This window comes from Pseudomonas sp. B14(2017), from assembly GCF_002113255.1.
In the GTDB taxonomy this organism is placed as follows: domain Bacteria; phylum Pseudomonadota; class Gammaproteobacteria; order Pseudomonadales; family Pseudomonadaceae; genus Aquipseudomonas; species Aquipseudomonas putida_Z.
Genome location: NZ_NEJY01000024.1, coordinates 57,672 through 115,342 on the forward strand (window position 1 = coordinate 57,672; position 57,671 = coordinate 115,342).

Annotated in this window: 37 protein-coding genes (2 of these 37 cut by a window edge); 17 read left to right on the plus strand and 20 right to left on the minus strand. The window is 64.3% G+C overall.

Features of this window, described 5'->3' with window-relative positions; all coding sequences use genetic code 11:
- The 3 genes from CAG34_RS23375 to CAG34_RS23385 form a co-directional block, all read right to left on the minus strand.
- On the minus strand, positions 1-621 hold the 5' portion of the coding sequence (locus tag CAG34_RS23375; RefSeq protein ID WP_085592686.1) for an alpha/beta fold hydrolase. It extends 159 nt beyond the left edge of the window; the window shows 621 of its 780 coding nt (coding positions 1-621); it begins with the start codon at positions 619-621; its stop codon lies off the left edge, out of view.
- Positions 618-1,043 carry a VOC family protein gene (locus tag CAG34_RS23380; protein ID WP_085592689.1) on the minus strand — a complete coding sequence of 142 codons (426 nt, stop codon included), beginning with the start codon at positions 1,041-1,043 and terminating at the stop codon, positions 618-620. Before CAG34_RS23380 ends, CAG34_RS23375 begins: the two co-directional genes overlap by 4 nt.
- Before the next feature lie 163 nt (positions 1,044-1,206).
- Complete coding sequence (locus tag CAG34_RS23385) at positions 1,207-2,133, minus strand: alpha/beta fold hydrolase (protein WP_085592691.1); 927 nt, start codon at positions 2,131-2,133, stop codon at positions 1,207-1,209.
- A gap of 254 nt (positions 2,134-2,387) precedes the next feature.
- On the opposite strand from CAG34_RS23385, the gene CAG34_RS23390 reads away from it, so the two are divergent.
- Complete coding sequence (locus CAG34_RS23390) at positions 2,388-7,247, plus strand: NEL-type E3 ubiquitin ligase domain-containing protein (RefSeq protein ID WP_371858057.1); 4,860 nt, start codon at positions 2,388-2,390, stop codon at positions 7,245-7,247.
- A 7-nt stretch (positions 7,248-7,254) separates the two neighbouring features.
- On the opposite strand, the gene CAG34_RS23395 is transcribed toward CAG34_RS23390, so the two are convergent.
- On the minus strand, positions 7,255-9,771 hold the full coding sequence (locus tag CAG34_RS23395; protein WP_085592695.1) for a UvrD-helicase domain-containing protein: 2,517 nt from the start codon (positions 9,769-9,771) through the stop codon (positions 7,255-7,257).
- Positions 9,772-9,946: 175 nt separating this feature from the next.
- On the opposite strand from CAG34_RS23395, the gene CAG34_RS23400 reads away from it, so the two are divergent.
- On the plus strand, positions 9,947-10,645 hold the full coding sequence (locus CAG34_RS23400) for a pirin family protein (protein ID WP_085592697.1): 699 nt from the start codon (positions 9,947-9,949) through the stop codon (positions 10,643-10,645).
- Positions 10,646-11,380: 735 nt separating this feature from the next.
- Here CAG34_RS23400 and CAG34_RS23410 read toward each other — a convergent pair.
- The gene (locus CAG34_RS23410) at positions 11,381-11,866 is read right to left on the minus strand and encodes an isochorismatase family protein (protein ID WP_085592701.1); all 486 of its coding nucleotides are present in this window, start codon (positions 11,864-11,866) and stop codon (positions 11,381-11,383) included.
- Between the two features lie 61 nt (positions 11,867-11,927).
- Complete coding sequence (locus tag CAG34_RS23415) at positions 11,928-12,839, minus strand: LysR substrate-binding domain-containing protein (protein ID WP_085592703.1); 912 nt, start codon at positions 12,837-12,839, stop codon at positions 11,928-11,930.
- Positions 12,840-13,035: 196 nt separating this feature from the next.
- Here CAG34_RS23415 and CAG34_RS23420 point away from each other — a divergent pair, with 196 nt between their 5' ends.
- Genes CAG34_RS23420 through ttdB form a run of 3 tightly spaced genes read left to right on the plus strand, consistent with a single transcriptional unit; the run spans position 13,036 to position 15,944 of the window.
- A complete protein-coding gene (locus CAG34_RS23420; protein WP_085592705.1) occupies positions 13,036-14,385 on the plus strand; it encodes a dicarboxylate/amino acid:cation symporter in 1,350 nt (449 codons plus the stop codon).
- 54 nt (positions 14,386-14,439) lie between these two features.
- Positions 14,440-15,339, plus strand: a complete 900-nt coding sequence (gene ttdA / locus CAG34_RS23425; protein ID WP_013972067.1) for a L(+)-tartrate dehydratase subunit alpha — start codon at positions 14,440-14,442, stop codon at positions 15,337-15,339.
- A complete protein-coding gene (gene ttdB, locus CAG34_RS23430; protein ID WP_003259286.1) occupies positions 15,336-15,944 on the plus strand; it encodes a L(+)-tartrate dehydratase subunit beta in 609 nt (202 codons plus the stop codon). The genes ttdA and ttdB overlap by 4 nt, the downstream gene beginning before the upstream one ends.
- A gap of 143 nt (positions 15,945-16,087) precedes the next feature.
- Here ttdB and CAG34_RS23435 read toward each other — a convergent pair whose 3' ends face one another.
- Positions 16,088-27,721, minus strand: coding sequence for a peroxidase family protein (locus CAG34_RS23435; protein ID WP_085592707.1), 11,634 nt, complete (start codon positions 27,719-27,721; stop codon positions 16,088-16,090).
- Between the two features lie 544 nt (positions 27,722-28,265).
- Here CAG34_RS23435 and CAG34_RS23440 point away from each other — a divergent pair.
- From CAG34_RS23440 to CAG34_RS23460, 5 genes are all read left to right on the plus strand, one after another.
- Positions 28,266-30,002, plus strand: a complete 1,737-nt coding sequence (locus tag CAG34_RS23440; RefSeq protein ID WP_085592709.1) for a type I secretion system permease/ATPase — start codon at positions 28,266-28,268, stop codon at positions 30,000-30,002.
- A 6-nt stretch (positions 30,003-30,008) separates the two neighbouring features.
- Positions 30,009-31,349: an HlyD family type I secretion periplasmic adaptor subunit gene (locus CAG34_RS23445; protein WP_085592711.1), complete on the plus strand. Its 1,341-nt coding sequence runs from the start codon at positions 30,009-30,011 to the stop codon at positions 31,347-31,349.
- Between the two features lies 1 nt (position 31,350).
- The gene (locus CAG34_RS23450) at positions 31,351-32,679 is read left to right on the plus strand and encodes a TolC family outer membrane protein (RefSeq protein ID WP_085592713.1); all 1,329 of its coding nucleotides are present in this window, start codon (positions 31,351-31,353) and stop codon (positions 32,677-32,679) included.
- Positions 32,680-32,851: 172 nt separating this feature from the next.
- Positions 32,852-33,715 carry a sensor domain-containing diguanylate cyclase gene (locus CAG34_RS23455; protein WP_085592715.1) on the plus strand — a complete coding sequence of 288 codons (864 nt, stop codon included), beginning with the start codon at positions 32,852-32,854 and terminating at the stop codon, positions 33,713-33,715.
- Between the two features lie 46 nt (positions 33,716-33,761).
- Positions 33,762-34,430, plus strand: coding sequence for a bifunctional 2-polyprenyl-6-hydroxyphenol methylase/3-demethylubiquinol 3-O-methyltransferase UbiG (locus tag CAG34_RS23460; protein WP_085592717.1), 669 nt, complete (start codon positions 33,762-33,764; stop codon positions 34,428-34,430).
- A 125-nt stretch (positions 34,431-34,555) separates the two neighbouring features.
- On the opposite strand, the gene quiC is transcribed toward CAG34_RS23460, so the two are convergent.
- The gene (gene quiC / locus CAG34_RS23465; RefSeq protein ID WP_085592719.1) at positions 34,556-36,463 is read right to left on the minus strand and encodes a 3-dehydroshikimate dehydratase QuiC; all 1,908 of its coding nucleotides are present in this window, start codon (positions 36,461-36,463) and stop codon (positions 34,556-34,558) included.
- Between the two features lie 375 nt (positions 36,464-36,838).
- On the opposite strand from quiC, the gene CAG34_RS23470 reads away from it, so the two are divergent.
- A complete protein-coding gene (locus CAG34_RS23470; protein WP_085592721.1) occupies positions 36,839-38,212 on the plus strand; it encodes an MFS transporter in 1,374 nt (457 codons plus the stop codon).
- 35 nt (positions 38,213-38,247) lie between these two features.
- On the opposite strand, the gene CAG34_RS23475 is transcribed toward CAG34_RS23470, so the two are convergent.
- The 5 genes from CAG34_RS23475 to CAG34_RS23495 form a co-directional block, all read right to left on the minus strand.
- A complete protein-coding gene (locus CAG34_RS23475; protein WP_085592723.1) occupies positions 38,248-39,660 on the minus strand; it encodes a DOPA decarboxylase in 1,413 nt (470 codons plus the stop codon).
- A gap of 180 nt (positions 39,661-39,840) precedes the next feature.
- The gene (locus CAG34_RS23480) at positions 39,841-40,785 is read right to left on the minus strand and encodes a LysR family transcriptional regulator (protein WP_085592725.1); all 945 of its coding nucleotides are present in this window, start codon (positions 40,783-40,785) and stop codon (positions 39,841-39,843) included.
- A 144-nt stretch (positions 40,786-40,929) separates the two neighbouring features.
- Positions 40,930-41,640 (minus strand): YebC/PmpR family DNA-binding transcriptional regulator, encoded by a 711-nt coding sequence (locus CAG34_RS23485; RefSeq protein ID WP_085592727.1) that lies wholly within the window; start codon positions 41,638-41,640, stop codon positions 40,930-40,932.
- Between the two features lie 97 nt (positions 41,641-41,737).
- A complete protein-coding gene (locus CAG34_RS23490) occupies positions 41,738-43,129 on the minus strand; it encodes an FAD-dependent oxidoreductase (RefSeq protein ID WP_085592729.1) in 1,392 nt (463 codons plus the stop codon).
- Between the two features lie 15 nt (positions 43,130-43,144).
- Entirely contained in the window at positions 43,145-44,461 is a 1,317-nt protein-coding gene (locus CAG34_RS23495; RefSeq protein ID WP_085592731.1) for an MFS transporter, read from the minus strand.
- A 243-nt stretch (positions 44,462-44,704) separates the two neighbouring features.
- On the opposite strand from CAG34_RS23495, the gene CAG34_RS23500 reads away from it, so the two are divergent.
- A complete protein-coding gene (locus CAG34_RS23500; RefSeq protein WP_013972053.1) occupies positions 44,705-45,574 on the plus strand; it encodes a LysR substrate-binding domain-containing protein in 870 nt (289 codons plus the stop codon).
- A 220-nt stretch (positions 45,575-45,794) separates the two neighbouring features.
- Positions 45,795-46,166, plus strand: coding sequence for a DUF2784 domain-containing protein (locus CAG34_RS23505; protein WP_025338602.1), 372 nt, complete (start codon positions 45,795-45,797; stop codon positions 46,164-46,166).
- Here CAG34_RS23505 and tam read toward each other — a convergent pair.
- Entirely contained in the window at positions 46,156-46,932 is a 777-nt protein-coding gene (gene tam, locus CAG34_RS23510) for a trans-aconitate 2-methyltransferase (protein ID WP_085592733.1), read from the minus strand. The two genes, CAG34_RS23505 and tam, sit on opposite strands and share 11 nt — an antisense overlap.
- A gap of 184 nt (positions 46,933-47,116) precedes the next feature.
- Between tam and CAG34_RS23515 the strand changes: the two genes are divergently transcribed.
- Positions 47,117-47,296, plus strand: a complete 180-nt coding sequence (locus CAG34_RS23515) for a hypothetical protein (RefSeq protein ID WP_085592735.1) — start codon at positions 47,117-47,119, stop codon at positions 47,294-47,296.
- Between the two features lie 3 nt (positions 47,297-47,299).
- Here CAG34_RS23515 and CAG34_RS23520 read toward each other — a convergent pair whose 3' ends face one another.
- On the minus strand, positions 47,300-48,709 hold the full coding sequence (locus CAG34_RS23520; protein ID WP_025338600.1) for an amino acid permease: 1,410 nt from the start codon (positions 48,707-48,709) through the stop codon (positions 47,300-47,302).
- A 323-nt stretch (positions 48,710-49,032) separates the two neighbouring features.
- Here CAG34_RS23520 and CAG34_RS23525 point away from each other — a divergent pair, with 323 nt between their 5' ends.
- Entirely contained in the window at positions 49,033-50,457 is a 1,425-nt protein-coding gene (locus CAG34_RS23525) for a PLP-dependent aminotransferase family protein (protein WP_015269943.1), read from the plus strand.
- Positions 50,458-50,684: 227 nt separating this feature from the next.
- On the opposite strand, the gene CAG34_RS23530 is transcribed toward CAG34_RS23525, so the two are convergent.
- From CAG34_RS23530 to CAG34_RS23540, 3 genes are read right to left on the minus strand one after another with little or no spacing between them, the layout of a single operon-like run.
- Positions 50,685-51,707, minus strand: coding sequence for a histone deacetylase family protein (locus tag CAG34_RS23530; RefSeq protein ID WP_075044799.1), 1,023 nt, complete (start codon positions 51,705-51,707; stop codon positions 50,685-50,687).
- The gene (locus tag CAG34_RS23535) at positions 51,707-52,948 is read right to left on the minus strand and encodes a Zn-dependent hydrolase (RefSeq protein ID WP_085592737.1); all 1,242 of its coding nucleotides are present in this window, start codon (positions 52,946-52,948) and stop codon (positions 51,707-51,709) included. The genes CAG34_RS23530 and CAG34_RS23535 overlap by 1 nt, the downstream gene beginning before the upstream one ends.
- A 30-nt stretch (positions 52,949-52,978) precedes the next feature.
- Entirely contained in the window at positions 52,979-54,283 is a 1,305-nt protein-coding gene (locus CAG34_RS23540) for an MFS transporter (protein WP_085592739.1), read from the minus strand.
- Between the two features lie 291 nt (positions 54,284-54,574).
- Here CAG34_RS23540 and CAG34_RS23550 point away from each other — a divergent pair, with 291 nt between their 5' ends.
- Complete coding sequence (locus tag CAG34_RS23550; protein WP_063913754.1) at positions 54,575-55,483, plus strand: LysR family transcriptional regulator; 909 nt, start codon at positions 54,575-54,577, stop codon at positions 55,481-55,483.
- A gap of 88 nt (positions 55,484-55,571) precedes the next feature.
- Positions 55,572-55,967: a hypothetical protein gene (locus tag CAG34_RS23555; RefSeq protein ID WP_023662326.1), complete on the plus strand. Its 396-nt coding sequence runs from the start codon at positions 55,572-55,574 to the stop codon at positions 55,965-55,967.
- Positions 55,968-56,183: 216 nt separating this feature from the next.
- Here CAG34_RS23555 and CAG34_RS23560 read toward each other — a convergent pair whose 3' ends face one another.
- Positions 56,184-57,290, minus strand: a complete 1,107-nt coding sequence (locus tag CAG34_RS23560; RefSeq protein WP_085592741.1) for an alkene reductase — start codon at positions 57,288-57,290, stop codon at positions 56,184-56,186.
- A 30-nt stretch (positions 57,291-57,320) separates the two neighbouring features.
- Positions 57,321-57,671 carry the end of an MFS transporter gene (locus CAG34_RS23565; protein WP_025338595.1) on the minus strand. 843 nt of this gene lie beyond the right edge of the window, so 351 of the gene's 1,194 nt are visible here — the last part of the coding sequence; its start codon lies off the right edge, out of view; it ends in the stop codon at positions 57,321-57,323.

The following is a 57,671-nucleotide window of genomic DNA, read 5'->3' on the forward strand; positions in this document are numbered from 1 at the left end:
ATGCAGGCTCAACAGCGGGCAGCGTACCTGCGGCAGCAGCGCATCCAGGCTCCAATCGGCAAAGTGCTCGGACAACCAGTTGTCCACCCAGGCACGCAATACCCACTCGGCCTTGCCGCCGTGGTAGCGCTCCAGCCGTTGCAGCTGCCCGGGTTCGGCAAACTGCTGGTCGGCCACGCGAATGCCTTCAAGGGTACGGGCCTCGACAAACGCCTGCGCCGATTCGGTAATCAGCCCCACACACTGGCTGGCGAAGGCCGCCGCACAGGCCACGGCCATGCCGCCGCCAACGCTGTGGCCGAAGACAATGAAATCGCCAATGCCAAAATGCTCGCGCAGCGCCGTGAACCCCTGCTGTACCTCGTCCTCGACAAAGCCCAGGCGCAAGCTGCCGGGGTGGGCGTCGGAGCGGCCAAAGCCCAGGCGATCGTAGGCGATTACCCGGTGCCCGGTGGTTTGCGCAAGCTGCGCCGGGAACTCGCGCCACAGGGCAACGCAACCCAGCGAATCGTGCAGCAGGACGATCGGCGCGCCCTGCGCCTGCAGCGGCGCCCACTCCTGGGCGAAGAGCTTGCCTTGTGCGGTGTCGATCCAGTGCTCGCGGGTGTGCAGGTTGCTCATGGAGCCTCCGTTGCCGGTACAGGCCCTTTCAGCTCGACCTGGTTGCCATCGGGGTCGTAGCAGTACAGCGACAGCCCCTCGCCTTCGGCGCCATAGCGTTTTTCGGCAGGTTCGACTTCAACCCCCGCAGCTTGCAGGTAGGCCGTAAGTGCAGCCTCGTCGAACGGCTCGATGCGCAGGCAGAAATGGTGCAGGTTGCGCCCCTCGGCTCCCGGCGCCGCCCCACCAGGCTTACCCAGGGGACCGTCCAGGGTCACCAGGTCGATCATCGCCGTACCCGTGGCCAGGTGGACCATTCCCAGGTCTTCGCGCACGCGGCTGACCGTGCAGCCGAGCAGTTGGGTGTAGAAAGCGACGCTGCGCTCCAGGTCGCTGACCCGCAGGACGAGGTGGTCGATGTGCTTGATGACGAATGGTCGCATGCCAAGGCTCCTTGTGGCCGCTGGATTCCTGTGGGAGCGGGCGTGCCCGCGAATCAGGCGCTGCGGTGAATGGCACGGGCTTCGCCCGCCCCCACAAGGGATCACGCAAGCCCGATGAGATTCACCACCATAGCCCACGTGCGCATGGCATGACCATATCCAGTTACTCGTTTACCAACCGTTGCAGCACGCCCCCTTCATGGCGGGCCAGGATGCGCAGCAGTTGATCGACCAGCGCCCGGTCCGGCGCATCCAGGTGGAAGTGGTGCCCGCCCGGATGCCAGGAGATCTTCGCCTGGCTGGGCAAGGCCGCCTGGCGCCGGGTAAAGGCCTCACCGGTGAATGCCCCCTGGCGGCCGAACAGCAGGTACAACGGGCAACGGATCTGGCTGAGCAGGTCGCAGGCTTCGCGCTCGGTCAGCGGCATGGGTTCGGGCAGCACCAGGCGTGGGTCGTGGCGCCAGCAATAGCCCTCGCCCAGTTGCAGCAGGTCACGCAGCGCCAGCAGCCGTGCCGCCTCTTCCGACAGCTCGGTGTCCAGGCGCTCGCGGCGTTGTGCCAGCGCCGTGTCCAGGTCCTCGAAACGGCCGACGTCCGGCTCGGCAAAACCCTGCAGCTGGCTGCGCTGCACCATGCGCTTGAGCCGGTAGGCCCGGGCCAGGTGCTGCACGCGGTCGTCCTCGGCCACCGTGAACGGTGCGCCCATGCCGTCGAGGAAGGTCATGCTGGCAATACCGCTGGTCATGGCCGCCAGCAGCGACGCCACCCCGGTGCCCATGCCATGGGCCAGCACATGGAATTGCGCCAGGCCCAGGCTGTCGGCCACCGCCAGCATGTCCTCGGCATGTTCCCACAGGTAGTAGCCACTGTCGTGGCGGCGATGGTCCGAGCGGCCGTGGCCGACCAGGTCGGGGGCGACCACGAAGCAGCCGTCGAGCATCGGTGCCAGGCGCTCGAACGAGGCGGCGTTGTCCAGCCAGCCGTGCAGAGCCAGCACCGGGATGCCGTCCTCCGCCCCCCAGGTGCGTACCGCTATTTCAATACCGTCGAGGTCCAGCAGGTGATCCTTGGGACTGCACAGCGAATGCATCGTAGTTCTCCCTGATAGAACGCCGGCCCATGGCCAGGCATCACATGACGCCGGCCCATACCCCACGTGCCGGCGTCATCCACACGACATGCCTACCCCATGCCTTGCCCCACCATCTCCCAACAGCCCTGCCCGCGCTGCTCCCCTACCGACGCTCTCGTGCACAGGACCGACCTGTGCATTCAACTAAATACCACCGCATGCCGAGGCGAAACCTGTCGACTGGCGCCTCCATTGATCACGGAGTATTCAGCATGACCAGCACACCCGTGCCTTTCCATCAGGCCCAGATTGTCCGTAACCTGCCTACCTGGTGCCGAACGATGCACCCCGACCATACCCGCCGCGTCGTGCAGAGCGCGCGCAAGGACTACCTCGACGAAAACGGCTCGCCTTACGCCTGGTACGCCGCAGCCAGCGATGAAGACCAGGCGCGTTTACGGCAGCTGATCAGCGCCCGCGATGCCGAGTTCAAAGCTCTGCGGGCCTTGCTCGAGGACTTCAGGCAGATCAGCGAATTCTGCAAGCCTTTGCTCGAGAGCCGGTTGGGCCCGGATGTCAAAGCGGACAAGGCCCAGTACCTGCACCAGCCGTTCAAGGTGTACACCACGCTGGTGAATGTCCCCGGCCTCGATTTCTCACTCGGCGGTGACGATACGTACATCAATCGCCCCGAAGGGCCACCACAGAAGCGCACGCTGCTGGAGGCCGCCCTGCACAATTTCGAAGGCACCGACGAAGTGGGCCCGTTCGACACCCTGACCCTTGGCCCGGACGACGACGCCTCACTTCCTGGGCTGGAGCCCGAAGCGTTCGTGAACCTTTGCCGAAGCCTGGACCTGGGCCGGCAGTATCAAGACCACCTGCAGAGTATCTATGAAGGCCCCAGAAAAGCCGCGATCGAGCAGCAGTGGATCGATGCAAGCCAGCAGGCACTGAAAACCGAGGCGATGATCGCTTACCTCAAGAGCCTGCTGACGCTCAAAGGTCGCGATGCCCTTGTACAGCTATGCGACAACGAAAGCACGCCTCGCTATGGCGAACACAGGCTTCGCTGCTGGCGCTTCAGCCTGCTCGGCATCCCGATTCATGGCGTACTGCTGCTGGGCCCTGATGAAGCCGACCAGACCAACCCCTGCATGCTCTACATTCCCCAGGATGCACAACACCCGCTGAGGGAGTTCGCTTCTTTGCAAAAGGCCGGTGCTCACATACGTCAACGCCTGCTGCAAACCACGTTTCGACAGCACTTGATCAGCTTCGCTGACAAGGACAACCAGGTCGAGTTCAGCCGCAAGCTCGAACATGCCCTGTTCGAGCAGGGTACCTCCACGCGCAGACCCAAGGACAAGCCTGAACTGCACTTCAAGCGAACCCGCCTGGCGCTTCCCATCTGGCAGGTGCTTTACAAAGACCACAAGCGTCGCCTCATGGCAACTGCCAGAACGATCGCGGTACCAACCGCCGATGCCGATGCCAAGGCACGCAAGGAACGGCTGCAACACTGGCTGGACGCAGGCATGAACGTTCTGAACGTGGCCGCCTTCTTCGTGCCTGGGCTGGATGCCGCGATGCTTGGAGTATTCGCCTACGACCTCATGGATTCGGTGTTCACCGGGTTCGAAGCCTGGGAAGAAGGCGATACCCAGGAAGCGCTGCAACAACTCGAGTCGCTGGCCATCAATGCCGCCGTTGTTGCCGGCTTCGCCGCCGGCAGCAGCGCGCTCAAGGCATCGGGGTTCGTCGATGCGCTGGAAAGTGTATTGAAAGGTGGCCGCGAACGGCTTTGGCACCCAGACATGGGCCCTTACAGCACCTCGGACTCCTTGCCAGTCGGAGTGCCGACAAATTCCGAAGGGCTCTACATCTTCGATGGCAAAAGCCACGTCTGGCTGCAAGGCAAACTGTATGAGGTGTTCGAAACCGGCGGGCAGTGGCATGTGCGTCACCCGAACGCCCCCGATGCCTACGCCCCTGCCTTGCGCTACCTCGGCGACCAGCGTTGGCAATTGGCCCATGACAACCCGCTCGAATGGGACGATGCGCAGTTGCTCGAAGGGCTGGGCCAATTCAGCCAGGGGCTGGATGCATCGGAGCAACTTGCCGCCTTGCGTATAACCGAGGTCGATGCAGACACCTTGCGTCACAGCCAGGTCAACGGTTCGCGGCCCCCGGCTCTGTTGGCCGATGCCTTGCTGCGCCTGCGACTGACCAACGACGTGCAGACCATCATCACCCGAGTACGTCACGGCCTGCCTTTGGCTGCGCATATGAACTTCGCGCTGCCCGAACTGGTACAGATGCCTGGTTGGCCTGCGCATTACAGGCTGAAGGTCTTCACCGGTGCCGAAAAATGGGGAGAGGCGGTCTACTTCGGAGCGGAGCCAAAAGCCGACACGTTGCAGATAGAGATCGGCCGCGAAGAGCTTGACAATGGCGAACTGAGCAAGGTTGTCCTGGCGGGGATGGATGAAGATGTCATAGAGCAGTTACTACCCGATACGCCAGCAGAGCAGCGTCCGAGCGCCCTTGACGAGCTGTTGGCCAACCGCCTGTCAGCACGCCGTCGCGAAGTCTTCGCGAGCATGTTGAAAAGCCATCGGGTACCGCTTGGCGACGAAGCGAAGACCTTGGGCCGCCAGTTCCCCGGTTTGCCTGACAATGCCCTGGAAGAGCTCGTCGCGCATGCCGACAGCGCCGAACGCGATCGACTGAAAAGCGGACGTGTGCCCTTGCGCGTGGCTGAAGAAGCCCGCTACCTGCAGGCCCGCGCTCGCCTCGATCGTGCCTTGACCGGCCTGTACCGAGCAGACCTGGCCAATGATGACAGCCAACTGCTGCGCGATGCATTGGTAGCCGAAAAGCCGCAGGCGACTGAGGCCGAAGTTTTCGCCAGCGCCGTCGCCGACCGCTCGGGCTGCGCCGCACTGCTGGGCCAGCAGCCAATCAAGCCAGGCTTTCGCTCGCCCATGCGCCTGGCACATGGACGATTCGGTTACCCACTCAGTGGCCGAGGAACAGGCCCGATCGGCGCATACGCCGCAATACGTCGGCTCAAATCACTTTTCCCCTCGCTGAAGAGCAACGAGATCAACGCCCTGAGGGGCGAACTGAGCCAGACCGGTGATCTCGGCTCGGCAATTCGACAACTGGAAACAGAGTGGAGAGATCTGAATAGCTATCTGGAGGCGTGGTACAAGAGCCCACACGACATCTTCGAGCGCCTCGATCGACAAAGATGCACTGATCGCCTCATCGAGGCTTGGCAGCGGAAGGGTCGCACGCTCGAGCTGGAGCGTATTCGGTTACCCGAGTTGCCAGCGATCACAGCCAGCCTGCCCCACATCCGTGAGCTCAAGCTGAACGAGCTTCAGCTGCAACGACTGGACAGCACGTTCCTGTCACGTTTCCCCAACCTGCAAGTGCTGGAAGTCACCAACAACCGAGAAATCGACGGGGAAGCGCTGTTCCAGGCACTTGAATCGGTGCCCAGGCTGCGCACGCTGGACCTGACCAACAACACCCTTGCTACCCTCTCGCCCACCGCACAGCGAGTGCTGGCAGCGATGCCAGACCTGCGCCAGCTGAACCTGCGGCGCAACCAGTTGACACTGGATGAAGCGACATTGACTTTCCTTTGCGGCCGACCACTGGATGTCCTGAGGCTGGGGCACAATCGCATCACGCTCGATGAAAACCTCGCCACGCGCTTTCAGGACATGATCCATCCGCAGCAACTGGAGCTGGACTTCAACCCGCTGCAGAACGCCCCTGATGTGCGCTACATGGCGCGGTTGCAGCACCTGAACCTCTCCGACGCTCATTTGCAGGCATTTCCCCAGGGCTTGAGCACCCTGATGAACCAGTCACAGTACCAGTTGCGCTACCTGGACCTTTCATCCAACCGCATTCGCCAAGTTCCGGACCTGGCAAGCATCCTGCGCAGTCCGTATGCGCGAGACGTCGCCGCCCGCTTGCCCGAGCGCCGCTGGCTGTTCAACTACAACAACCTCGAGGCCGAGTCGGCCAGTCGGCTACGAGCCAGCGGCGTCAATATTTTCGAGCACACGCCGGAAAGGCCAGAGTGGCAAGGGCTCTGGCGCGATTCCGCGACCGACCATCAGCTGCAGTTGTGGTCCGACCTGTTCGATCAGAACGACAATGGCGACCTGCAAGCGGTGTTGGAGCGCCTGACCAACTCAGTGGAAGCGCGAAGGGATCCGGATGGCCTGCGTGCGCGAGTGTGGGAACTGTTGGAGCACGCCCATGGGGACACGGCGCTGCGCGAGCGTTTGAACGAGGTGGCGCAATCCTTCCCGCCAACTTGCGGTGATGCCGGCGCCGAAGCATTCAGCGCTCTGGAAGTGGAATTGCTGGCCAACCAAGTGTCTGGGTGGGCACAGGACACGGCCAAGCCGCTGCTCGACCTTTATCGCAAGCTGTACCGTCGCGAGAAAGTCAACGAACTGGCCGATCGCATCAGCCTGCAACGCAGTTCGCGCAAGCGGGCGCTGCAGGAGCATGCCGGTCAGTTACCGGACCGTGACGTGCTGGACGTCGCGGCGGCGTTCCCCGATGCGGACCTGGCAACAGGCCTGGTAGACGATATCGAGGTCCGCCTGGCACTGCGCCAGTCCTTGAGCGGAAAGCTCGATTTCCCCGAACCCAGCAGCGGCATGCTCTATCGCAATGCCGCAAGGATCAACCAGCAAATCATCGACAACGTTCGCGCTGCCGTGCTCGAACTCGATGCCGACACCAGCGCCAGGCAGCAGTGGGTGAGCGAACAGCCGGTCTGGGTTGACTACCTCAAGCGCCAATATGCCAGCCAGTTCGAGGCCATTACCGACTTCTGGCGCCCAGGCCTCGATTACCTCTTTTATTGCCTGGACGAAAGCCAGGAGCCGATCACCTACCTGGACGACGCGATAATACGTGCATTGGCCCCGGAATTGCCTACCCCAGCCCTGGACGAAAACGGCGCGCTACGTCGTGTGCCTCTCAAAGAGGAAGCGTATGTAAAGGCTACGAACGCCTTGACCCAAGCCCGGCAGGAGGTGGAAGCCGGGCTACTGCTGAGCCTTACCCGGCAAGCAGACATCCTCGATGCCTGAACACTGATCAATGACCTCGCAGGTCTTCGAAGAAGGCCTGCCGCCCATCCACCTGGCTCGACGCACGCGGCGCTGCCGCCGCCTCTGCGTTGGCCGCCTCCACATGCCAATAGCAGTGCCTGACCGCGCGGGTCACCGCCACGTAGGCCAGGCGCTGCACCTCCTCCTTCTGCGCGGTATCGAACGGTTGGGCATCACCGGCCTTGCCCAGCCCGGCCTGGCGATACACCTGGTTCTTGTAGGGTGAACTGGTCAGGTACTGGCAGTCGCCCAGCATGAACACTGCATCGGCCTGCAAGCCCTTGGCACTGTGGTAGGTCAACTGGCGCATCCGGCGCTGCTCGGCCGGCAACGCCGCTTCGGCGTGCAGCACGCCTTGCAGGTGCTCGTTCATCAGCGCCCTGTCGCTGCCCTTGCGGTACAGCATCATCACCGTCTCGCCACGCTGGTAGTGCTCGATCAGCGTTTCACCCAGGGCTGCCTCGTCACGGTCGAACACTTTTACCGGCGAGCCTGGCAACTCGGCCGCCGGGCCACTGGCCCGGGCTTTCTTGCCGGCAATTGCCGGGGTGCCCTTGACCAAGTGTTCGGCCGCGTCGATCACCTGCTGCTGGCAACGGTAGTTGTCGACCAGCATCACCCGGGTGTTGGCCGGCGACGGGAAGGCCTTGGTGAATTCCATGAAGTACTTGGGCGAACTGCCACGCCAGCCGTAGATCGACTGCCAGTCGTCGCCCACGCACAGCAGCGACGAGTGCTGGGCATGGCGGCCGGTGTGCATCGCCGGGCCGCGACGTCGGATCTCGGCGAGGCTGGCGCGCAGCCAGCTGACGATCTGCGGTGACACGTCCTGGAACTCGTCGATCATCAGGTGCGCCAGCGGCCGCAGCAACGGGTCGGGCAGCAGTTGCAGGTTTTCCGGGTTGTTCTCGCCGAACAAGGCGAACATGCGGTTGTAGCTCATCACCGGCGGCGACTGGTCCAGCAGGTGCGCCTCCAGGGCCTTCCAGTACAGGGCCAGGGCCTCGAAGAACAGCGCATCGCTGTCGCCGGACGGGAAGCTCATCGCCGCCACGGCAGTGTTCACCTCCAGGCCGAGGTTCTCGATGAAATTCGCCGCACCGACAAAGGCATCAAGCAGTGGCGCCGGGGCCAGTTCGCCCTTGACCTTGTATTCGAAGCCGGGGCCGGCCACGGCATCACCGGCCAGCGAGGCTGCCAGGCGCCGAGCCATGGCGTAGTTGTCGAGCCAGATCAGCGGCTGGTCGCAGAAGGCCTGCAACAGGGTGCGCTTGACCGCCCACTCGGCACGCACTGCCAGCTTGGCGCCGGGGCGCTGGTACTGCGCGCTTTCCGCCGGGTCGAAGCCCAGCACGAGCAAAGGCCCCTGGCCGGCCAGACGGCCATGCACATGGAAGCGGCTGCCACGAATCTGGATGGTTTCGCGGCAGGGTTCGATGCCTTTGATCGGCCAGGCGCCGGCGGCGAACCACAGGTCTTCGATCACGTCGCACAGCTCTTCGTCGCGCTGGGCAGCCAGCTGGGTTACCTGGGCGCGCTTCTGCACATCGGGGTTGTTCGGGTCCAGCGGCTTCAGCTGCAGGGCTTCGCTGCGCAACAGGCCGACCAGCTCGGCAAAACGCGGGCTCTCGCCCAGCAGCGTGCTGTAGCACTGGTTCAGCTGCTGGCGCTGGGCATCGTTCAGGCGCAGGTCGAACGGGTTGCTCTCGGCCTCGGCCTCACGACCGACCGGCATCTCGTTACCCAGCGTTTCGAACGCGCGCACCTGGCCAAAGCCCGGCAGGCTGCGCACCAGCGGCAGGATGCGCGAATGGAACGTGCGCACCAGCTCGCGGGCCTGCAGCGGTTGCAGGTTGATCTGCCACAGGGCGAACACCTGCAGCAGGCGCTTGATGAAGTCTTTGCGCGACTCGCGGGTGAAGGTGACCACGGTCATCGCATCCAGCTCGTAGCCCAGGTAGTGGCGCAACAGCAGGATGCGCAGCACCAGCGAGGTGGACTTGCCCGCCCCGGCCCCTGCCACCACGCAGGTGGACGGTGTGTCGCTGAATATCAGCTTCCACTGCGCGGCACTGGGTTGCGCCTCGGCGGGCAGGCGCTGGGCGACATCGGCCTTGAAGCGCTTTTTCAGCTCGGCAGTCAGGGGCAGGCGCCAGTCATCGAACAGGTTGTCATCCCGGCCCGGCACCGCGGCGGTGTCGGGCCGGGTATCGCGGATCACCAGCACCTGGCGCCCGGCCTCGTAACCTTCCACCCGCCCGCGTTCGAACCCTTCACGCACGCCATCGGCATGGCCACTGCGCTGGCCGCTGGCGTGGCCGAGGAACCAGGAGTCGCGGTGCTGGGCCTGCAAGCGGGTCAGGCCGCGCCCCAGCAGGCGGGCCGCCAGGCGGCGAAACCAGGGCAGCTGGGCAGGAGGGGTAAGGTCGGCAGGGGCCTGGGGTTGCTCGTGGGCCACGGTCACTCCGTTGAAAAACAAAATCAGCGGGCATGTTCGCCGCATCGACAAAAAATCGCCAGCGAATGCTTGCAGATCAGTGGATTAGGCGATGAAGCGGATAAAACACTCCATCGCAATTAATCTATTTTACTGATTGTTTTAAGCCGATATTTACGCTTATTTTCGATGCTTCTTTGACGCATCATGGCCTCATTCCACTGATTCAAGGAGCACGACCATGCTGCAACTGCGACCGTTCGAAAGCCTCGGCCACGCCAACCACGGCTGGCTCGACGCCCATCACCATTTCTCGTTTGCCGAGTACTACGACCCGGCGCGCATGCACTGGGGCAACCTGCGGGTGTGGAACGACGACCTGATCGCTGCCGGCAGCGGCTTCCCGCCGCACCCGCACCGCGACATGGAAATCATCACCTATGTGCGTGAAGGTGCGATCAGCCACCAGGACAGCCTGGGTAACAAAGGCCGTACCGAAGCCGGTGACGTGCAGGTGATGAGCGCCGGTACCGGCATCGTGCACAGCGAGTACAACCTGGAAGACGTCGACACGCGTATTTTCCAGATCTGGATCGTGCCGGAGCGCACTGGCGAAGCACCGCAGTGGGGTAGCCGGCCGTTCCCCAAAGGTGAGCGTGGCGAAGGCTTCGTGACCCTGGCCAGCGGCCGTGCGGGCGATGAGGACAGCCTGCAGATCCGCACCGATGCGCGGCTGGTGGCTGGCACCCTGCGTGCCGGTGAAACTGCCGAGTACCGCTTCGATGCCGCACGCCGGGGCTACCTGGTGCCGGCCAAGGGGCTGGTGGAGGTCAACGGGCTGCGTGCCAAGGCGCGCGATGGCGTGGCGATCGAGCAGGAGGAGGTGCTGCGGGTGACCGCCATCGAGGACAGCGAGATCGTGCTGGTGGATGTGGCCTGAGGCCTGTCCTTGCAAGTTCGCATGTAGGTGTTCCCCTGTGGGAGCGGCCTTGCGTCGCGAAAGGGCCGCAAGGCGGCCCCGGCAATTTCGGCTGTGATGCCGAGATCCTGGGGCCGCTACGCAGCCCTTTCGCGACGCAGGGCCACTCCCACAGGATCACCACGGCCCGATAAGACCATGCTTTAACCTGTGGGAGATTACCCAGCCCTTTGGGCTGCGCTGTCGCACAGATAACTGAATTCGCAAGCGATCCTCGTACCCTGTGGGAGCGGGCGTGCCCGCGAAGAATCCAACGCGGTGTCTGGCACCGGCTCCGCCGGTGTTCGCGGCGGTTCGACGCCTCGACACGCCCGCTCCCACAAGGTCACTGCCAACTCAATGAGTTATGTGTTGTTCTATGAGAGGCGGCCCCGGCAATTTCGGCTGTGATGCCGAGATCCTGGGGCCGCTACGCAGCCCTTTCGCGACGCAAGGCCGCTCCCACAGGATCACCACGGCCCGATAAGACCATGCTTTAACCTGTGGGAGATTACCCAGCCCTTTGGGCTGCGCTGTCGCACAGATAACTGAATTCGCAAGCGATCCTCGTACCCTGTGGGAGCGGCTTTAGCCGCGAAGAATCCAACGCGGTGCATGGCACCGGCTGCGCCGGTGTTCGCGGCTAAAGCCGCTCCTACAGGGTCCCTGCTAATTCAATGAGTTATGTGCAGTTCTATGAGAATGGGCCTGCAAGCGCTAGCCTGGTACAGCCACTTCGGCGAGCACCTCGGCCGAGGTGGTGACCTGGCGGAAGTGATGCTTCCACAGGTCGATGCCCAGCTTGCCCGACCTGTCGAGCGAAGAGCCTACCGTCATGTCGGTGACCAGGGTGGGCATCAGCCCCGCATCGAACAGGGCGAAACCGGCGGCCAGCACACAGGTTTCGGTCTGCAGCCCGCATACCAGCACGCGCTCCACACCCAATTTCTTGATGTAGTCGATGGCCTCGGCGCTCTGCCCGTAGCCATGCTTGACGAACACCTGGTCGGCCTCGACCAGGCTGTCGTCCTCGGCCGCCGGGTGCCAGCCAAGCTGGCGCTCGAACGGCGTGACCTGTTCGTCGTGCAACTCGACCGAGGCGATGGTGGGGATGTTCGCCGACAACCGGCGCAGGCCATCGACCAGCCACTCGGGTGGGCTGAAGGTGGACTGGACATCGACAATGAGCAAAACCTGGCGCATGGGCGGATTCCGGGCATGGGCAAAGGCGCGGAGTATAACGCGATCGCCTGTGGCAAAGGCCTCAATGCCACGCTGCCAGGCTGTCCCCCTGGCGGAAGAATGCCCTCAGGTGCTCGACGAAGCACGACACCTTGGCCGACAGGTTCAGGCGTTCCAGGTACACCGCATAGATATCCGCAGGCGGCGTGTGGTAATCGCCCAGCACCTCCACCAGGCGCCCGCTGCGCAGGTGGTCGGCCAGGTTCCACTCGGCCCGCAGCAGGATGCCCTGCCCGTCCAGCGCCCAGTTCAGGGCGACCTCGCCATCGTTGGTGCTGAGGCTGCCACGCACCTTCACCGACTCGCTCTGCTTGCCGCGACTGAGCCGCCAGATACCGAACGCGGCGTCGTTCTGGCGCAACACGATGCAGTTGTGGCTGGCCAGGTCCTTTGGCGATTCGGGGGTACCGTGGGCTTCCAGGTAACCGGGCGACGCGCACAATCGGCGGCGGTTGGCCGCGATCTTGCGGGCGATCAGCCGCGAGTCGGGCAGCTCGCCAAAGCGGATGGCCACGTCGATTGCATCGTTCGGCAGGGCAATGGGGCGGTCGGTCAGGTGCAACTGCACCTCCACCTCGGGGTAGCGCTTGGCAAACGATGACACCGCTGGCCCCACGTGGGTACGGCCAAAGCCCAGCGGCGCATTGACCCGCAGCAAACCCTTGGGCTCGGCGCGGCTGCTGGACACCTGCCGCTCCATTTCCTCGATCTCGCCCAGTATGCGCTTGGCATTCACCAGGTAAGTCTCGCCCTCGGCGGTAAGGCTGATGCTGCGTGTGGTGCGGTTGAGCAGGCGCACGCCCAGGCGCTGTTCCAGCTGGGCCAGGCGCTTGGAGACCGCTGGCGGGGTCAGGTTCAGTTCGCGAGCAGTGCCCGCCAGGCTACCCACCCTGATCAGCTGGGTGAAGAACGCCAGCTCCGATACCGGATTCATAATTAACCTGAGGGAAACAATGAGTTGAATTTCATTGTATTACAGCATTTTTGAAAAACCATTACCTTTTGCCCTGCGTGATTAACCACAGGAAAGCTGGGCTCTTCGGCCGCCAAGGCCAGGTGTGACCTGCACCCCTCACGAGCAGCCCGGCCGCCAGATAAATCCGACTCACAACAATAATTCGGAGACGGCAATGGCCAAGCGATTGTTCGGCAAGTTGTTCGGCAAGCTCTACGTACAGGTATTGATCGGCGTAACCCTCGGGGTGCTGATCGGGGCGTTCTGGCCACAGGTTGGCGCTGACCTGAAGCCCGTCGGTGATGCCTTCATCAAACTGATCAAGATGGTCTTCGCCCCGATCATCTTCGCCACGGTGGTGCTGGGCATCGCCAAGATGGAAAACATGAAGGAACTCGGCCGCGTCGGCGTGCGTGCGCTGATCTACTTCGAAGTGCTGTCCACCTTTGCCCTGGTACTGGGGCTGGTGGTGGTCAACATCGTGCAGCCCGGCGAGGGCATGAACGTCGACCCTGCCACCCTGGATGCCAAGAGCATCTCCACCTACACCGCCGCGGCAGCCGGCAACAGCGGCGGCTTCATCGATTTCCTGCTGCATGTGATACCCGGCAGCGTGACCGATGCCTTCGCCAAGAACGAGATCCTGCCGATTCTGCTGTTCAGCACCCTGTTCGGCATCGCCCTCTCCCACCTGGGCCCGCGCGGCAAGCCGATGGTGGATGTGCTCGAAGCGTTCTCCCACGGCATGTTCTTCATCGTCGGCATGATCATGCGCGTGGCACCGCTGGCCGCCTGCGGGGCCATGGCCTTCACCGTGGGCAAGTACGGGCTGGGCTCGATCGTTTCGCTGGGCAAGCTGATGGCGACCATGTACCTGACCTGCTTCCTGTTCGTGGTGGTGGTGCTGGGCGCCATTGCCCGGCAGTGCGGCTTCAACCTGTGGAAGTTCCTCAAGTACCTCAAGGAAGAACTGTTCACGGTACTGGGTACCAGCTCATCCGAGTCGGTGGTGCCGCAACTGATGAACAAGCTGGAAAAGGTTGGCGTGTCCAAGCCTGTGGTCGGCCTGGTGATCCCCTCGGGCCTTACCTTCAACCCGGACGGCCAGTGCATCTACTACACCATGGCCGCCATCTTCATCGCCCAGGCCACCAACACACCGTTGACCCTGATGGACCAACTGATCGTGCTGGGTGTGCTGCTGCTCACCTCCAAAGGCTCTGCAGGCGTAACCGGCTCGGGCTTCATCACCCTGGCCGCGACCCTGGCGACCATGGACAACATCCCGGTGGCCGGCATGGTCCTGCTGCTGGGCGTGGACCGCTTCATGTCCGAAGCCCGGGCCATCACCAACACCATCGGCAACGCGGTCGGCACCGTGGCCATCGCCAACTGGGTGGGTGCGCTGGACAAGCAGCGCATGGCCCAGGCCCTGGACGGCCAGCTGCCGACCGACCCCGAACCCGAGGCCGCTGCGCCGCACCCTGCCCTTGCACGCATGGAGGCCGGCACACCCGCACCCTGACCTTTCGAAAAACAGCAAAAAGAACCCGCCTTGTGATGCAGTGAGGAAATAATCATGGACAAAGAAACAGCCGTGTCATCGCTTACCGACGTGATGGCCAAGTTCACCGCCTATATCGGCAAGCGCCTGCCCCGCGACGTCAAGGAAAAGACCGCCAAGTTGCGCGCCGCCGAAACCAACCCGCTGGCCATCGCCGTGTACGACTCGATGGCCGACAACCAGGAATACGCCGACAAGCTCAACCGGCCCAGCTGCCAGGACACCGGCGTCATCCAGTACTTCGTCTCGGCGGGCGCGCGCTTCCCGCTGCTGGGTGAGATGGAAGGCATCCTCGAGAACGCCACCAGGGAAGCCACCATCCAGGGGCCGCTGCGCCACAATGCGGTGGAAACCTTCATCGAGAAGAACACCGGCACCAACACCGGCTCGAAGATCCCGTGGCTGGACTGGGAAATCATCCCCGATGCCGACTACGCCATCGTCGACGTGTACATGGCCGGCGGCGGCTGCACCCTGCCTGGCTCGGCCAAGGTACTGATGCCGGGGCAAGGCTATGAAGGGGTGACCGAGTTCGTCTTCGATGTCATCACCTCGCGCGGTGTCAACGCCTGCCCGCCACTGCTGGTGGGTGTAGGGGTATCCACCTCGGTGGAGACGGCGGCACGCCTGTCGAAGAAGGCCATCCTGCGCGAAGTGGACTCAAGCCACCCCAACGAAAGCGCGGCGATGATGGAAAAGCTGCTGGAGGAAGGCCTCAACGAAATCGGCATCGGCCCGCAGGGCCTGACCGGCAACAGCAGCGTGATGGGCGTGAACATCGAGTCTTCGGCCCGCCACCCGTCCACCATCGGTGTGGCGGTGTCCACCGGCTGCTGGGCGCACCGCCGCGGCAAGATCCGCATCAACGCCGACCTGTCCTACGACATCCTCTCGCACGAAGGGGTAGTACTGTGAAAAAGATCCTGAGCACACCTATCAGCGACGAAGACCTGGCCAACCTCAACGTGGGCGATGTGGTCTACCTCACCGGCCAGCTGGTGACCTGCCGTGACGTTGCCCACCGCCGGCTCATCGAGCTGGGCCGCGAGCTGCCGGTCGACTTGCGCGGCGGCGCGATTTTCCACGCAGGCCCCATTGTCAGGAAGAAGGACGATGGCAGTTTCGAAATGGTCTCCATCGGCCCGACCACCAGCATGCGCATGGAAAAGTTCGAGAAGCAGTTCATCGAGCAGACCGGCGTCAAGCTGATCGTCGGTAAAGGCGGCATGGGCCCGGAGACCACGACCGGTTGCCTGGAGAACAAGGCAGTGCATGCAGTGTTCCCGGGCGGTTGCGCGGTGCTGGCGGCGACCCAGGTGGAAGAGATCGAGCGTGCGGAATGGCAGGACCTGGGCATGCCGGAAACGCTGTGGGTGAACCGCGTGCGCGAGTTCGGCCCGTTGATCATCTCCATCGACACCAAGGGCAACAACCTGTTCGAGCAGAACAAGGCCCGGTTCAACGAACGCAAGGGGGCGGTGATCGAGAAGATCAACAGCCAGGTGCGGTTCATCAAGTAACTGCGTGCGACATGGGGCCGCTTTGCGGCCCATCGCGACACAAGGCCGCTCCTACAGGGGATCTCCTGTAGGAGCGGCCTTGTGTCGCGACGGGCTGCGCAGCAGCCCGTGCATTTCAAGCCGACAGCTTTTCCTTCGGTTCCTCAAACCGACAGGTTGAAGTCCGCTGCGGTCACTGTGGTTGCATCCGCCACTCCCACCAGACGGATGGAGTCGGTAGCACCGATGCTGACCAGCGTGTCCGCGCCGTCATCGGCGATGGTAACGTTGGCGGCAAAGGTGGCCGCGGTTATGTTGAAGGCCGTGATATCCAGCAGGTCCTGCCCACCTGTCGCATCGCTGTCGAAGTTGATGATCAGGTCATTGCCGAAGCCTGCGGCGAACTGGAAGACATCATTGCCATCAGTGGCCATCATCGTGTCATCGCCCGCGCCGCCGTTGACCGTGTCGTTGCCAGCCGCACCGTTGAGGAAGTCACTGCCGTTACCACCCGACAGGATGTCGTTGCCATCATCGCCGAACAGCGTGTCGTTGCCTGCCCCACCGTTCAGGATGTCGACACCGAGACCACCATCCAGGCTGTCGTTGCCGTCGCCACCGTTGAGGGTGTCATTACCTGAGCCACCAGTGATGACGTTATCCAGGGCGTTACCGGTACCGGTGAAGTTGGCGGCGCCGAAGTACCTCAGATTCTCCAGGTTGTTGCCCAGCGTCCAGCTGGTCAGCGTCGTGCGCACCAGGTCGGTACCACCGCCGGCCTGTTCCACGAGCACGTCGCCGGCATTGTCGACTACATAGCTGTCATTGCCGGCACCACCCACCAGTTGGTCGATACCCGCACCACCATTGAGGAAGTCGTTACCGGCTCCGCCGACGATGGTATTGGCCAAGGCATTACCCACGCCGACGAAGTTGCCCGTGCCGGTAAAGGTCAGGTTCTCGAGGGTCGCGGCCAAGGTGTAGGTTGCCAGGCTGGTCTGCACCTGGTCCGTGCCGCCGCCAGCAGCCTCGGTGACAGTGTCACCCAGGTTATCGACAACATAGGTGTCGTTGCCGGCACCACCTGTCATGGTATCTGCGCCTGCCCCACCGTTCAGGACATCATTGCCCGAGCCGCTGGTAATGACGTTGTTCAGGGCGTTACCGGTACCGACGAAGTTGCCGGCGCCGAAGTAGGTGAGGTTCTCCAGGTTGTTGCCCAGCGTCCAGCTGGTCAGCGTCGTCCGCACCAGGTCGGTACCAGCCCCTGCCTGTTCCACTAGCACGTCCCCGGCATTATCGACCACATAGCTGTCGTTGCCGGTACCGCCTACCAACAGGTCGATCCCCGCACCGCCGTTAAGGAAGTCGTTTCCGGCTCCGCCGACGATGGTGTTGGCCAGGCCATTACCTACACCTGCAAAGTTGCCGGTGCCAGTAAAGTTCAGGTTTTCCAGGGTTGCCGCCAGGGTGTAGCTCGCCAGGCTAGTGCGCACCAGATCGGAGCCACCGCCCAACACCTCGACGACGATGTCTGCGGCGTTGTCGACGACAAAGGTGTCGTCACCAGCTCCGCCGATCATTGTGTCCGTACCGAGCCCGCCGTTGAGTGTATCGTTGCCGGCGTTGCCAGTGAGGATGTCATTACCTGAACCGCCAGTAATGACGTTGTCCAGGCCGTTACCAGTACCAACGAAGTTGGCGGCTCCGAAGTAGGTCAGGTTCTCCAGGTTGTTGCCCAGCGTCCAGCTGGTCAACGTCGTGCGCACCAGGTCAGTACCACCGCCTGCCTGCTCCACGAGCACATCGGCAGCATTGTCGACCACATAGCTGTCGTTACCGGCACCACCCACCAGCTGGTCGATACCCGCACCACCGTTGAGGAAGTCGTTGCCGGCACCACCGACGATGGTATTGGCCAAGGCATTACCCACACCCGTGAAGTTGCCGGTGCCAGTGAAGCTCAAGTTCTCCAGGTTAGCGCCCAAGGTGAAGCTTGCCAGGCTGGTCTGCACTAGGTCCGAGCCCCCGCCAGCCGCCTCGCTGATGGTGTCACCAGCGTTGTCGACGACGAAGGTGTCGTTGCCAGCGCCGCCCGTCATCGCATCTGCACCGAGCCCACCATTGAGCACGTCATTGCCGGCACCGCCGTCGAGGATATCGTTGCCCTCACCGCCATCGAGCGTGTCGTTGCCATCACCACCGAACAACTGATCAAACCCGGTCAGGCCGATGAGCGTATCGTTACCAGCCAGACCAAGCAGGACGTCGTCACCCACTGTGCCGGTCAGGGTATCTGCGGCGGTTGTACCAACCAGCGTCACGCCTGGCACCCCCGGCACTTCCGCCGTCGCTGCAGAAGTCACAGTTTCCTGGGCGCCGAAACCGTCGGTGTAGCGCACCAGCACGCGCAGTTGGAAGTGGGCCTGCGACGGACCTGGGGTGAAGGTAGCGGCAGTCGCACCAACAATGTTAGTGAACGACGTACCAGTTCCTTGCTGCCACTGGAAGCTGAACGCCCCCAGCCCGTCCAGGTCGGCAATACTGCCGGTAAGCGCCGTCAACGTCTGCCCCAGGGCTGGCGTGGTGTCGCTGATCAGCACGGCACCGGTAGGCGCATCGTTGACGTTGGCCACCGGGTCGAGGATGTCGGAGGCGATGCTTTCCTGCACCCCGACGTCATCCACATAGCTGACCACCACCCGCATGTTCTGCCCCACCTGTTCCTGGGTAAGGACAAAGGTGCTGCTGATGGCGCCGGCAATATTGACCCAGCCGAGCCCGCGGTTGGACTGCCACTGGAAGGTGAACTGCGGGTTGCTCAGGCCGTCGGCATCGACGATGGTCGCGGTGTTGGCGGTGAGGGTCTGGTTCTGCACCAGCAGCCCGGTCACGGTCGGCCCGGCGGTCGGCGCGCTGTTCGCCGACGAATCGACGATTTCCAGCGTGCCCTTGGCGTCCTGGTACACCGCCCGTACGCGGATGTTCAGCCCCGCCACATCGTCCGTGACCCGGTAGGTGGCGCCGGTGGCCCGGGAAACTTCGCCGGCAGCGACGAAGGTGATGTCTTCATAGACACCCGAACCTGGCAGGGTTTCGACTTGCCAGTAGTACGCCACAGGGCCGTTGATGGCGCCGCTCGCATTGGTGGCGCTGACATTGTCGGCATCGTGCACCGCCACGTTGCTCACCCGCAGCAACTGGCCGCTGACCGATGTGTCGTTACGCAGGCCGGTGACAGCGTCGAGGATCGCCAGGTGGCCCGTTGGGCCGGCGTTGACCGCAGTGCCCACACCGGAGGCCTGGGCGCTGTCGGAGAACTGCAGGCGCTCGATACCGGTCAGGCGGTCGACACCATCACGCCCGTCCACCAAGTCAGTGACAATCACCGAGTTGCCATCGACCACCACGCTATAGTCGGTGGCTACCCCCGAGAACACCGCCGTGTCGTAGCTGTCGGTGCCGCTCAGGATTTCACGGACGATCACCAGCTGGCCCGGGTTGTAGGTGCCATTGAGCATCAGCGGCACCATCGGCTCCATACTGTCGAAGCTGGCGATTTCCGGGCCGGTGCCGTCGCTGTTGGCGCGCACGCTGATGCGCACGTTCAGCCACTTGTCACCGTCGAGGATGTCGTCGCCGCCACGGCCTTCGATCAGGTCGCTGCCGCTGCCGCCGAGGATGATGTTGCCACCGTCGTAGAACGTTGCCCCGGCAGCCAGCAGGCCGGCCAGGCCGTCGATCAGGCTGATGTTGGTCAGCACGCTGCCGTTGGCGCCGTTGGTCGGCAAGGTGGCAGAGGTTTCGCTGTCACCGCGCAGGAAGTCGCCATGGGCCGAACCCGACAGGCCTTCCATGATGTCGAAGCGCACCAGCGCAGACGCGCCCGAGCCCGGTACCGGCGGCACATCGAAGAAGCGATCGCTGAAGTCGGCAGTCACGCCCTGGGCCAGGCCCTTGAAGGTCGCCCAGTCGTAGCCGGAACCACCGATGTAGCGGTCACCGAAGCCCAGGCTGCCGACCATGATGTCGTCGCCGCCTTCACCGTTGAACTTGTCGTTCTCGTTGCCACCGATGAACACGTCGTTGCCGATGATCGGGTCGTTGCCGAGCGGGTCGAAGTTGTCGCCAGGTGCACCGTCCGAGGTGCCCTTCTCGATCCAGTCGTCACCTTCGTTGCCCATGTCCTGCTCGTTGGCCTTGCTGCCGAGGATAAAGTCGTTGCCCTGGCCGCCAATGGCTTCGGAGGCGTCCTCACCGGTGACGATGAAGTCGTTGCCGAAACCGCCGATGATCAGGTTGACGCCATTACCGCCGTGCAGCACATCGTTGCCGTCGCCGCCCTGGATGTTGTCGTCACCACCCATGTCGCTGATGATGTCGTCGCCGGCACCACCACGCAGCTGGTCGTTGCCGTCGCCACCCTCGATGCGGTCGTTGCCGCCATCGCCCCAGACCGTATCGTCACCCTCGCTGGACACCAGGATGTCGTCACCCTCGGTGCCGCCCAGCACGATGTGCTCGGCTCCGGCATAGCGGATGTAGTTGGTGTCCGGCCCTGCCGTCAGCGGGCTGTCGCGGAACACCACCTGCTCGCCGTTTTCGCCCAGTGGGTCGAGGTTGCCCAGGCCTTCGTTGAACTGCTTGCTCTGGTCCACTTCCAGGTAGAAGCCCGGGTCGGAGAACACCAGGCCCGGCAGGTGGGTGGCGGAGGTGTTGGCCATGATCAGCTTGGCGAACGAGTTGCTTTCCAGCTCGGCGTTCATCGACAGGCCGGCGGTGCGCTCCAGGTAGTAGAAGCGGTCGCCATCCTGCAGTTTCTCCATCTGGTTCTCGAACACAAAGTTGAAGGTGCTGCCGAGCATGCCGCCGAACGGGGTTTTCGCTTCGGCCAGGCCGCCGATCCAAAGGTCGATGGCATCGACCCCGGTCACGGTCACTGCCCTCAGGTCATCGGCGGTACCCAGCACGCCATCCCTGCCAGGCAGCGTGACGTTGGCGTAGGCTCCGGTGCTGTTGAGGAAGTCCAGGCGATCGGCCGGCGCGCCGTCGCCGCCGAACACCAGGGCCATGGCCGCCGCGCGTTTCTCCAGCAACGTGGTGGCCCCGGTGATGGTGCTATGGGTGCCGTAGGCGGCGATGAAGTTGATCAGCGACTCCGGATGCTTCAGGTGCTGCACCAGGTCGACCCAGCTGGTGTAAGGCTTGAGCTGGGTATCGCCGGTTTGCGCATAGATGTCGCGGCGCACAGCGTTCAGCGAAGGAATACCGACGTCGCGGCCACGGGCGATGTTGATCGCCGGCAGGTCCAGCGGCAGACCGAGCAGGTTGTTGCGCAGCGCCTCGGTGACGAACTCGTCGATCTCGTTACCGGCCTGGCGGGTGACCCCGCGCACGATGGCACTGGTGGCATCCTCGGGGGTGACGCCACTGGCGGCATACGCCAGCGGGTTGAGGAACGCCGCGATCAGGCCCAATTGCTGGTCGGGGTTGGCGCTGGCCGGGTCGCTGATGACGGTGAAGTCGACGTCGAAGCGGTCGACGGTCTCGGTCAGCATCGAGTGGCCGAAGCGGTACACGGTGTGGGCGAACTCGGCCACGATCGACGCATCGAGGTCGACGTCATACACCTGGGTCGGGGCGAAGAACAGGTCGACCCGCGGTTGTACGGTGCGGGCGAACTCCTCGAACACCAGGTGCTGGTACTGCATCTCGGTACCGAACTTGGCGGCCTGGAACAGCCGCTCGCCATTCCACACCAGCGCGTCGATTGCGGCCTGGTCGGCCGGCAGCACGGTTATCGGGTTGAGCAGCCACTCGTTGATGAAGGCCAGGTCACCCGAATCGAGCACGGTGTCCATGGTCTGCGCCACCAGCCGGTTGTGCTCGGAGTGGAAGATCGCATGCACGGCGGTCAGGCCGATGTTCTCATTGACCCGGCCGTCGCCGGCGATGTAGTGCGCATCGAGCAGTTCGTTGTCGTAGGCAAGGTTGGCGCCAGTCTGCGGGTTCACCGGAACGGCGTTGCCCACATCGGTATCGGCATCAGGCACCAGTACGCCGTTGCTGAACACCGGCACGGCATTGTGGGCGATGTCGGCAAGGAACTGGTGACCGGTGCGCACGGCATTGGTCAGGTCGATCGGCGCCAGCGGGTTGCCTTCGACCTGCTGGTCGTCGGCCGTGCCGGCAATGCCGTCTGCCCCTTTCATGATCACCATCGGGAAACCGTTGGGCCCCTTGATGAAGTTGCCGTAGGCATCGGTCGCCAGTAGCGGCACGTTGTCGACGTCTGCGTCGGTCAGGTTGATGCCCAGTACGTCACGGGCTTGGGCCTTGACCACCTTCCAGGTCGCCATGCCACCAATTTCGGTGTCGTCGGCGGTACCGTAGCGGCCGTCGGCGCCCAGGTCCCGGTTGGTGATCAATCGGCCGGTGGCGATAGGCCCGTCGTCGGTCAGCAGATAGCCGCGCAGGAACACCTGGTGGGAAGGATGCGAGCTGTAGGTCTGGTTCTGATCCACGAACGGGGTGGTGGTATTGGTGTGCTCGTGGATGTCATCGGCGTTGCCGAGGATGCCATCCGGCCCAGGCAGGTTGGTCGCACGGGTCACCACCATGAAGTTGGTGAAACCGCCCTCCACGTACAGCGGGTCATCCGGTTGCAGCGGGATGTAAATAGTGCCCGAGCCCCCCTTGGTGACCAGGTCCAGGCCATGGTCGAAGAACTGCCCGAAGAAGGTCATCCAGGCGTTGAACGGCGCCGACAGGCCAGCATCGGCGGCGGTGTTCTCGAACAGGTACACGTCGTGGTCGTCGGCGGTGCCGAACTGGCCGTCCAGGCCCGGGCTGGCGACGATGCGCACGCCGTCCTTGAGCACGTCGTCGTTGCCCACGGCACCGAAGTTGAGCACGCCGTCCGCACCCGGGTCATACGCGGTGGCATAGGCCGCCGGGTTGTTGGAAGTCTGGTCGACGACCAGGTTGCTGATGGTGCGCGGCTGCGAGTCGAACACCGGGCCGCTGGTCTGCTCGTACGACGAGCCCGGAATGGCCGGCGAGCCAGGGCCGAAGAAGCCGGCCGGTGCACCTTCGGCCGGGTTGAACACCGGGTCGGTCACGCGCGGGAAGACGTTGTCGGCGGCACCGTACTGCGTATTGTTGATACCGTTGAGGTTCATCAGGTTGTTGTTCGAGCCATCCACCGCCCGCAGGCCCAGCGGCGCACGGATGTTGGGCAGCAGCGAGAGGATGTCTGCCCCGTTGGCATCGGCCTCGGCGATCTTGATCTGGTCGAGGATGAAGTTGAGGTCGGAACGCACCATGTGCAGCCCGGCACCGCCAGCAGTGGCATCCGCCACCGGCGTGGCTGGCGTCGGTACCACAGGCGCGCCCGGTTGCACCACGGTAGTGGGCTGGGAGAACAGCACTTCGGTGGTGCCATGGGCGTCCTGGTAGATCGCCTTGACCCGCAGCGACAACCCGGCCAGGTCCGGCGACACCTTGAACGTGGTGCCGTCGGCACTCTGGAACGCCAGGTCGCCGGCCGGCAGCAGGATGATGTCTTCGAACACGCCACTGCCCGGGGTGGCCTCGAACTGCCAGTAGTACGACACCGAACGGTCGGCGAGCGTGCCCAGCGGGTTGCCGGCGCTGATGTTGTCGGCATCCAGCACGCCGGCCACGTTTACGGTAAGGACATCGCCCACGGTGATCGCACCGCCGTTGCCATCAGTAATGGCCGGGCTGCCGGTAGGCTGCGCATTCAGCCCCTCCACCAGCACCCGCTGGCTGTCGGCGAACTGCAGGCGCTCGATGTGCAGCAGGGTATCGACGCCATCCCGGCCATCGACGTTGTCGGTCACTGTCCAGACATCATCGGAAGTGTCGAGCGTACCTTTGGTGTTCTGCGTCACCGTGTACTCGCTCTGCACCCCCGAGAACACTGCCGTGTCGAACGCCGCCCCTCCCGTCGAGGTGCCGGGCAGGATTTCCCGCACGGCCTTGAGCTGGCCTGGGTTGTAGGTGCGGTCGAGCATGAACGGAATCATGTCGACCATGCTGTCGAAGCTGGCGATCTCAGGGCCGGTGTGGTTGACGTCTCCTGGGGCATACACGGCGATGCGCACGTTGAGCCACTTGTCACCGTCGATCAGGTCATCGCCCCCACGGCCTTCGATCAGGTCGCTGCCGTTGCCGCCGAGCATGATGTTGCCAGTGGCAAAGCCGGTGGTCGGCAACCCGGCATCGGCCAGGAACTGCTGCAGGCCACGGATCAGCGCCACGTTGGTCAGCGCACTGCCGGTGGCACCACCATGGTTGAGGATGGTCACGGCATCGACATTATCGCCCTTGAGCACATCGGCGAAGTTCGAGCCGGACACGCCCTCGACCTCGGCAAAGCGGTCGAGGATGGAAGCCGGCGAGGCGCCGACCGGGTTGAAAATACCGGTGTTCTGGTTCGGTGCGTTGCCATGGGGTTGAGCCAGGGCGGCCAGGGTCAGGTCGACGGTGACGCCAACCTGGTCATTCTTGTTGGTAATCCAGTCGAAGCCGGACATGCCGTCCATCTTGTCCTGGGCGTCGCTGCCGACAAAGATGTCGTCACCGCCCTCGCCGATCATCTCGTCAAAGCCACCGCCACCGACGAAGATGTCGTTGCCGACCACTTCATCACCCAGCAGCGGCGCAAAGTTGTCGCCGGGCGCACCGTCCTGGGTGCCCTTCTCGATCCAGTCGTCACCCTCGTTGCCGGTCGGCGGCAGGTTGGTCTTGGCGCCGAGGATGAAGTCGTCGCCCTGCCCGCCGAAGGTTGTGCTGATGTCCTCGGTGGTGATGATGAAGTCCTGGCCGTTGCCGCCCAGGATCAGGTTACCGCCCACCAGCATGCTGCCGGCGACGATCACGTCGTTGCCGTCGTTGCCTTCCAGGCGGTTGTCGCCGAAGGAGTCGGTGATGATGTCATCACCGGCACCGCCCAGCACCGCATCGTTGCCCGCACCGCCTTCCAGGGTGTCGTTGCCGGCGTCGCCGTAGACAGTATCGTCGCCCTCACCGGAGATGATGATGTCGTTGCCGGAGGTGCCGCCCAGCACCACGTGGTCTTCGCCGGTGTAATGCAGGAAGTTGGTGTCGGTGCCCACGGTATCGGGATTGTCGCGAATCACCAGCGGCACCACTTCGACGCCGTTGATCATGATGCCGCCCGTCGGGTCGGCCCGGCCATCGGCCCCCAGCCCGGTGAACTGGTTGGCCTGGTTCACCTCGAGGGTGAAGGTCGGCGTGAGGAACACGGTGTTGGACAGGTGGGTGACATCGGAGTTGAGCATGATCAGCTTGGCGAAGGAGTTGTTCTCCAGCTCGGTGCCAAAGTTCATGCCCGCGGTGCGCGACAGGTAGTAGAACCGGTCGCCGTTCTGCAGGGCTTCCAGCTGGGTCTCGAAGACGAAGTTGAAACTGGAGCCGAGCATGCCGCCGAATGGCATTTTCTGCTCGGCCAGGCCGCCGACCCAGAAGTCGATGTCATCGACGCCGGTCACGGTCACTCCGGTGATGTCATCGGCGGTGCCGGGGATGCCGTCCGCGCCGACCAGTGTCACGTTGGCGTAGGCACCGGTGCCGTTGAGGAAGTCCAGGCGGTCCGCTGGCGCGCCGTCACCGCCAAGCACCAGCGCCACGGCGGCGGCGCGCTTGGCCGCTTCGGTGTCCGCCCCGGTGATGGTGGCGTGGGTACCGTAGGCGGCGATGAAGTTGATCAGCGACGCCGGGTGCTTGAGATGGTCGGCAAAGTCGGCCCAGCTGATGTAAGGCTTGAGCTGGCTGTCGCCGGTCATGGCATAGAAATCGCGCCGCGCCTCGTTGAGGGTGGGGATGCCGGTGTCACGGCCACGGGCAATGTTCAGCGCGGGCAGGTCCAGCGGCAGGCCAAGCAGGTTGTTGCGCAGCGCCTCGGTGACGAACTCGTCGATTTCGTTGCCCAGCTGACGGGTGACGCCACGGATGATCGCGCCGGCCGCTTCGTCGGCGGTAGCGCCACTGCCGGCGAAGGCCAGCGGGTTGAGGAAGGCAGCGATCAGGCCGAGCTGCGGGTCGCCGTTCACCGGGGCGAACGCCGGGTCGAAGCGGTCGACGGTCTCTGTCAGCATCGAGTGACCGAAGCGGTAAACCACATGGGCGAACTCGGCGAGGATGGCCGGGTCGATCGAGGTGTCGTAGCCGTTGGGGGCCAGGAACTCGTCGATCTGCGGCTGGATGGTACGGGCGAACTCTTCGAACACCAGGTGCTGGTACTGCATCTCGGTGCCGAACTTGGCCGCCTGGAACAGCCGCTCGCCGTCCCATACCAGCGCAGCGATTTCGGCGGGCGTGGTGGGGATGGCAGCGACATCATCGATCAGCCACTGGTTGAGGAACGCCACGTCGCCGGAAGCCAGCAGGGTGTCCTTGGTCTGCTGCACCAGGCGGTTGTGCTCGGAGTGGAACACATGGTGCACGGCAGTCAGGCCGATGTTCTCGTTCACCCGGCCGTCGCCGGCGATGTAGTGGGCGTCGAGCAGTTCGTTGTCGTAGGTCAGGTTGTTGCCACCCGGCCCCACCGGCTGTGCGTTGCCGACGGCAGTATCGGCGTCGGCCTGCAGCACACCGTTCACGATCACCGGCGCGGCGTTGTGGGCGATGTCGTCGAGGAAGCCATGCCCGGTGCTCACGGCATTGGCCAGGCTGATCGGCGCGTCGCGGTTGCCTTCGACCAGCGTGGTGACGTCGTCGGCGGTACCGGCGATGCCGTCGGCGCCATTGCTAACGCGCATCACCACCTGCGGCATGCCGTTGGGCCCGCGCACGAAGTTGCCGTAGGGGTCGGTGGCCAGCAGCGGCACGCTGTGCACGTCGGCGTCGGTCAGGTTGATGCCCAGCAGGTCGCGTGCCTGGGCCTTGACCACTGCCCAGGTGGCCATGCCACCGCTTTCGCCATTGCCATCGTCGGCGGTGCCGAAGCGGCCATCGGCGCCCAGGTCACGGTTGGTGATCAGCCGCCCGGTGGCTACCGGGTCGCCTGCGGCATTGAGCGTGTATTCACGCAGGAACACCTGGTGCGAGGGGTGCGAGCTGTAGGTCTGGCTCTGGTCGACGAACGGCGAGGTGGTGTTGGTCTGGCCATCGTCGGCGGTACCCACAACACCATCGGCGCCTGCGGTACGCACAGCCCGTGGCAGCACCATGAAGTTGGTCGGGCTGCCTTCGACGAACAGCGGGTCGTCCGGCTGCAGCGGGATGAACACGAAGTCGGTGCTGCTCTTGGTGACCAGGTCCAGACCGTGGTCGAAGAACTGGCCGAAGAAAGTCATCCAGGCGTTGAAGCCGGCGGTCAGGCCGACGTCGGGCGACACGTTGGGGATGAAGAACACTTCGGTGTCGTCAGCGGTGCCGAACACCCCGTCGATGCCGGGGCTGATCACCGGAGCGGCACCACCATTGGCCTCGACCGCGGCCGGGTTGTTCGCCGTCTGGTCGACGATCAGGTTGCTGATGGTGCGTGGTTGCGAATCGGTGACCGTGCCGGTGCCGGCATAGTCGCCGCTGAAGGAGGGGCTGAGCAGGCGCAGGAACGAGTTGTCGGCGGCACCGAACTCGCTCTGCCCGGTTACCAGGTTGTTGTAGCTGCCGTCCACGGTGCGCAGGCCGAACGGTACCTGGCTGTTGGGCAGCAGGTCGGTCAGGCTCGCGCCATCGGCGTGGGCTTCGGCGATGAAAATCTGTTGAAGGATGAACTCCAGGTCCGACTTGCTGAAATCTGCCATTTCAATTGCCCTCGATCTGTCCGGAGATGACACAGGGCAACAGGGTCCTTCCCGCGCCCAGTCAGTGTTGACGTGCGCAGATACTGGTTCGGTGGTCCAGGTTCAGTGGGCACAACACTCTTGTGCTGGCCCCCACTGGCCTCATCATTCGCAAGCCGGCACCCACCATCCGGGGGGCCTTGTTAAGCATGCGATACAGCTGTAACGCACATGCATCGACCCCAGCTCGCACAGGGCCCGAATACATCAGACTAAAGTCGCAGGCGAAAAGGTTGTCAATATCCCGTCGAAAAAATCATCTGGCGATGATAATGCGATGCAAATAGCTGTTTTTTTGGCACTTATGAAAAGTTCAAAGACTTCATAGAGCGAAACGATATTACCGGCTATGTCGCTGCAACCTACGCTCCAGCATGTGGGAGCAGCGCAGCGTTTTGGAGCATCCGCCATTAGAGCGATCCGCCTGCGAGCCAACCAGAAGCCACGATTACCGCTGCACGGGGCGCCGCAAGGGCTTCCCGATTTGTGATAAAGGGAGGCCCCGATGCACAAGCCACCACGCACTCGTTCCGAGCTGGCCGACGTGCTGTTCCGCCTGCGCCGCAGCTTTTTTGCCCTGGCCGCCTTCAGCGGCGTCATAAACGTCATGATGTTGACGCCAGCAATTTATATGTTGCAGGTGTACGACCGCGCCCTGGTCAGCCGCAACGTCACCACCCTGACCATGCTCACCCTGCTGGTGATCGGCTTGTTCATGCTGATGTCGGCCCTGGAGATGGTCCGTACCCGCGTACTGATCCGGGTCGGCAACTTCCTCGACATGGACCTCAACCGACGCATCTTCAGCGCTGCCTTCGAACGCAACCTGAGCCGCGCCGGCGGCAACCCGGCCCAGGCCCTGCAGGACCTTGCGCAGGTGCGCCAGTTTCTGACCGGCAACGGCCTGTTCGCCTTCTTCGATGCCCCCTGGACGCCGATCTACCTGCTGGTCTGCTACCTGATCCACCCACTGCTGGGGCTGGTGACGCTGATCGGTTCGCTGATCCTGGTGGGCCTGGCCTACCTCACCGAGAAGGCCACGCAAAAACCCTTGGCCGAGGCCAACCAGGCGGCCATGTCGTCGGCCAGCTATGCCAACAACAACCTGCGCAACGCCGAAGTGATCGAAGCCATGGGCATGCTGCCGGAGATAGGCAAGCGCTGGTACCAGGGGCACTTGCGCATCCTGCAGATGCAGACCCTGGCCTCCGACCGCGCCGCAATGATCAGCAGCACCGGGCGCTTCGTGCGCATCACCTTGCAGTCAGTGATCCTCGGTGCCGGCGCACTGCTGGCGATCGAGGGCAAGATCACCCCCGGCATGATGATCGCCTGCTCGATCCTTACCGGCCGCGCCCTGGCCCCGGTTGAACAGGCGATCGCCGCGTGGAAGCAACTGCTGGGCTGCCGTTCCGCCTGGGGCCGGCTCAACGACCTGCTGCACGACTACCCGCAGCGGCCACCGAGCATGTCGCTGCAGCGGCCAATGGGCATGCTGGCCGTGGAAAACGTGATCGCCGGCGCCCCCGGCACCAACAACAACATCGTGCGCGGGGTCAGCTTCAGCCTGGTCCCGGGTGAAAGCCTGGGCATCATCGGCCCTTCGGCCTCGGGCAAATCCACCCTCGCCCGCCTGCTGGTAGGCGTGTGGCCGACCCAGGCCGGCAAGGTGCGCCTGGACGGCGCCGACATCTTCACCTGGAACAAGGCCGAACTTGGCCCGTGGCTCGGCTATCTGCCGCAGGACGTGGAGTTGTTCGAGGGCACCATCGCCGAGAACATCGCACGCTTCACCGAAGTGGACAGCGAAGCGGTGATCCGCGCTGCCCGCAGCAGTGGCGTGCACGACATGATCCTGCGCTTCCCGCAGGGCTACGACACCCGCCTGGCAGCCGACGGCAGCCCGCTGTCCGGTGGCCAGAAGCAACGCATCGCCCTGGCCCGTGCGCTGTATGGCGAGCCGAACCTGGTGGTGCTGGACGAGCCCAACGCCAACCTCGATGACGTTGGCGAAAAGGCCTTGGTCGATGCGCTGGCCGAACTCAAGGCGCGCGGGGCCACGGTAATCCTGATTTCCCACCGGCCTAATGTGCTGTGCGCGGTCGACAAGGTGCTGATGCTGCGTGACGGTGCCGTGCACATGCTCGGCAGCCGCGACGAAGTGTTCGCGGCGCTGCGCAAGGCCAGCGTTATCCCGGCGGCGACCGCAGCGCCGCTGGCCTCGGTAAAAGCACGGGAGTGATCGATCATGCAGATGACCCAACACACCGAATTGATTCCCGCCGAGGCCCGCAACGGTATCGACCTGGACATGGGCCGGCCGGCACGCTGGGGCGTATGGATGGTCATCGCCGGCTTTGGCGGCTTCCTGCTGTGGTCGTGCCTGGCGCCACTGGATGCCGGGGTGGTCGCCACCGGCACGGTCAAGGTCACCAGCAACCGCAAGGCGGTGCAGCACCTGACCGGCGGCACGGTCGAGGCGATCCTGGTGCGTGAAGGCGACATGGTGAAGAAAGGCCAGGAGGTGGTACGCCTGGACGCCCTGCGTGCGGTGGCCGAACAGGGCGCGGTCAGTGCCCAGTACATCGTCAGCAAGACCGTGGAAAACCGCCTGGAAGCCGAGCGCGATGGCCGCGACAAGGTCACCTTCGACCCTGCCCTGCTCAAGCACTACGGCAACGACCCGCGCCTGCTGGCAGCCATGGACCTGCAACAGCGCCTGCTGGACACCCGCCGCGCCGGCCTTGCTGGTGAACTGAGCATCCTCGAGGAAAACCTGGCCGCCACGGCGGTGCAGCTCAAGGGCCTGCAGCAGGTGTACGGCGCCCGCGCCTCGCAGATCGGCTTCCTCAACCAGGAACTGCAAGGCACACGCGTGCTGGCCGCCGAAGGCTATGTGCCACGCAATCGCCTGCTGGAGCTGGAGCGCAACAATGCCGACCTGTCCGCCGGCCAGGCCGAAAACCTCAACAACATTGCCCGGGCGCGCAGCCAGGCCACCGAGATCAAGCTGCGCATCCTGCAACGCCAGCACGACTACCTCAAGGAAGTGGAATCGCAACTGACCGATACCGCCAAGGAGAACACCACCCTGGCCGATCGCCTGCGCGCGCTGGACTACGAAGTGACCCACACGGTGATCCGCTCGCCGATCGACGGCATGGTCCAGGCACTGAGCATCGCCACGGTCGGCGGCATCATCCAGCCTGGGGCCAAGATCATGGAGGTGGTGCCGCTCGACCAGCCGTTGCAGGTCGACGCAATGATCCCGGTGCAGGCCATCGACAAGATGGTGCCGGGCCTGGACGTGGACCTCGCCTTCCCGGCCTTCAACCATGCGAAGACACCGAACATCCCCGGGCGGGTCATGACCATTTCCGCCGACCGCCTGATGGACGAAGAAAGCAAGCAGCCGTACTACCTGGCCCAAGTGGAAGTGACGCAAGGCGGCATGGGCCTGCTGGGCAGCAACCACATCCGCCCCGGCATGCCGGCCACCGTCACCATCAAGACCGGCGAGCGCAACCTGCTCAGCTACCTGCTCAAGCCGATGCTCGAACGCGTGGACGCCTCGTTCAAGGAGCAATGACATGAATCGCCCGTGCCTGATGTTGTGCCTGTTGGGGTTGTCCGTACAGGCCAGTGCCATGGACCTGAAGCAAGCCTGGGACCTGCTGCAGTACCAGGGCCCGATCTACCGCGCCGCGGTGCACGAGAAAGAAGCCGGCAGTGAGAACCGCGCCATCGGCGAGGCCGGCCTGCTGCCGCAGATCAACGCTGCGGGCTACTTCAACAAGGTCAATGGCAGCCAGCGGCAGAATGGCCGGGACAGCGACCTGGACTATGACTCCAAGGGTGCCAACGTGCGGTTGCGCCAACCGCTGTTCAACAAGCAGAAGATGGCCGAGTACCGCCAGGGCCAGCAACGTGCCGACTACAGCGTGGCGGTGTTCGATGCCAAGACCCAGGACGCTGCGGTGCGCCTGGCCGACGCCTACTTCGACGTGCTGCTGGCCAGCGAAACCATCACCCTGGCCAAAGCCAAGCTGAATGCCTTCGAAGAGCAGCTGGCGTCGGCGAAGCGGCGCATGGAGCTGGGTGCCGGCACCATCACCGATATCGACGAGTCTGTAGCCCGTCGCGACCTGGCCGAGGCCGACCTGATCGAGGCCCAGGACAACCTGGTCAACGCCCGCCGCAAGCTGGAGGAATACATCGGTGAAACGCCGGAGTCGCTGACCACCTTGCAGCCGGGCTTCAGCACCCCGCCGCTGATGCCGGGCAACCTGCAGGACTGGCTGGTCAAGGCCCAGGCCGACAGCCCATTGATTCATGCGCGCCGGCACAACTACGAGCTGGCCGAAGAAGAAGTGAAACGCGCCCGCGCCGGGCACTGGCCGACCCTGGATTTCGTGGCGGGCTATACCGCCGGCAGCAGCCAGTCGATTTCCGAACTGAACCAGCGCAACCACTACAGCTCGATCGGGCTGGAGCTGAACATTCCGTTGTACAGCGGCGGCAGCACCAGCGCCCTCACCCGCCAGGCCAGCGCCAACAGTTCCAAGGCCCTGGATGAACTGGACGCCACGCGCGAGGAAGTGATTTCCGGCACCACCCGCGAGTACCGCGGCGTGCAGAGTGGCGCCTTGCGCATTCAGGCGCTGGAAAAGGCCGTGGCGTCCAACGAACGCTCGCTGCTTTCGGCCCGCAAGGGTTTCAGGGAAGGCGGCACCAGTACCAACTCGGATGTGCTCAATGCCGAGGAGTTGCTGTTTGACGCCCGGCATGACCTGTTCGAGGCGAAGCTGAACTACCTGATGTCGCGGCTGCGCCTGGCATCGTCGGTGGGCAGCCTGGGGGATGACGATATCCAGCAGATCAACGATTACCTCGGGCCGGAACTGGTGGTAAGCAACTGACTATCCACGGCCCTGTGGGAGCGGGCATGCCCGCGAAGCAGGCGACGCGGTGTATGGCACCGGCTGCGCCGGTGTTCGCGGGCATGCCCGCTCCCACAGGGTATGCGGCGCCTACCGCATTTTGTTCCATTTCAGGCTATGATCGGTCACCCCGCCGTGGACGCACTGCCCCATGCCCGTAGACCTGCAAGCGTTATACCCCAGGCTGATCCACCTGATGCTGGACACGGTGTTCGTGGTCGACCGGGACAACCAGATCGTTTTCGTCAGCGATGCCTGCGAGGCGCTGCTGGGCTACCGGGCCTGCGAACTGATCGGCACCCCGATCACCGACTACATGCACCCTGACGACCTGGCGATCACCCGCGCATCGATCGTCCGGGTGATGAACGGCCAATCCCACTACGACTTCCGCAACCGCTACATCCGCAAGGATGGCGGTATCGTGCATATCCTGTGGGCCGCCTGCTGGTCCGATGAGGCCGATGCCCGCATCGGTGTGGCGCGGGATGTCACCGCCCAACGCCAGGCCGAGGAGGAACTGCGCTTCCTGGCCCACCACGACCCACTCACCCGCCTGGCCAACCGGGCCATGTTCAATGAGCGGCTGGACACCGCCCTTGCCGCGGCCCGGCAACACAACCACCCGCTGGCGTTGCTGTTCATCGATATCAATGACTTCAAGGACATCAACGACAACCATGGCCACAGCGTGGGTGACCGGGTGCTGTGCACCCTGGCGCGGCGCCTGGAAGGCTGCGTAGGTGCGACCGATACAGTGGCGCGGATGGGTGGTGACGAGTTCACCGTGCTGCTGACCGACTACGTGTCACCAGAGGCCATCGCCGAGCAGGTGGCACGCATCCTGGCCACCATGGCCGAGCCACTCGGCGCCGAGTTTGCGGGCATCGATGCGCCATCCTGCAGCATTGGCGTGGCCCGTTTCCCCGAGGACGGCAACGATGCCGACATGCTGCTGCGCCATGCTGATGGCGATATGTACCGGATCAAGCGACAGCGCGCTGCGGCCGGCTGAGCGCTCTGGCGGCCGCAGCGCGAAAACGAGTACAAAGGAAATGACCATGCGCAACCCTGAAGACGCCTTGCTCGACAGCTGGCAGCACAACGCCCAGGCCTGGATCGATGCGGTGCGCAGCGGCAGTATCGAGAGCCGCCGACAGGTTACCGACCAGGCCATCCTGCTGGCGATCCTGGGCCGCCAGCCCGAACGGGTGCTCGACCTGGGCTGTGGTGAAGGCTGGCTGCTGCGCGCGCTGGGTGACCGGGGTATCGAGGCGGTAGGTGTGGATGGAGACCGGGCGCTGGTGGATGCCGCGCGTGCTGCTGGTGCCGCCGAGGTGCATCTGGCCAGCTATGCACAGCTGGCCGCCGGGCAGGCCTATGTTGGCAAGGACTATGACCTGATCTGCGCCAACTTCGCCCTGTTGCATCAGGACATCATCCCGTTGCTGGCGGCGATGAATGCGTTGCTGGCGCCCGGCGGTGCGCTGGTGATCCAGACCCTGCACCCGTGGAGCGTGGCGGATGGGGATTACCAGGATGGCTGGCGGGAGGAGGCGTTTGCCGGGTTCGCCGGGGATTGGCAGGTGATGCCGTGGTACTTCCGTACCCTGGCCAGCTGGTTGAACGCGCTGGACATGGCGGGGTTGCGGCTGGTCAGCCTGCAGGAGCCACAGCACCCGCAGAGTGCGCTGCCGCAGTCGCTGCTGTTGGTGGCCGAGGGGCGCTGAACCGCAGTGGCTTTACCGGCCTCATCGCCGGCAAGCCAGCTCCCACAGGTACTGCACTGGCCTATCGGGCCGTGGTGATCCTGTGGGAGCTGGCTTGCCGGCGATGAGGCCGGTACAGGCAGCAACTACAGGACTGGCTTGCGCGCCGCCCCGCTGCGGGCCTTGGCCATGGCTGCCAGGCGCACCGCAACGTTGGCCGCCCCGTAACCGGCATACCCCCCCTTGCGCTGGATGATCTCGAAGAAGAAACGCTCTTCGAACGGCTCGGTGTACACGTGGAACAGCTCGCCGCCCTGGGCATCGCGGTCGTACAGCACGTTGTAGTAGGCCAGTTCGCTGAGGAACTCGTCGTCGAAATCGAAACGCGCCGCCAGGTCGTCGTAGTAGTTCAGCGGGATCTCCAGCAACGGTACCCCAGCCAGTTTGGCCCGCGCCACTTCGCGGAAGATGTCGTCGCAATCGAAGGCGATGTGGTGCACGCCCGAACCACGGTAGCTGGACAGCGCATGGGCGATGGCGGTGTTGCGGTTTTCCGAGATGTTCAGCGGCAGGCGCAGGGTGCCGCACTGGCTGCGCAGGGCGCGGCTCTTGACCAGGCCATAAGGGTCCGGCAGCACCACTTCGTCGTCGGCAGCGAAATCGAACAGGCTCTTGTAGAACAGCACCCAGCTGTCCAGCGACTCGGCCGGCAGGGCCAGGGCCATGTGGTCGATACGGCGCAGGCCGCCGGTGGCCGTGACGTTCTTGTCCAGGCTGAAGTCGGTGTCGTACAGGGTCTGGCCGGCAGTGCCCTGCTCCACCAGATACAGCAGGCTGCCATCTGGCGCACGTACCGCCGGCACTTCGCACTCGTTGGGCCCGACCAGGCCACGGAACGGCTGGCCACGGAAGGCGGTGGCGCGCTTCAGGGCGGCTTGCTGGTCCTTGACTCGCAGCGCGGTGGCGCACAGCGACGGCCCGTGGGCCTCGAAGAAGTTGTGGCCGAAGGAATAGGGTTCGGCGTTCAGCACAATGTTGATATCGCCCTGGCGCAGCAACTGCACCTCTTTGCTGCGGTGCTTGCCGGCATCGGCAAAGCCCAGGCGCTTCAGCCAGCTGCCCAGGCGCGCGCCAACGGCTTCGTCGACTGCGAATTCGAGAAACTCCACGCCGTCATAGGCACTGGCCGCCGGTGGGGTGAACAGCACACCGGGCTCGATCGAGGTACCTTCCTGCTCCAGGCGCAGGCGGGTGTGCTCTTCGAGGTACAGCAGCGAACGCAGGCCGTCGGCGGCGTTCTGCCGGGGCGGTGCGGCGCGGAAGCCGTCGTTGAAGATTTCCAGCGACAGCGGCCCGCGGTAGCCGGTGGCAAGGATTGGCGCCAGGAAACCGGCCATGTCCATCTCGCCCTGCCCCGGGAAGCAGCGGAAGTGGCGGCTCCACTCCAGCACATCCATGGCCAGGATCGGCGCGTCGGCCATTTGCACGAAGAAGATCTTGTCGCCGGGGATGTCGCGGATCGCGCTCGGGTCGCCCTTGAGCGACAAGGTGTGGAAGCTGTCGAGAATCACCCCGAGGGCCGGGTGGTCGGCCTGGCGCACCAGGTTCCAGACTTGCTGGTAGGTGTTGACGTGGCGGCCCCAGGCCAGGGCTTCGTAGCCGATGCGCAGGCCGCGTTTGCCAGCGTGCTCGGCCAGCAGGCGCAGGTCGTCGACCAGCAATTGCTCTTCGCCCAGGGCATCGGCCTGGACGTTGCTGCACACCAGCACCAGGTCGGTACCCAGTTCCTGCATCAGGTCGAACTTGCGCTCGGCGCGGTCGAGGTTTTTCTGCAGGCGGTCGCGGCGGCAGCCCTCGAAGTCGCGGAACGGCTGGAACAGGGTGATGGCAATACCCAGGTCGGCGCACATCTGCCGTACCTGGCGCGGGCTGCCGGCGTAATAGAGCAGGTCGTTTTCGAAGATCTCGACGCCGTCAAAACCGGCGGCGGCGATGGCTTCGAGCTTTTCCGGCAGGGTGCCGCTCAAGGACACGGTAGCGATCGAACGCTGCATGGCGGGAGTTCCTTGTTGTTGGAGGGTTGAGGCCAGGGCTGCCTGTACCGGCCCTATCGCCGGCAAGCCAGCTCCCACAGGATTGGCGCATGCCTTGTGGGAGCTGGCTTGCCGGCGATTGGGCCAGACCTGGAAAATCAGGACCACAGTTCCTGGCACGATCGATTATTCGCAGGTAAAGTCGTCGCTTCAATCTCTTTGTACGGAATGGTTAGTTTTGCGTTCGATTATCGCACAAAACCGGTTTTAGCGAATTGCCAGCCCACTGGCCCGTGGTCAACATGAACCACAGACGCAGGCACACCGACCCTCGCCTCCTGCCTTGGCGAATCTCCGGCGGAACCTGTGCAAACAACAATAACAACGGAGACAACGATGGCTCACTCCAGCTCTCAAGCCAAGAAAGCGACCGCCAGTGGATGGATAGGCTCGGCACTCGAGTACTACGACTTCTTCATTTACGCCCAGGCCGCTGCGCTGATTTTCCCGCAGATCTTCTTCCCCAACACCGACCCGAAAATGGCCATCATTGCCTCGCTGGCCACTTACGGCGTGGGTTACCTGGCGCGCCCGGTCGGCGCCTTCGTGCTGGGCCACTGGGGTGACACCCGCGGCCGCAAGAACGTACTGCTGCTGTGCATGTTCCTGATGGGCCTGTCGACGATGGCCGTGGGCCTGCTGCCCACCTACCACGACATCGGCCTGCTCGCCCCGGCCTTGCTGGTAGTGCTGCGCCTGATCCAGGGCTTTGCCGTGGCCGGGGAAATCTCCGGTGCCAGTTCGATGATCATGGAGCACGCACCGTTCGGTCGACGGGGCTACTACGCCAGCTTCACCCTGCAAGGCGTGCAGGCTGGCCAGGTGCTGGCGGCGGCAGTGTTCCTGCCACTGGCCTACTTCATGCCCAGCGAAGCCTTCAACGACTGGGGCTGGCGCATTCCATTCCTGATGAGCGCCATCGTGCTGATCGCCGGCTTCATCATTCGCAAGGAAGTGCACGAAACCCCGGCGTTCGTGAAGGAAGAGAAGCAGGACAAAGTCGCCAAGTCGCCGATCAGCGAGGCCTTCCGCCACAGCTGGAAGCACATGGTGCTGGTGATGTTCATGGCCCTGATGAACGTGATCCCGGTGGTCGCCACCATCTTCGGTGCGGCCTACGCGGTGCAGCCGGCCTATGGCATCGGCTTCGACAAGAGCGTGTACCTGTGGATTCCGGTAGTCGGCAACATCGTCGCGGTGCTGGTGATTCCGTTTGTCGGCAACCTTTCCGACAAGATCGGCCGTCGCCCGACCATGATCGCCGGTTGCCTGGGCTCGGGCCTGCTGGCTTTCGTCTACCTGTATGCGATCAGCATCCAGAACGTACCGCTGGCGTTCGCCTCTTCCATCGTCATGTGGGGCATGGTGTACCAGGGTTACAACGCGGTGTTCCCAAGCTTCTACCCAGAGCTGTTCCACACCCGCTACCGTGTTTCGGCCATGGCCATCGCGCAGAACATCGGCACCATGCTGACCGCCATGCTGCCGGCACTGTTCGCCCTGGTTGCCCCGCCTGGTTCGGACAACATCCCGCTGGTGGTCGGTGGCCTGGCGTTCTTCATCACCTGCGTGTGTGCCCTGGCAGCGTACATCGCCCCGGAAACCCATCGCCTGGCGATGGAAGACCTTGGCAACCCCGATGCCAAACCGATGGACAAGACCACCTATGAAGCTAGCCGTAAAGGTAGCTTTCAGGCAGTGAGCCACTGATCGATTGCCGGGGCCGCAACGCGGCCCCGGCAATTTCAGCCCTTGACCACTTCCTGAAGGCGCTGCCAAAGCCTCTGAACATCCCCCCGCTCGGTCGGCAATGCGCCAATCGACACCCGCACCATCCACCGCCCATCCAGCGTTGCCGGCGTCACATAGGCATCCCCGGACGCGTTCAGCCGTTCGGCCCAGCCCTTGGTATGCGCATCCAGCGCCTCCCCTTCCAGCCCCGCCGGCCGATGGCGGATGCACAACGTCTGCAACTGCACCGGCGCCAGCACCTCCCACTCCGCCGCCGCGCCGATTTGCCCGGCTAGCCACTGGGCATTGTCCAGGTCACGCCGCAGCCGTGCCTGCAACGCCTCGACCCCCTCGCTGCGCAGCATGAACCACAACTTCAACGCACGGAACCGACGGCCCAGCGGGATACCCCAGTCACGCAGGTTCTTCACCTCGCCATCCACCGCCGACTGCAGGTAGCTGGGGTTGGTGCTCATCACCCGGATCAGGTGCTGCGGGTCGCGCACGTAGTAGATCGAGCAATCGAAGGCCACGCCCAGCCACTTGTGCGCGTTGACCACCAGCGAATCGGCCAGCTCGATGCCGTCCCACATCCAGCGGCATTCCGGCAGGATCATCGCCGAGCCGGCCATGGCCGAGTCCACGTGCAGCCACAGGCCATGGGCCTGGGCGATCTCGCCGATCGGCCGCAGCGGGTCGAGGGCCGTGGTAGCCGTGGTACCGGTGGTCGCGACCACGGCGCAGGGCTGGTTGCCGGCGGCCAGGTCCTGCTCGATCGCCGCCTGCAGTGCTTCCGGGCGCAGGGCATGGCGTTCGTCGGTCGGGATCAGGCGGATGTTGTCGCGACCGAAACCGGCCAGCAATGCGGCCTTGTCCACCGAGCTGTGGGCATGGGCGCTGACATAGACGATCAGCGGCCTGGCCTGGGCTTGCAGGCCGCCGCGTACCAGTGCGTAGTCGCTGGCGCGTTCCCGTGCGCAGATCAGCGCCACCAGGGTGCTGGTGGATGCGGTGTCCTGGATCACCCCGCTCCATTGACCAGACAGGCCGAGCAGCTGACGCAGCCAGTCGAGGGTGGTTTCCTCCAGCTCGCTCAGGGCCGGGCTGGACTGCCACGAAAGGCCCAGCACGCCCAGGCCAGTGCTGAGGAAGTCACCGAGGACCGACGACAGGGTGCCATTGGAGGGGAAGTAGCCGTAGAAGTCCGGGTGCTGCCAATGGGACAGGCCGGGCATGACCAACTGGTTGACGTCGTCGAGGATCGCAGCGAAAGGTTCGCCTTGCAGGGGGGCCTGAGCGGGCAAGGCGGCCTTGAGATAGCCGGGCTCGACCTGGGCCATGACCGGGCGCTCGCCGACGGACTGGCGGTAGTCGGCGATCAGGTCGATCAGTTGGTGGCCGTACTGGCGGAATTGTTCGGGGGTCACCTGGGGTCTCCTGTGGGTTTTTCGCTGCCTGTGCTGGCCTCTTCGCGGGCACGCCCGCTCCCACAGGTATTGCATCGCTTGTGGGAGCGGGCGTGCCCGCGAAGAGGCCGGTACAGGCAACACAATGCCCCAGTCTAGGCACCTGTCCCGAAGTGAATAACCCCGCCTCGCGCATACCTGCTATAGCAAACCCGCATGCCCGCCCTGCACACCGAACTGCGACTGGCGCCACAACTCGAACACCCGGTTGCGCAACCAGCGGTGTTCGGCCGAGGCCTGCAGGCGCTGGTGCCACACCACCCAGTAGCGCTGGCTGTGGTCGATGAAGCCCAACGGCCGCCAGGCCAGATCATGCAGGCGGCACAACTGCCGGGCGATGTGCTCGGGCACGGTGGCCAGCGCCTGGCTGTTCGCGATCACCTGCACGGTGGCGGAGAAGAACGGCACTTCCAGGCTGACCCGCCGTTGCAGGCCCTGGGCGCGCAAGTGGCGGTCGATGAAGCTGTCCTTGTCGCCTCCACCGGAAATACGCACATGCTTGTGCGCCAGGTAGTCGTCCTGGCTGAGCGCGCCGCGGGCGGCCAGCGGGTGGTCGTGGCGCATCAGGCACACCGCGCGGTCCTCGCCCAACAGCCGCCCGTGCAGGTTGGGTGGCGACTCGTCGAACAAGGTGGTGGCCAGGTCGATCTCGCCACTGGCCAGCAAGGCGTACTGGCCGGCCTGCCAGGTGCGGTACTCCAGCGATACACCCGGCGCTTCGCGCTCCAGCGCCGCCACCAGCAGCGGCAGCATGTGCTCGGCCACGTAGTCCGACGCGGCCAGGCAGAAACGCCGCTCGCAGCGCGCCGGGTCGAACACCGCGGGCTGGCGCAGGGCGTGCAGCTCTTCGAGAACCTGGCGCAGGGGTTCGACCAAGGCTTCGGCGTGTTCGCTGAGCACGTAACCGCGGCCCTGGCGTACCAGCAACGGGTCATCGAAGGCGTCGCGCAGATGGGCCAGCTGGCGGCTGAGGGCGGACTGGCTGACGCCCAGGCGCTCGGCGGCGTGGCTGAGGTTCTTCAGCTGCAGCAGGTGGTCGAGGGTACGCAGGTGGGCGAGGCTGAGGGAGGCGAAAGCGGGGTTCATACAGGCTCCCTTCTAGAGGATCGACCGGCCCAATCGCCGGCAAGCCAGCTCCCACAGGGTCACCACAACCATCGGGGCTTGTGCTGTACCTGTGGGAGCTGGCTTGCCGGCGATTGGGCCGCAAAGCGGCCCCAGAGAAGCAGATCAGTCAGTCAGGCCAACATAAACGTTCTGCACGTCATCGTTCTCGTCGATAGCTTCGAGGAACGCTTCCACCTCGGCCAGCGCCTCGGCACTCAGGGTGGCCGCGCTCACCGGGTTCTTCGGGGTGTAGCCGATCTTCGCCGAGGTCACGGTGAAGCCATGCTCCGGCAGGGCCTTCTGCACCGCGTCCAGGTCGGTGGTGTCGGTGATGAACAGGGTCGAACCCTCTTCGTCGCCGTCTTCAAAGTCCTGGGCACCGGCTTCGATGGCCGCCATTTCCGGGTCGGCGTCGCCGCTCGGGGTGGCTTCGATCAGGCCGACGTGGTTGAAATCCCAGGCCACCGAACCGCTGGCACCCAGCTGGCCCTTGCGGAACAGCACGCGGATTTGCGCGACGGTGCGGTTGACGTTGTCGGTCAGGCACTCGACGATCAGCGGTACCTGGTGCGGGGCGAAACCTTCGTAGCTTACCGCCGAGTACTGCACGGCATCGCCGTCCAGGCCCGCGCCCTTGCGGATTGCGCGCTCCAGGGTCTCGCGGGTCATCGAGGCCTTCTTGGCCTGCTCGATGGCCAGGCGCAGGCGTGGGTTCATGTCCGGGTCGGCGCCGGACTTGGCGGCGATCTGGATCTCTTTGGACAGCTTGCCCATGATCTTGCCTTTGGCGTTGGCCGCGGCTTCTTTATGTTTGGCTTTCCACTGTGCGCCCATGTCGACTCTCTTGTTTCAGCGGCCGGTTCAGGAAGCGACCGGCCAAAAGTGGGTGCAGTTTATACGCCCTCTGGCCTGTGTTCGACAAGAAATCTCATCAGCCTTTATCGGCCTTGCCCGCCGCCGCGGCAAACCGCGCCAGGCGCACATCCAGCCTGCGCGGCCGCAGCCCACGGTCCTCGGCCCGCTCCTTGCGGCGGATGGCATTGCGCACCATCAGCGAGCCCAGGTAGCGGATCGGCTCGGGCGGGAACAGCCCCAGCGGCCCCTTGACCAGCGGCGAACGGGTCCATGGGTTGTCCAGCCCCAGTGCCAGCGACGACAGAATCTGCCCGCCCATGTGGCACGGCCCGACGCCGCTGCCGGAGTAACCAAAGCCGTAGAACACGTTGCCCTGCCCGTCCAGCCGGCCAAAGAACGGCAAACCGGTCACCGAGCGGTCGGACGGCCCGTTCCAGCTGGCCGCCAGCGGCACCTCGGCCAGCGCCGGGAAAAACCCGCCCAGGCTTTCACGCAGCAGCGGCCGGTACGGCGACGGCTGGTCGAACACCGGCAGCATGCGCCCGCCATAGGCGAAGGTATTGCCGCCCTTGCCGAGCATCAGCCGACCATCGGAGGTGTTGTGGTAGTAATGCACGAAAATCCGCGAATCGAGCACGCTGATGCCGCTGTCCAGGCCGACCTGGTGCAGCAGCTCGGGGCAAGGTTCGGTGATCACCATGTCGCTGGAAACAATCGCCACGCTGCGTTCGAACTGTGGGAAAGCCCGCGCCATCCAGGCATTCAGGCCCAATACCACGCGGTCGGCGCGCACCGTGCCATGGGCCGTGCGCACCTGCACCGGGGCGCCGTGCTCCAGGCCGGTCATGGCGGTGCCCTCATGGATGCGCACGCCGCGCTGCAAGGCCACCCGGCGCAGGCCGCGCACCAGCTTGCCCGGCTGCACCGTGGCCGCGGCCGGCGAGAACCAGCCTTCCAGGTGCCGCGCCGAACCCGCCAGGCGCTGCACCTGCTGCAGCGGCAGGCGGCGAAACGAATTGATCCCCTTTTGCTCCAGCGCGGCGATCACCGCGTCGGTGGCGCCGACCTGGGCGGCGTTGGTGGCGGTGTACAGCGTGCCGTCCAGGCGGTAGTCGCAATCGATGCCATTGGCCGCGCAGAACGCGCCGATCTCACCGATGCTGCGCTCCGACTCACGCACCAGGCGCACCGCCTCGGCCACCCCGAACAACCGCTCGAGGGTGAAGTACTTGGCCGACCAGGACAACGCACAGCCACCATTGCGGCCACTGGCACCGGCACCGCAGATATCGGCCTCGATCAGCACGATATCCAGGGCCGGCACCGCTTCCTTGAGCATCAGCGCGGTCCACAGGCCGGTATAGCCGCCGCCGACGATGCACACATCGCAACGGGCATCGCCTTGCAGCGGCGGGCACACCGCCTCTTGCGCCGAATCCAGGGCCTGTTGCAGCCAGAAGGGTCTCATTCGCTCGCTTTCCTTTCAGGTACGCAGTGGCTTGATTGCCATGCTGGTATTCGGTGCCACATCAGTGCTTTGCGCAGCGCTGGCCGGGCGGCTGTTCCAGTGCGGCAGCAGCACCAGCGCCGAGAACAGCGCGCAGCCGGCGAACACGATGAACACCGTGACACCATCGAAGTACCCCGGCAGCAGCCCGCCAAGCACCGCCCCCACCGAACCGCAGCCGTTGACGAAGCCAGCTGCGGTAGCGCCAGCCTTGGCGGTGCCGAAGTCGATGGCCGCAGCGCCGCTGATCATCGAGTCCGGCCCGTACAGGGTCAGGCCCATGACGAACAGCAGGGCCACCACCAGGATCACGCTGCCGGTGTGCATGGCCGCCATGAACGCCGCCAACGCCACGGTCAGCAACACCAGGCTGATGACACAGGCCGGCATGCGCCTGGCGCCGAACAGCTTGTCGGAGGCCAGGCCGATGATGATCGGGCCGAGCAGCCCGGCCAGTTCGAAGGCTGTCGGGATGATCGCTGCCCCCACCTTGCCCACCGAGGGCATCTGCTCGAAGACGATCACCGGCCCCCACAGCAGGATGGCGTAGCGCGCCGGTTTCAACAGGAAATACGCCAGCCCCAGGGTCAGCACCGTGCGGTTGCGCATGATCTCCTTCAGCGGCGCCCACACGCTGCACAGGTTGCCGGCCGGGGCCATGCTCTGCGGCTCGGGCTCCACCGCCGGCAGGCCGACGTCTTCAGGCTTGTTGCGCTGCAGGAAGAAGAACAGCACGGCCACCAGCGCCACCACGGCGGCACTGGAGAAGAACGCCGCGTGCCAGGTACCGACCAGGGTATAGGCCCACCAGCCGGCGAACGGCGAGGCCACCAGGCCGCCGAAGGCATAGCAGGAACTCCACAGGCCCAGCACCCGCCCACGCTGCGACGCCGGGAAGAAGCTGCCGATGTTCTTGCACAACCCGGCCCAGCCGGTGGATTGCGCCAGGCCCTGCACCAGCATGCAGGTGGCGAAGATCGGGAAGGTGGCGTAACTGCCCATCACCACCGCCGCAGCAGCAGAAATCAGCAGGCCGCCGAGCACCACCACGCGTGGGCCAAAGCGGTCGGCAAGCATGCCCCAGGTGAACTGGCCCACGGCGTAGGCGGCCAGGTAGATGGCGTCGAGGTTGGCCATGGCGGCCTTGTCGAGCATGAAGTTGGGGTCTTCACCGATGCCCAACTTGGCCACCGAGAAGGCCTTGCGGGTGAAGTAGAAGGCGGCGTAGGCCAGCCAGGTAATGGCGAAAATCTGGATACGCCAGCGTTTGAACGCGGCTAGGGATTGATTCATGTAAGTCTGACCTCTTGCTTGAGTGTGCCGGCAGAATGTGAAGAAACGCCTGTCTTGTTCTTGTGTTACGCACAGCGATGACGAGGCTGTCATCGGGTCAGATGGCGCCGTGTGGGTGCCATGGCCCTGGCGGCACTTGTGGTACCAGCGTCGGGCTGACATGCATGGAAACAGTTGCGCTAAGATAAATAAAATCGATTTATCGTATTTCACACATAAGCCCAGCTTGTTACTGAGGTCGTCATGTCGGTTTCCCACGCACAACTCAAGGCCTTCCATGCCGTGGCCGTTCACGGCAGCTTTACCCGCGCCGCCGAAAAGCTGTTTCTTACCCAGCCGGCGGTGTCGGACCAGGTGCGCAAACTGGAGGAGCGCTTTGGCGTCTTGCTGTTCCACCGCAACAAGCGTTCGGTGCAGCTCACCGACCTCGGCGAGCGCCTGCTGGGCATCAGCCAGCGCCTGTTCGCCTGCGAGGCCGAGGCCCATGAACTGCTGCAGGATTCGCGTGCGCTGCACACCGGCAGCCTGGTGCTGGCGGTGGATGCCCCGGTGCACGTGCTGCCGCAGATCGCCCGCTTCTGCCAGCGCTACCCGGGCATCCAGGTGAAAATCGAGACCGGCAACACCGACGAATCGCTGGCCCGGCTGTTCAGCTACCAGGCCGACCTGGCCCTGCTGGGGCGGGACGTCGACGATGAGCGGCTGCACTGCCTGCCGCTGCGCCGCGACCCGATGGTGGCGTTCGTTTCCCACCAGCACCCATGGGCCAGCCGCGGCGCGATCAGCCTGGCGGATCTGGACGATACGCCGCTGGTGCTGCGCGAGCCCGGGTCGGTGACGCGGCAGACGCTGGAAGAAGAAATGCAACGGGCCGGGCTGCGGATTCGCCCGGCGATCCAGGTGGAAGGCCGGGAAGCGGCGCGGGAAGCGGTGGTGGTGGGGATTGGTGTGGGGGTGGTGTCGGCGGCGGAGTTTGGTGCGGATGCGCGGGTGTGCGCCTTGCCGATCGTCGATTGCCAGCGGCACCTGACCGAGACCCTGGTGTGCCTGAGCGAGCAGCGCACGCGGCGGGTGGTGGCGACCTTCCTGCAGATGGTGGAGGAAGGGTTGTAAGCCTGTGCCGGCCTCTTCGCGGGTAAACCCGCTCCCACAGGGGCCGCACTCAGGCTCAGATTGGCACGGTACCTGTGGGAGACCAATGTAGGCAGCTCTCACAGGTATTCCACAGCTCTCGAGCTCTGTGGAGTACCTGTGGGAGCGGGTTCACCCGCGAAGAGGCCGGTACAGGCAACCCAACTATGCTGGGATAACCTCAACCCTCGGCACACAACCCATGCTCTACCGCCTTGCCGCCGACACCCTGGTCCTGCTGCACCTGCTCTTCATCCTGCTGGTGCTGTTCGGCGGCCTGCTGGTACTGCGTTGGCGCCCTGCCCTGCTGCTGCACCTGCCGGCGCTGGCCTGGGGCCTGGCGGTGGAATGCCTGCACCTGGGCTGCCCGCTGACCACCTGGGAAAACCGCATGCGCAGCGCGGCTGGTGACGCGGGCTACCAGGGCGGCTTCGTCGAGCACTACATCTGGCCGTTGATCTACCCCGCCGGGCTGACACCGCACATCCAGCTGCTGCTGGGCACTTTCGTGCTGCTGCTCAACCTCGGCATCTACAGCTACGTGGCCTGGCGCTGGCGCCGCCCTAGCGGGTAGCGATCACGAACAGCCGCGGGAACGGCAACAGCACCTTGCCATCGGTGGCCGGCGGGTAGTCGCGCTGCATCGCCTGCAGATACATCTGCAGGAAATCCGCCTGCTCCTGCTCCTCCAACCGCCCCAGGTACGGACGCAAGGCCGAACCCTTGAACCATTCCACTACGGCTTCCGCGCCACCGGCCAACGGGTGGTGGTAGGTGGTGCGCCACACATCCACCCGCGCACACAGCGGGCTGAGCAGGTCGTAGTAGAACGCCGCGCTGTGCCGTGGTGGCAGCTGGAAATCAGCGAATTTCGCCGCCCAGGGGCCCTGGCTGGCGATTTCGCGCAGCTGCCGGTGGGCCGGCTCGTCGAGGTTGTCCGGGGTCTGCACGGCCAGGCTGGCTCCTTCGCTCAGCTGGCGCACCAAGTGCGGATACAGCGAGGCGTGGTCGGGTACCCATTGCAGCGAGGCATTGGCCAGGATCAGGTCCTGCGGCTCGGGAGCGGACCAGCCGGCAATGTCACCGACGACAGTGCGCACCCGGGGAATGCACAGCCGTTTACGCTCGCGGGCCTTTTCGATCATGTCCGGGTCACTGTCCAGGGCCGTCACCTGGGCATCCGGGTAACGTTGCAGCAGCACCTCGGTGGAATTGCCAGGGCCACAGCCCAGGTCGGTGGCGTGGCGTACCGGGCGTGGTGGCACAGCGGCGAGCAGATCGCGCACGGCGCGGGTACGCTCGTCTTCGAACAGCGAATACTGGGTGGCGGACCAGGCCATGTGAAGCTCCTTTGGGCGGGCAATGTGTTCAGCATATGCCATCTGTCGGCTTTGAGGGCCCTATCGCCGGCAAGCCAGCTCCCACAGGGAACGCACCGATCTCAAGCCATGCGCAATACCTGTGGGAGCTGGCTTGCCGGCGATAGGGCCGGAACTGACCACCTATGCTTGGTGTCGTCCATGTATGCGCCCCTCCATGAAAACTTTCATCGCCCTCGCCATCCTGGCCCTGATCGCCACCGCCGCCCTGCTAGGCTCGCCCTGGATGAACCAGCGCTTTCACATGCCAGCGGAAAAAAACCATGCCCAACAACGCGAAACGGCCGGGTCCCCGAGGGAGCCGGCCGTTTCGAGAAGCGAGTGACGCTTAGTGCTGCTTGCCAGTGCGGATCTGGTGCACCACACCCATCGCCACCACGATTGCCGCGGCGATACCGGTGGAGATCACCAGGATCTGGTAGTCAGGCATGAAGGCCATGGTTACCAGGGCGGCCACGATGAACGCGATCACCAGGTAGGTCAGCCATGGGAACAGCCACATCTTCAGGCGTACTTCCTTGCCTTCGGCAATCAGCTTGCGGCGCATGCGCAGCTGCGAGAAGGCAATCACCAGATACACCAGCAGGGCAATCATGCCGGTGGTGTTCATCAGGGTTTCCAGCACGTCTTTCGGGCGCAGGGTCTCGCTGAAGTTGATCAGCGCACACACTACGGCCACGGCGCACGAACCCATGATCGCGTACACCGGTACACCGGTGCCGGCGCGGGTGATCTTGAAGAACGACGGCGCGTCGCCACGCTGGGCCAGGGAGAACAGCATGCGCGAAGCGGTGTAGTGGCCCGAGATCAGGCAGCTGCTCACCGAGGTCAGCACCACGAAGTTCATCAGCAGCTCGGCATACGGCACGCCCAACAGCTCCAGGGTGCGGCGGTAGGCGCCGTAGCCGGAAACGCCCAGGTGCGGGTCGTTCCACGGTACCAGGCAGACGATCAGGAAGATCGAACCCACGTAGAACAGGCACACACGCCAGACCACCGAGTTGGTCGCCTTGACGATCTGCGCAGCCGGGTCCTTGGCTTCGGAAGCGGCGATGGTGACGATTTCCGCGCCGAGGAAGGCGAACATCACCCCGAGCAAGGCACCGATCACGGTGGTGATGCCATTGGGCATGAAGCCTTCGGCGGTGAGGTGGCTGATGCCACGCACTTCACCGAACTGCCAGATGTTCAGCACGGCAGCGGTACACACGATCAGGAAGCAGACGATCGCGATCACCTTGATCAAGGCGAACCAGAACTCGAACTCACCATAGTGCTTGACGTTGAAGAAGTTGACGGTGATCAGCAACAGGGTCGTGGCCAGCACGAACACGTTGACACTGACGTCGGGGAAGAAACCATGCAGGATCTTGCCCGCCACATAAGCTTCCCAGGCCATGAGGATGACCCAATACCACCAGTACAGCCAGCCGATGGTGAAACCGGCCCAACGGCCGATGGCGCGATCGGCGTAGGTGGAGAACGAACCGGTGTCTGGCGAGGAAGTCGCCATTTCACCCAGCATGCGCATGATCAGTACCACCAGGATGCCGCCTGCCAGGTAGGCCAGCACAGCGGCTGGGCCGGCGCTGTGAATCACGCTGCCGGAACCGACGAACAAGGCGCCGCCGATAACCCCGGCGATCGACATCATCGTCAGGTGGCGCGACTTGAGCGAGGCACTGAGCTTGCTCTCGTGCCCGCTTTTCGCGGTGGTGGTTGTGGATGTTGCGTCCATCAGTTGTGTACCCCGTGCTTCTTTTTATCCAAGGAAAACTGTGAAACCCCGATGGCTGGCGGTTTCACGTACATCAGTGCTAATGCGCGCAGGATGGTGTGAGCGAACACACGCAGGCCCTCCATGGCGGCCTGCTGACGCGCCCCAGGGCAGGCGCCTGGAGCGAACTGAACATGCTTTAGGTGGCGATATCTGACACCTAATGTAAAAATGTCCGACGCAGAGAGCCATGCACAGTGGCATGAAACTCGCACTGCACTGTACAGGTCGCCCATGCAATACACCTTGCAAACGCCGGGCGATACGCACCCTGAAGGCCCCGAATGTTCGAATTACATCCAGACTCCTCGACCCCGCTGGTGAACCAGATCATCGACGGGCTGCGCGAGTTGATCGACAACCAGACCCTCAAGCCAGGCGCCAAGGTCCCCTCGATCCGCGCCTTTGCCGCGAGCTATTCGGTGAGCACCTTCACCGTGGTCGAGGCCTACGACCGTCTGGTCGCCCAGGGCCTGCTGGTGAGCCGGGGCAATGCGGGGTTCTTCGTCAACCGCGCGGCGGGCGAATTGCTCGACCCGCATAACGCCGAGGCCGACACCAGTCGACCAACGTTCAACTCCGAGTGGTACCTGCAGCAGATCTTCGAAATCCGCCAGTTGCCGTTCAAGCCAGGCTGCGGCTGGCTGCCCAACGACTGGATGTACGAAGACGGCCTGCGCCGCGGCCTGCGCCAGGTGGCCGGCAGCCCGCTGGAGCTGTCGGGCTACGGCGACCCCATGGGCCTGATGGAGCTGCGAGCACTGACCGCACAGAACCTGCAGCAGGAACTGTCGATCGTTGCCAACCCGGCGCAGCTGATGCTTACCCACGGCGCCAGCCAGGCCCTGGACCTGGCCGCGCGCACCCTGGTGCGCCCGGGCGACGTTGTGCTGGTGGACGACCCGGGCTACCCCAACCTGATGAGCATCCTGCGCACCCAGGGCGCGACCCTGGTCGGCGTGCCGCGCACACCGGCCGGCTACGACCTGAACCAGCTGGAGCAGTTGCTCACCCATCACCGCCCCACTGCGTTCTTCACCCAGCCGCACCTGCACAGCCCGACCTGCTCGCGCACGCCGCTACCGCAGCTGCACCGCCTGCTGCAACTGGCCAGCCAGCATGGCTTCCGCCTGGTGGAAAACAACCTGTATGCCGACATGGTCGCCGAACCGCAGCCGTGCCTGGCCAGCCTCGACCACCTGCAGCAGGTGGTGTACGTGGGCAGCTACTCCAAGAGCATTTCGCCCAATGTGCGGGTCGGCTACATGCTGGCCAACCCCGAACTGATGCAGAAGCTGCTGCACCTGAAGATGCGCTCGGGCCTGACCACCTCGCAGGTGATGGAGCGCGTGGTGTATGCCGCGATCATCGACGGGCGCTGGCGCAAGCACCTCAAGCGCCTGCGCCAGCGGCTGGCCGAGGCGCACCAGGAAGTTGGCCGGCATCTGCATCGGTTGGGCTTCGAGCTGTTCATCGAGTCGGATGAAGGGATGTATATCTGGACCCGCCACCCGGCGATTCCGGACAGCGCGGCGTTGCTGGATGATGCGTTGGAGAAAGGCATCATGCTCGGGCCCGGGCAGTTGTTCATGGTCGATGCCAAGGCGACCGGGTGGATGCGGTTCAACGTGGCGTTCAGTACCGAGCCGGCGATGTGGGAGTTGCTGGAGAAGGTGTTGGTGAAGCATGTGCGCCGGGGTGGGGTGTAACGGGCTGCTTCGGCTATCCGTGCGTCCACCTGGCGCTGATGGGCTGCCTGCCCCGGCCTCTTCGCGGGTAAACCCGCTCCCACATGGCTCCCACCAGCCTTGAGGTTAGTGATATCCCTTTGGGAGCAACGGCCCTGCTGAAAGCCCTAGGGCGTCGCGATCCCTGTGGGAGCGGGTTCACCCGCGAAGAGGCCGGCAGCCATTCCTCGGCTGCCGCCCCCTGGCACTTATCGCCAGTCCGCCTTGTCGGCAAAAAACGCCTGCGCATTCGCCTCCAGGCTCTCCAGGTGATACCCCCCTTCCTGCACGATCAGGCACGGCATGCGCATCGCCCGAATCCGCTCGCCCAATACCGCAAACCCTTCAGTCGTCACCGCCACCTTGCTCTGCGGGTCCAGTTCGTAGATATCGAACCCCAGCGACAACACCAGCACCTCGGCGCCAAAGTCCTTCACCGCTGCCAGCGCGATTTCCAGCTGGCCCATGAAGTCCGCTTCGCTAGCCCCATGCGCCATCGGCAAGTTCAGGTTGTACCCCTCCCCCGCACCGCTGCCACGCTCGTCCGCGAACCCGGCCACACCCGGGTAGAAGTTGGTGGGGTCGCCATGCACCGACACATACAGCACATCCCGGCGGTCGTAGAAGATTTCCTGAATCCCCTGCCCGTGGTGCATGTCGGTATCGAGGATGGCCACGCGGCTGTAACGGCTGCGCAAGGCCTGGGCAGCGACAGCGGCGTTGTTGATGTAGCAGAAACCACCGGCCGCATCGAAGCGCGCATGGTGGCCTGGCGGCCGGCACAGGGCATAGGCCGCCGGCTCGCCGTCGAGAATGGCCTTGGCACCGGCCACTGCGCTTTGCGCAGACCAATAGGCCGAGCGCCAGGTGTGTTCGCCTACAGGGCAGCTGCCGTCAGCCAGGTAGCGCCCGGCCTGGGCGAGGATGCCGCGCAGGGCGTTGGGTTCACGCACGAAGATGTTGGACATGACCTCGTCGCCCCAGTCCTCGGGCACTTCCTTCCAGCGCGCATGGGCCTCTTCGAGGAAGGCCAGGTAGGCCTCGCCATGCACTGCCTTGAGCGGCTCGAGGCCGGCGTCCTCAGGCTGACGGATGTCGAAGCCCAGATCCTTGGCTGCCTGCAGCAGGCGCTGGGCGCGTTCGGGGACTTCCTGCGGGGTGCGCATGGCGCCGCGCGAGTAATAGCTGCGTGGGTGATGCAGCAGTTGTTCGGGGTGGAAGTAACAACGCATCAGGCGTCTCCTTGTTCGATAAGGCCCGCGCGGGCCAGCACGGCATTGAGCAGTACATCGGCACCCTGGCGGGCGTCGTCGGGCAACACGTCTTCGGCTTCGTTGTGGCTCAGGCCGCCGACACAGGGGATGAACACCATGGCGGTCGGGCAGTAGCGGGCCAGCAGGATGGCGTCGTGGCCGGCGCCGCTGACGATCGACTGCTGGGCATAGCCCAGGCCATCCACCGCCTGCTGCACGGCGGCTACGCAATCGGCATCGAATGGTGTGGCCGGGCTGACCCAATGGCGCTCGATACGCACCTGCAACCCGCGCTGATTGGCGATGGCTTGCAGCTTCAACGTCAGGTCGCGCTCCATCGCCTCGATGGCTTCATCCCGGTGATGACGCAAGTCGACGGTGAACTTCAGCAGCCCCGGAATGGTGTTGCGCGAGGACTTGGCGATGGACAGTTCACCCACCGTGGTCAGGCCTTCGGGGGCAAAATTGGCAGCCAGTTGCTCGACCGCCTGGATCATCCGTGCGGTGCCGTACAGGGCATCCTTGCGCAGCGGCATCGGCGTGGTGCCGGCGTGTGCGGCCATGCCTTCGACCGTGACGTCGAGCCATCGGATGGCCTGCCCGCCGCTGACCACGCCAATGGCCTTGGCGTTGTCTTCAAGGATCGGGCCTTGCTCGATATGCGCCTCGAAATAGGCATCGACCTGGCCGCCCAGCGGGCGCCGGTCGGCGTAACCGGTGCGTTGCAGTTCGTCGGCGACACTGATGCCATCGGCATCGCGAATGGCCAGCGCTTCGTCCAGTGCCAGGGTGCCAGTGAACACCGCCGAACCGAACATGGCCGGGGTGAAGCGGGCGCCCTCCTCGTTGGTCCATACGACGATTTCCAGCGGTTTGCGCGTCTGGATGTTCAGGTCATTGAGCCGGCGCACCACTTCAAGGCCCGCCAGCACACCGTAGACGCCATCGAAACGGCCGCCCTCAGGTTGGGTGTCGAGGTGGCTGCCCATCATCACCGGCGCTGCATCGGGGTCGCTGCCAGCACGGCGAGCGAACAGGTTGCCGATGGCATCCACAGTCAGCGTCAGGCCGGCTTCGCGGCACCAGTAGCTGAACAGTTCACGGCCAGCCTTGTCCTCGTCGCTCAGGGCCAGGCGGCAGCTGCCGCCACGGGCGGTAGCGCCAATTTCGGCCATGGCCATCAGGCTCGCCCACAGGCGTTCGCCATTGCTTTTCAACATGTGCGGGTACTCCAGAAAAAAGCGGTTCGATCAGGCCAGTTCCAGGCGCTGGCTGCGGGCGTACTGGCGCGCCAGGGCGAGCACGCAGACCAGCGAGATGGTGGCGATCAGGGTGTAGAACACCGCCATCGGCCACCATTGGCCGGTGAAGGTGTGGGCCAGCCAGGTACCGATCAGCGGGGTCAGGCCGCCCGCGATGGCGCCGCAGATCTGGTAGGCCAGGGAAATGGCGGTGTAGCGCACGCGGGTGTCGAACATGCCGCTGACATAGCCGGCGATCACCGCGTAGAACGACGCCATGCACGCGGCGGCCAGGGCGATGCCGAGCACGATCAACGGGCCCTGGCCCGAGCTGACCAGCACGAACATCGGGTAAGGCGAGGCCATCGCCAGCAGCGCGACAAGGGCCAGGAAGCGGGTGGCGCCGATCTTTTCCGATAGCCAGGCGGCCAACGGCTGCACGCAGAACTGGATGATCGCCACGAAGAACAGGCACTCCAGGATCAACGAACGCTCCAGGTGCAACTGCTGGGTGGTGTAGCTGATCATGAAGGTGTTGGTGAAGTAGACACCGGCAATACCCAGGGTATTGGCACCGATGCACAGCAACAGCGGGCGCCAGGCCGTGCGCAGCACTTCGAATACCGGGGCCTGCTCCTTGCGCCGGGCCTTTTCCGCCTGCTCGCGGCTGGCGATGAACTCGGGCGACTCGTTCACCCCCAGGCGAATCGCCAGGCCCACCAGCAGCAACAGCGCGCTGGCCAGGAACGGCACGCGCCAGCCCCAGTTCATCAGGTCTTCTTCCGGCAGGCGGGTGACCGCGCCGAAGGCCAGCAGCGACAGGATCAGGCCCGCCGGGCTGCCCAGCTGGGCGAACGAAGCGAAGAAGTTGCGCCGGCCCTTGGGGGCATGCTCACCGGCCATCAGCACCGCCCCGCCCCACTCGCCGCCCACGGCAATGCCCTGGACGATGCGCAGCAGGATCAGCAGTACCGGCGCGCTGGCGCCGATTTGTGCGTAGGTCGGCAGCAGGCCGATGCCCACGGTGACGATGCCCATCATCAGCAAGGTGATGACCAGCGACTTCTTGCGGCCGATACGGTCGCCCACGTGGCCGAAGACGATGCCACCCAGCGGCCGGGCGAAGAAGCCGACGGCGAAGGTACCGAACGCGGCCATGGTGCTGAACAGGCTGTTGTCGGAGGGGAAGAACAGCGCGCCGAACACCAGGGCGGCGGCGGTGGCGTAGATGTAGAAGTCGTACCACTCGATCATGGTACCGATGAACGCGGCGGCGGCGGCACGGCGTGGCTGGGGGGAAGCGGTGAGCTTCATGGGGGCTCCTTTGCTTGTTGTTCTGGCAGGAGTTGTCAGGGGCACGGGGGCGCTCTTGTGGCGCTTGGCTTGTTGAATCGGTGTTGGCTTCTTCGCGGGCTCGCCCGCTCCCACAGGTACTGCGCAGCATTCGAAACTTGTGGTGACCCTGTGGGAGCGGGCAAGCCCGCGAAGAGGCCAGCACCGACTCGGCAGGCCTCGATACCTGCGATTTATCGGCCCGGGGCTATGATTAGTCAATTTTCTATTTATTATTCGAAATATTAGCCCTGCTTATTATCGAGCCCTGCCATGCCCGACCGTCTGCTCAACGACCGCCTCGACTGGAACCTGCTGCGCACCTTCCGGGTCATCGGCCAGGAGCTGTCCATCAGCCGCGCGGCCGCCCGCCTGCACCTCACCCAGCCGGCAGTGAGCCAGGCGCTCAAGCGCCTTGAAGAACAGCTTGGCCGCCAGCTCATCGCCCGCCGCGGGCCGCGTTTCGTGCTGACGGAAATGGGCGAGCAGCTGTTCCAGCTGGCCGGCGAGGTCTATGGGCAGATGTCGCAGATTGGCGGCTTGCTGGAGCAGCCGGCGGACGAACTGGTGGGCAAGGTACGCCTGCTGATGATCAGCCGTATCGTCAACGAACGCTTCGACGACTTCCTCGCCGACTTCCACCGCCAGCACCCGCGGGTGGAGCTGGAGATCGACGTGATGCGCAGCTCCGACATCGTCGCCGCCCTGCAGGAAAAAACCGCCACGGCGGGCCTCAGCCTGAACCGGCGGGCGCAGCCACGGCTGGAGCAACGGTTGTTCCTGCGCCAGCGCTATGCGTTCTTCTGTGGCAAGCACCATGCCCTGTTCGGCCAGGACGAAGGCGACCTGCAGCGGGAGAACTTCGTCAGTTTCACCAGTGACCAGATTGGCGGCATGCTGTCGCCACTGACCATTTTCCGCGACCAGCAAGGGTTTGCCGGGCGGATCGTGGCATCGTCACCAAGCCTTGAAGAAGTGCGCCGGCTGGTGATTGCCGGGTTTGGCATAGGTTGCCTGCCCGAGCATGTGGTGGCGCCGGATGTAGACGCCGGGTTGCTGTGGAAGCTGCCGCCGCAGGAAGGGATTGCCGATGTGGATATCCACCTGTTGTGGAACAGGGAGCAACGCTTCAGCCGCGCGGAAGAGGTGTTTATCGAGGCGTTGCAGCAGAGCCTTGACTGAACGCAGAGCTGGGGTCGGCGAGCACTGGACACGATAGTGGCCAATTAGTAGCATCCAGACCAACTGAACATTACGGACAATCTCAGTCATGGATCGAGCTACCGGGGTCATTCGACGCCCCATTCATCACCCCATCCGCCCCTTGATCACCTGGGAAGAAGCATGGAAGGGGCCCGACGAGGGCTTGATCCGCTGCTGGGAGATTGGCCGTGAGCGGGCTCTGGCCCAGCCAGAACTTGCCCGGCACTGCGCCGATGGCGCACTCCCGGTGCTAGGTTGGAAAGGTGGCCATGATCGCGCTTTGAAGAAACCGATGAAGTACGGTTCGTTCAAGTACCTGGCGCAATGGCAGGGCCTTCGCGGCGAGGATCTGTTCATCGATACGCGAACAGAGCTCACCCTGACCTGTAATCACACCGGCATGCTGACAACGTTCACACCGGACCAGGAAAAATACGCCAATGCTGTGATGCTGATGGAATAGAACAGAGAATGGCGGCCTTGCAGGAACTTCAGTGAAGCACGCTTTTTCACTAAGTACCTTTACACCCTACCCAGAAATTGCACGGTCACTGTGGGAGCGGGTTCACCCGCGAAGCAGGCGACACGGTGGATGGCACCGGCGTTGCCGGTGTTCGCGGCTAAAGCCGCTCCCACAGGTACAGCGTGAGCCCACTCCTACAAGAAGTAGAGCCTAAAGTCAGGCTGTTGCCAGTGCCGGGTAGTCGGTCAGGCCATGGGCATCACCGCCAAACAGCGTGGCCCGTTCGTGCTCGGCCAAGGGTGCATCCAGTTTCAACCGCGCCGGCAGGTCCGGGTTGGCCACGAATGGCCGGCCGAAACCGATCAGGTCAGCCCAGCCCTCCTCCAGCGCGCGCCGTGCACGTTCGCCGGTGTATTTGCCGGCATACACCATCACCCCGGGGAACACCGCCCGCAGCTGTTGCTTGAAGTCCACCGGCATGTCCGGCGCGTCATCCCAGTCGGCTTCGGCAATGTGCAGGTAGCCGATGCCGATTTCGCCCAGGCGTTTGGCCGCTGCGGTATAGGTGGTGACCGGGTCGGCATCGACGCAGCCATTGAGCGTGGTCAGCGGCGCCAGGCGTACGCCTACGCGCTGGGCGTCGCCGGTGCCTTCGACCAGCGCACGGGTGACCTGGTCGAGGAAACGCAGGCGGTTTTCCAGCGAACCGCCGTAGCGGTCGGTGCGGTCGTTGGCGCCGGAATCGAGGAACTGGTTGACCAGGTAACCGTTGGCCGCGTGCAACTCGACACCGTCAAAACCGGCCGCCATGGCATTGCGCGCAGCCTGGCGGTACTGCTCGATGATCTCGGCAATTTCCGCTTCGCTCAACGCGCGTGGTTTCGAGGCCTGGACAAAGCCTGGCGTGCCGTCGGCATTGTCGATGAACACGTTCACGCCTTCGGCCTGCATCGCCGAGGACGACACCGGTGCCTGGCCGCCGAGCAGGCTGCTGTGGCTGAGGCGGCCGACGTGCCAGAGCTGGGCGAAGATGCGCCCGCCCGCGGCATGCACAGCCTCGGTGACCAGGCGCCAGCCGTCGATCTGCGCCTGGGTATGGATACCCGGGGTGCGGGCGTAACCCTTGCCCAGTGGCGAGATCCAGGTGCCTTCACTGACGATCAGCCCCGCACTGGCGCGTTGTGCGTAGTACTCGGCCATCAGCGCGGTCGGTACATCGCCAGGCTGGGCAGCGCGGGAGCGGGTCATCGGCGGCATCAGCACGCGGTTGGGCAGGTTAAGGGCGCCGAATTGCAGGGGTTGGAACAGCGGATCTTGAGTCATTACGAGCATCTCCGTAAGTCGAATCAGGGGTCAGGCGCGGCTGACGACAGGTTGTGGCTGGGCAGGTACGCGGCGGTCGAGGCGGCCGCTGTACAGGGTCAGGGCCAGGGCACCGAGGGTGACCAGCGCGGCAATCCATGGGGTGTGGCCGAGGCCGAGCTGTTGCACCACCTGGGCACCGCCCCAGGAACCACCGGCCACACCCAGGTTGAAGGCGGCGATGTTGAAACCGGCAGCCACGTCGACTGCGTCGGGGGCGACCTTTTCCGCCTGCTGCACCACGTACACCTGCAGGCCCGGCACATTGCCGAAGGCCACCGCGCCCCAGGCCAGTACGGTGATTACCACTAGCACCGGATGCGGCGCGGTGAAGGTCAGCGC

What these genes read in the sequence shown, in the direction of transcription:
- CAG34_RS23490 (WP_085592729.1), bottom strand. Translation starts at nt 43,129, where the DNA reads ATGAGACCCTTCTGGCTGCAACAGGCCCTGGATTCGGCGCAAGAGGCG.
- CAG34_RS23410 (WP_085592701.1), bottom strand. Translation starts at nt 11,866, where the DNA reads ATGCGCCAGGTTTTGCTCATTGTCGATGTCCAGTCCACCTTCAGCCCA.
- CAG34_RS23460 (WP_085592717.1), top strand. Translation starts at nt 33,762, where the DNA reads ATGCGCAACCCTGAAGACGCCTTGCTCGACAGCTGGCAGCACAACGCC.
- CAG34_RS23515 (WP_085592735.1), top strand. Translation starts at nt 47,117, where the DNA reads ATGCGCCCCTCCATGAAAACTTTCATCGCCCTCGCCATCCTGGCCCTG.
- CAG34_RS23455 (WP_085592715.1), top strand. Translation starts at nt 32,852, where the DNA reads ATGCCCGTAGACCTGCAAGCGTTATACCCCAGGCTGATCCACCTGATG.
- CAG34_RS23500 (WP_013972053.1), top strand. Translation starts at nt 44,705, where the DNA reads ATGTCGGTTTCCCACGCACAACTCAAGGCCTTCCATGCCGTGGCCGTT.
- CAG34_RS23530 (WP_075044799.1), bottom strand. Translation starts at nt 51,707, where the DNA reads ATGCGTTGTTACTTCCACCCCGAACAACTGCTGCATCACCCACGCAGC.
- CAG34_RS23535 (WP_085592737.1), bottom strand. Translation starts at nt 52,948, where the DNA reads ATGTTGAAAAGCAATGGCGAACGCCTGTGGGCGAGCCTGATGGCCATG.
- CAG34_RS23445 (WP_085592711.1), top strand. Translation starts at nt 30,009, where the DNA reads ATGCAGATGACCCAACACACCGAATTGATTCCCGCCGAGGCCCGCAAC.
- CAG34_RS23485 (WP_085592727.1), bottom strand. Translation starts at nt 41,640, where the DNA reads ATGGGCGCACAGTGGAAAGCCAAACATAAAGAAGCCGCGGCCAACGCC.
- CAG34_RS23525 (WP_015269943.1), top strand. Translation starts at nt 49,033, where the DNA reads ATGTTCGAATTACATCCAGACTCCTCGACCCCGCTGGTGAACCAGATC.
- CAG34_RS23495 (WP_085592731.1), bottom strand. Translation starts at nt 44,461, where the DNA reads ATGAATCAATCCCTAGCCGCGTTCAAACGCTGGCGTATCCAGATTTTC.
- CAG34_RS23560 (WP_085592741.1), bottom strand. Translation starts at nt 57,290, where the DNA reads ATGACTCAAGATCCGCTGTTCCAACCCCTGCAATTCGGCGCCCTTAAC.
- CAG34_RS23390 (WP_371858057.1), top strand. Translation starts at nt 2,388, where the DNA reads ATGACCAGCACACCCGTGCCTTTCCATCAGGCCCAGATTGTCCGTAAC.
- CAG34_RS23555 (WP_023662326.1), top strand. Translation starts at nt 55,572, where the DNA reads ATGGATCGAGCTACCGGGGTCATTCGACGCCCCATTCATCACCCCATC.
- CAG34_RS23470 (WP_085592721.1), top strand. Translation starts at nt 36,839, where the DNA reads ATGGCTCACTCCAGCTCTCAAGCCAAGAAAGCGACCGCCAGTGGATGG.
- CAG34_RS23505 (WP_025338602.1), top strand. Translation starts at nt 45,795, where the DNA reads ATGCTCTACCGCCTTGCCGCCGACACCCTGGTCCTGCTGCACCTGCTC.
- CAG34_RS23480 (WP_085592725.1), bottom strand. Translation starts at nt 40,785, where the DNA reads ATGAACCCCGCTTTCGCCTCCCTCAGCCTCGCCCACCTGCGTACCCTC.
- CAG34_RS23420 (WP_085592705.1), top strand. Translation starts at nt 13,036, where the DNA reads ATGGCCAAGCGATTGTTCGGCAAGTTGTTCGGCAAGCTCTACGTACAG.
- CAG34_RS23415 (WP_085592703.1), bottom strand. Translation starts at nt 12,839, where the DNA reads ATGAATCCGGTATCGGAGCTGGCGTTCTTCACCCAGCTGATCAGGGTG.
- CAG34_RS23395 (WP_085592695.1), bottom strand. Translation starts at nt 9,771, where the DNA reads ATGCGGCGAACATGCCCGCTGATTTTGTTTTTCAACGGAGTGACCGTG.
- CAG34_RS23435 (WP_085592707.1), bottom strand. Translation starts at nt 27,721, where the DNA reads ATGGCAGATTTCAGCAAGTCGGACCTGGAGTTCATCCTTCAACAGATT.
- CAG34_RS23540 (WP_085592739.1), bottom strand. Translation starts at nt 54,283, where the DNA reads ATGAAGCTCACCGCTTCCCCCCAGCCACGCCGTGCCGCCGCCGCCGCG.
- CAG34_RS23450 (WP_085592713.1), top strand. Translation starts at nt 31,351, where the DNA reads ATGAATCGCCCGTGCCTGATGTTGTGCCTGTTGGGGTTGTCCGTACAG.
- quiC (WP_085592719.1), bottom strand. Translation starts at nt 36,463, where the DNA reads ATGCAGCGTTCGATCGCTACCGTGTCCTTGAGCGGCACCCTGCCGGAA.
- ttdA (WP_013972067.1), top strand. Translation starts at nt 14,440, where the DNA reads ATGGACAAAGAAACAGCCGTGTCATCGCTTACCGACGTGATGGCCAAG.
- CAG34_RS23400 (WP_085592697.1), top strand. Translation starts at nt 9,947, where the DNA reads ATGCTGCAACTGCGACCGTTCGAAAGCCTCGGCCACGCCAACCACGGC.
- CAG34_RS23550 (WP_063913754.1), top strand. Translation starts at nt 54,575, where the DNA reads ATGCCCGACCGTCTGCTCAACGACCGCCTCGACTGGAACCTGCTGCGC.
- CAG34_RS23385 (WP_085592691.1), bottom strand. Translation starts at nt 2,133, where the DNA reads ATGCATTCGCTGTGCAGTCCCAAGGATCACCTGCTGGACCTCGACGGT.
- CAG34_RS23380 (WP_085592689.1), bottom strand. Translation starts at nt 1,043, where the DNA reads ATGCGACCATTCGTCATCAAGCACATCGACCACCTCGTCCTGCGGGTC.
- tam (WP_085592733.1), bottom strand. Translation starts at nt 46,932, where the DNA reads ATGGCCTGGTCCGCCACCCAGTATTCGCTGTTCGAAGACGAGCGTACC.
- CAG34_RS23520 (WP_025338600.1), bottom strand. Translation starts at nt 48,709, where the DNA reads ATGGACGCAACATCCACAACCACCACCGCGAAAAGCGGGCACGAGAGC.
- CAG34_RS23440 (WP_085592709.1), top strand. Translation starts at nt 28,266, where the DNA reads ATGCACAAGCCACCACGCACTCGTTCCGAGCTGGCCGACGTGCTGTTC.